34 protein-coding genes and 3 tRNA genes (1 of these 37 running past the window's edge) are annotated in these 57671 nt (G+C 45.8%); 5 read left to right on the plus strand and 32 right to left on the minus strand.

The features are described 5' to 3' along the window. Positions 1 to 344 precede the first annotated feature (344 nt). A complete protein-coding gene (locus M2137_RS05695) occupies positions 345 to 2399 on the plus strand; it encodes a glycerophosphodiester phosphodiesterase family protein (RefSeq protein WP_280765502.1) in 2055 nt (684 codons plus the stop codon). Between the two features lie 142 nt (positions 2400 to 2541). On the opposite strand, the gene M2137_RS05700 is transcribed toward M2137_RS05695, so the two are convergent. From M2137_RS05700 to M2137_RS05815, 24 genes are all read right to left on the minus strand, one after another. Then, positions 2542 to 5361: an insulinase family protein gene (locus tag M2137_RS05700; protein WP_280765503.1), complete on the minus strand. Its 2820-nt coding sequence runs from the start codon at positions 5359 to 5361 to the stop codon at positions 2542 to 2544. 19 nt (positions 5362 to 5380) lie between these two features. Continuing rightward, positions 5381 to 6949 (minus strand): DUF6850 family outer membrane beta-barrel protein, encoded by a 1569-nt coding sequence (locus tag M2137_RS05705; protein WP_280765504.1) that lies wholly within the window; start codon positions 6947 to 6949, stop codon positions 5381 to 5383. 14 nt (positions 6950 to 6963) lie between these two features. Further along, a complete protein-coding gene (locus M2137_RS05710; RefSeq protein ID WP_280765505.1) occupies positions 6964 to 8220 on the minus strand; it encodes a DUF4876 domain-containing protein in 1257 nt (418 codons plus the stop codon). An 11-nt stretch (positions 8221 to 8231) separates the two neighbouring features. Further along, positions 8232 to 10967, minus strand: coding sequence for a TonB-dependent receptor (locus tag M2137_RS05715; protein ID WP_280765506.1), 2736 nt, complete (start codon positions 10965 to 10967; stop codon positions 8232 to 8234). 210 nt (positions 10968 to 11177) lie between these two features. Continuing rightward, complete coding sequence (locus M2137_RS05720; protein ID WP_280765507.1) at positions 11178 to 12098, minus strand: Ig-like domain-containing protein; 921 nt, start codon at positions 12096 to 12098, stop codon at positions 11178 to 11180. A gap of 240 nt (positions 12099 to 12338) precedes the next feature. After that, positions 12339 to 13490 (minus strand): iron-containing alcohol dehydrogenase, encoded by a 1152-nt coding sequence (locus M2137_RS05725; protein ID WP_280765508.1) that lies wholly within the window; start codon positions 13488 to 13490, stop codon positions 12339 to 12341. A gap of 2 nt (positions 13491 to 13492) precedes the next feature. Continuing rightward, positions 13493 to 14263 (minus strand): 3'-5' exonuclease, encoded by a 771-nt coding sequence (locus M2137_RS05730; RefSeq protein WP_280765509.1) that lies wholly within the window; start codon positions 14261 to 14263, stop codon positions 13493 to 13495. Positions 14264 to 14273: 10 nt separating this feature from the next. Continuing rightward, positions 14274 to 15398 (minus strand): DNA polymerase III subunit beta, encoded by a 1125-nt coding sequence (gene dnaN / locus M2137_RS05735; RefSeq protein WP_280765510.1) that lies wholly within the window; start codon positions 15396 to 15398, stop codon positions 14274 to 14276. Positions 15399 to 15615: 217 nt separating this feature from the next. Continuing rightward, a complete protein-coding gene (locus M2137_RS05740; RefSeq protein WP_277465946.1) occupies positions 15616 to 15768 on the minus strand; it encodes a DUF4295 domain-containing protein in 153 nt (50 codons plus the stop codon). 14 nt (positions 15769 to 15782) lie between these two features. Continuing rightward, positions 15783 to 15971 (minus strand): 50S ribosomal protein L33, encoded by a 189-nt coding sequence (gene rpmG, locus M2137_RS05745; protein ID WP_280750533.1) that lies wholly within the window; start codon positions 15969 to 15971, stop codon positions 15783 to 15785. A gap of 18 nt (positions 15972 to 15989) precedes the next feature. Further along, positions 15990 to 16229 (minus strand): 50S ribosomal protein L28, encoded by a 240-nt coding sequence (rpmB, locus tag M2137_RS05750; protein WP_280765511.1) that lies wholly within the window; start codon positions 16227 to 16229, stop codon positions 15990 to 15992. Between the two features lie 162 nt (positions 16230 to 16391). Beyond that, positions 16392 to 16475 (minus strand) — tRNA-Leu (locus tag M2137_RS05755). Between the two features lie 11 nt (positions 16476 to 16486). Further along, positions 16487 to 16568, minus strand: a tRNA-Leu gene (locus M2137_RS05760). 48 nt (positions 16569 to 16616) lie between these two features. After that, positions 16617 to 16689: transfer RNA gene (locus tag M2137_RS05765), tRNA-Gly, on the minus strand. Between the two features lie 71 nt (positions 16690 to 16760). After that, positions 16761 to 17579, minus strand: coding sequence for a purine nucleoside phosphorylase I, inosine and guanosine-specific (locus M2137_RS05770; protein ID WP_280765512.1), 819 nt, complete (start codon positions 17577 to 17579; stop codon positions 16761 to 16763). Positions 17580 to 17702: 123 nt separating this feature from the next. Beyond that, a complete protein-coding gene (locus M2137_RS05775) occupies positions 17703 to 18968 on the minus strand; it encodes an amidohydrolase (protein ID WP_280765513.1) in 1266 nt (421 codons plus the stop codon). After that, entirely contained in the window at positions 18965 to 20275 is a 1311-nt protein-coding gene (locus M2137_RS05780) for a DEAD/DEAH box helicase (RefSeq protein WP_280765514.1), read from the minus strand. Before M2137_RS05780 ends, M2137_RS05775 begins: the two co-directional genes overlap by 4 nt. Positions 20276 to 20707: 432 nt before the next feature. Next, positions 20708 to 22327, minus strand: coding sequence for an arabinan endo-1,5-alpha-L-arabinosidase (locus M2137_RS05785; protein ID WP_280765515.1), 1620 nt, complete (start codon positions 22325 to 22327; stop codon positions 20708 to 20710). Between the two features lie 131 nt (positions 22328 to 22458). After that, positions 22459 to 24252, minus strand: a complete 1794-nt coding sequence (locus M2137_RS05790) for a RagB/SusD family nutrient uptake outer membrane protein (RefSeq protein WP_280765516.1) — start codon at positions 24250 to 24252, stop codon at positions 22459 to 22461. Positions 24253 to 24273: 21 nt separating this feature from the next. Then, positions 24274 to 27393, minus strand: a complete 3120-nt coding sequence (locus M2137_RS05795) for a TonB-dependent receptor (RefSeq protein WP_280765681.1) — start codon at positions 27391 to 27393, stop codon at positions 24274 to 24276. 81 nt (positions 27394 to 27474) lie between these two features. Further along, positions 27475 to 29250, minus strand: coding sequence for a RagB/SusD family nutrient uptake outer membrane protein (locus M2137_RS05800; protein ID WP_280765517.1), 1776 nt, complete (start codon positions 29248 to 29250; stop codon positions 27475 to 27477). A gap of 13 nt (positions 29251 to 29263) precedes the next feature. Next, a complete protein-coding gene (locus M2137_RS05805) occupies positions 29264 to 32371 on the minus strand; it encodes a TonB-dependent receptor (RefSeq protein WP_280765518.1) in 3108 nt (1035 codons plus the stop codon). A gap of 22 nt (positions 32372 to 32393) precedes the next feature. Further along, positions 32394 to 33839: a LamG-like jellyroll fold domain-containing protein gene (locus M2137_RS05810; RefSeq protein WP_280765519.1), complete on the minus strand. Its 1446-nt coding sequence runs from the start codon at positions 33837 to 33839 to the stop codon at positions 32394 to 32396. Between the two features lie 485 nt (positions 33840 to 34324). Beyond that, on the minus strand, positions 34325 to 38584 hold the full coding sequence (locus tag M2137_RS05815) for a two-component regulator propeller domain-containing protein (RefSeq protein ID WP_280765520.1): 4260 nt from the start codon (positions 38582 to 38584) through the stop codon (positions 34325 to 34327). 170 nt (positions 38585 to 38754) lie between these two features. Between M2137_RS05815 and M2137_RS05820 the strand changes: the two genes are divergently transcribed. The 4 genes from M2137_RS05820 (at position 38755) to M2137_RS05835 (ending at position 47639) form a co-directional block, all read left to right on the plus strand. Next, entirely contained in the window at positions 38755 to 40854 is a 2100-nt protein-coding gene (locus M2137_RS05820; protein WP_280765521.1) for an alpha-L-arabinofuranosidase C-terminal domain-containing protein, read from the plus strand. A gap of 54 nt (positions 40855 to 40908) precedes the next feature. Next, a complete protein-coding gene (locus M2137_RS05825) occupies positions 40909 to 42387 on the plus strand; it encodes an arabinan endo-1,5-alpha-L-arabinosidase (protein WP_280765522.1) in 1479 nt (492 codons plus the stop codon). Positions 42388 to 42418: 31 nt separating this feature from the next. Then, on the plus strand, positions 42419 to 43996 hold the full coding sequence (locus M2137_RS05830) for an alpha-L-arabinofuranosidase C-terminal domain-containing protein (protein ID WP_280765523.1): 1578 nt from the start codon (positions 42419 to 42421) through the stop codon (positions 43994 to 43996). Between the two features lie 955 nt (positions 43997 to 44951). Further along, positions 44952 to 47639, plus strand: a complete 2688-nt coding sequence (locus tag M2137_RS05835; RefSeq protein ID WP_280765524.1) for a TonB-dependent receptor plug domain-containing protein — start codon at positions 44952 to 44954, stop codon at positions 47637 to 47639. 39 nt (positions 47640 to 47678) lie between these two features. Here the strand turns inward: M2137_RS05835 and mutL are convergent, their stop codons facing one another. From mutL to clpX, 8 genes are all read right to left on the minus strand, one after another. After that, entirely contained in the window at positions 47679 to 49526 is a 1848-nt protein-coding gene (mutL, locus tag M2137_RS05840; protein WP_280765525.1) for a DNA mismatch repair endonuclease MutL, read from the minus strand. Continuing rightward, on the minus strand, positions 49523 to 49828 hold the full coding sequence (locus tag M2137_RS05845; protein WP_280765526.1) for a hypothetical protein: 306 nt from the start codon (positions 49826 to 49828) through the stop codon (positions 49523 to 49525). The genes mutL and M2137_RS05845 overlap by 4 nt, the downstream gene beginning before the upstream one ends. Positions 49829 to 49855: 27 nt before the next feature. Continuing rightward, the gene (locus M2137_RS05850) at positions 49856 to 51460 is read right to left on the minus strand and encodes an OstA-like protein (protein ID WP_280765527.1); all 1605 of its coding nucleotides are present in this window, start codon (positions 51458 to 51460) and stop codon (positions 49856 to 49858) included. Next, positions 51457 to 52827, minus strand: coding sequence for a peptidylprolyl isomerase (locus M2137_RS05855; RefSeq protein WP_280765528.1), 1371 nt, complete (start codon positions 52825 to 52827; stop codon positions 51457 to 51459). Before M2137_RS05855 ends, M2137_RS05850 begins: the two co-directional genes overlap by 4 nt. Positions 52828 to 52858: 31 nt before the next feature. Next, entirely contained in the window at positions 52859 to 53704 is an 846-nt protein-coding gene (locus M2137_RS05860) for a peptidyl-prolyl cis-trans isomerase (protein WP_280765529.1), read from the minus strand. Between the two features lie 8 nt (positions 53705 to 53712). Continuing rightward, positions 53713 to 55302 (minus strand): peptidylprolyl isomerase, encoded by a 1590-nt coding sequence (locus M2137_RS05865; protein ID WP_280765530.1) that lies wholly within the window; start codon positions 55300 to 55302, stop codon positions 53713 to 53715. A gap of 124 nt (positions 55303 to 55426) precedes the next feature. Then, positions 55427 to 57616 (minus strand): DNA helicase RecQ, encoded by a 2190-nt coding sequence (gene recQ / locus M2137_RS05870; protein ID WP_280765531.1) that lies wholly within the window; start codon positions 57614 to 57616, stop codon positions 55427 to 55429. Further along, positions 57617 to 57671, minus strand: the final stretch of a protein-coding gene (clpX, locus tag M2137_RS05875) for an ATP-dependent Clp protease ATP-binding subunit ClpX (RefSeq protein ID WP_280765532.1). It continues 1175 nt past the right edge of the window; 55 of the gene's 1230 nt are visible here — the last part of the coding sequence; its start codon lies beyond the right edge, outside the window — the gene reads right to left on this strand; its stop codon occupies positions 57617 to 57619.

Here is a 57671-nt window from a genome sequence, read left to right on the forward strand (position 1 = left end):
CCCCGCGCCCCCCCCCCCCCCCCCCCCCCCACCCCCCACCACCCCCCCCCCCCCCCCCCCCCCCCACCCCCCCCCCCCCCCCCCTCGACGATAGAAAACTCCCGGAACACACTGCTCATAGACGCACGAATTGGAGATTTGGTTTAATTATATCCTTTTTGTACCTTTACCCCCTATGAAAAAGTAGCTTAATAGCATGTCGCAAGTATTTCAAGTGGGTGAAAGTGCAAATGTAGCGTCAGAATAGTAAAACAAAGTATATCTTGATGTGCCTATTTAAGTATAGTTCCAAGCCTCTTTTGAGAAAGGCCTGCTTTTTCTAATACTTAACTGATTTAAATAATATGCAAAAAGTCGCACCTGTTGTGGACATACTATTTATCATATTATTGATATGTATGTCCTTCTCTTGCAGTAACAAAGATGTAGAAGCGCCGTTAACGTTGTTTGCCACACCAACCACTCTGTCGGAATTACCGGCTCAGGGTGGAGAAGTCACATTTGCCGTTACAACCAATGCACCAAAGTGGGAGTATACGCTTTCGAGCGATTGGTTAACAGAAAAAGCCCAAACGGATACAAGTCTAATATTGAAAGTTTCAGCAAATCCAACGGATAACCAGCGTATTACCACCATAACATTCGGCCTATCCTCCTTGCCAAACGCTAAACAGTCGATCCTTCTTTCTCAGGCAAAGGCGCAAATGCCCAAAGCAGACCTGATTGATTTAGTTTTCAAAACAGACGGTACGGCGGATAATATTGCTTCTGAAAGTATAAAGGTGACAACCCTAAAAGGAGACGGGCTATGCACCGCATATAACACCACATACAATCGTCACATCGCACGATTCAAACACACTGGCACAACCATATCATCGGGATATTACAAAATCGACTATTCTTCCAATCAGAAACTGAAGGAGGCTATTGCTGACGGGCATACCATGGAGACCTTCTGCCTATTGGAGACAGACACTCCACTACCCGATCAGGAAATAAAAATGTTTAGCACGCATGAAGGAGGAGGCACCGGTTTTTTGGTGGGCAATCATGCAAGAAACAACTCTTTCGTCTTCCTGCCTCACATAGGCAGTGGATATGTTTGGACAAACAGTGGGGTATCACCTGAGAAAGGCCGATATTATCATATTGTAGGCGTTTGGAACAAAGAAGAAGGAAAGGCTTTTATATATGTAGATGGTGTGCTTAAAGCAACAGAAAACACCCAAGGAAATTTTAATTTTCCTGCTGCGACCTGTCAATGGTTTGGCATAGGTGCCGACGCCTCCCCCGGTGGAGGAGAAACGCCCTGGCAAGGAGAGGTAGCCATTGCTCGTCTTTACGACAGACCGTTAATAGCCAAAGAGATAGAATTACTATGGAATGAATTAAAAGATTTGCAACCCGAACTGAATGGAATCCATATTACGGAAATATCTCTTACTCCCAAACAAGTCTTACAGGAAGGAGAGTACATCATCAGAGGTAAAGGGTTTAAATCGGGTGATAAGATAAAATTGGAATCTACTTCCTGCGCTGAAAACATATATATCTGCGATGGACATATTACCGAAAACCATGTAACAATCACAATACCGAAAGGCTTTACATCAGGAGAATATCGATTCTTCGTTGTGCGGGATGAAAAAGAAATGGACTTAGGTTTTACGACACTCAAAGTGGTCAACAAATTACCGAAAAAGCCCAAGGTTATTGCCCATCGCGGATATTGGACCACCGGATCACCACAAAACTCTGTTGCCGCACTAAAAAAAGCACAAGAAATCGGTGTTTACGGCGCAGAGTTTGATCTATGGATAACGAAAGATGGAAAGATTGTTATAAATCATGATGACTCAATCAATAACCTCAAAATAGAAGAGGCAACATTTAATCAATTAAAAGATATTGCTTTACGCAAAGGAGAAATGCTTTCCACATTAGAAGATTTCCTGGAACAGGGCAAGAAAGACCCGTCAACCCGATTGATACTGGAAATCAAAACGCATAAAAATGCAGCCAACAATCACCGTATAGTAACGGAAACACAGAAGTTAGTTCAGGCATCCGGCATCGCCGACCAAGTAGAATATATTGCATTCAATATAGAGATTTGCAAAAAAATGTTGGAATTACAACCTGATGCTACGGTGGCTTATCTGGGTGGAGCCTGTCCGCCGCAACAATTAAATGAGTTGGGGCTTCATATGGATTATTACATAGAAACCATTCGGGCTAATAAAAGCTGGGTCGCACAAATGCAAGATTTAGGAAAAACAGTAAATGTTTGGACAGTCAACACGCCAGGCGAACTAGCAGAAATGATTGAACTGGGTGTTGACTTCATCACAACTGATTATCCCGAATTAGCAACACTGCTGATTAAAAATCACTAATTGCGATGATACAGAAAGGGCGTTTCAGATTTTACAACCGCAACATCAATATTTCTCGGTTACACCCAATATAATATGTTTATCTTGTAGCATAACATTCTTTTTCGACACTTCAAAGCGTACGATTTCTAAAGGGAATCTGTTACTCCGGTAAAAGGAGAAACTCCAGATAATTATCAGTATCGACATACTGAAGCCCTGCTTGACGAATCTGGTCGGAAGAGAGCGATTCAATAGCCTGCAAACGTTCCTGCGGACTATCGACTTTTTCATTATAACGGTACGCATTCATTATGTCGATCAACCAGCGGGCATTCTGCCTCAAAGCAGTGTTGTGAGCAACCCTTAACTTCTCTTTCGCCCGCGCCACCTCTTCTTCCGAAGGGCCTTCGGCTAAAAGCTTCTTAAGTTCGAACACAGCTCTTTCCGTTAGCTGTTTATAGGCTTCTGTGTTCGTACCGAACGTTATAGAAAGACTCGCCTCCTGTTCGTGTGCCTGAGCCATTTTCCCGCTAACCGACGCTCCGTATATGCCGCTCATTTCGAGGCGCAAAGTCTCAAAAATACGCGTATTTAATATCTCGACGAACTGACGATAGGCAAATTCCGTCTCTTTATCCCAAACAGCGTCCTTGATGAAACGTAGCGAGACACGGGCTTTGCTTTCATCGTTTCCTTTATGATATGTATAGGTTTTGCGAAGACGAGGGGAAGAAAAATACTGTTCCACAATACATGGTTTAGTTTCCTGATCGCCAGGGATTCCTGCCAGGTAAGTCTCCACCAGAGGGCGCAAAGCGACGGTATCGATATTTCCCACAAAGCAGTATGTAAAGCCAGCCGCATTGCCGAAGCGGGAATTATAAACTTCTACCGCCTTATCGAAATCCACCTGGTTTAAGTTATCCGGAACCGGCCATCGGTTTCGCCGCGGATTGCCATTATTAATCACCTCGTTGATCTGGTAACCGAAATAATTTTCCGGTGTTACCAGCAAACTTTCATAGTCAGCTTTCTCCTGACGCATCAGTTTATCAAACTCTGCACGGTCGAAATAGGGTGCTGTGTGATAAAGATAGACTAATTGGAAAAAATCCTGCGCGTCATTCGGTGAGAAACGTCCCGACATCGACTCGTTATACATCACCAACGACTGGGTAATCGAGATCACTTTGCCCGCCATAAGACGCATCAACTGTGTATTGTTTATCCCGTTCACTCCACTCTTATCTTGAATGCGCGTGGCATAGAGGGCAGACATATCGTACGATTCCGGGTACATGCTGAATCCACCGTCGGAGGTAGAGCGAAACAATATCTCGTCGTTCTTGAAATCGGTCATCTTAAATACAACCTTGGCTCCGTTCGAAAGTTCCCATTCGTACAGATCGACATCCTCGAAATAGCGTTGCGATAGGATTTTGCCGGGTGCAGGCGTATAAGACATTAACTCCGTGACCACCTCACCATCATCGTATGGTTCTATCTCCAGACTCTTTACCTCATCGAGTATAGCAATCAATTCTTCCGTTGAAGGATATACGACTCCATCTTTTTCTGATCCCGTCACAACCACGGTTCTATTTTTCCGGGTCATATACTCTTTTGCCTTTGCCGAAATCTGTTCGGCAGTGATACCGGGCAACACCGTCTGCAACAGTCCATATTCGAAAGCGGCACCGGGCATCGGTATTCCCGAAAGAAAATTGAGTTGGTAGTCATCTGCCAGCAGGTCGGATGCTGTTCTGTCTCGTTCATTATAATAACGCTCAAATCGTCTCAGCATTTTGGCCTTAGCACGGTCAAGTTCGGTTTCTGTAAATCCATGTCGCAAAACCCGTTCATCCTCCACGGCAAGCTGCTGCAAAGTGCGGATCACATCACCGGGAGTTGTCCGTGCATAGACAGAATAGGTATCCACCCCGCGGAAATAATTGGAATAGCCCGCCTGAGGATCCGAAAAAGGAGGATTCTCCATAGAGGAGACCAATTCACTCAATCGACCATTCATCATGGAGGCATAGAGTGCGTCAAACACATTTTGTTCGACATAATCGCGTTGGGTTACGGCTTGCCTGGGGATATGCTTGTATGATATTTCGACTGAGCATCCCCGCGTTTCCGGGTCGGTTGCCACAACGGCCTTTGCTTGTGCATGGTCGGGGACTACCGTAAGGGGACGCGAAAGCGTACCGGCCGGTGTGGTAGGTATATCGCCGAAAAGCTCTGTTATCTTTTTCTCTGTTTCTATCGGGTCGATATGCCCCACTGCCACAACAGCCATCAGTTCCGGGCGATGCCAACGATGATAAAAACTACGTAACTCTTCATAAGGAAATGTTTCGAGCACCTCAGACTTCCCGATAGGCATCCGTTCGGGATAGAGCGAACCCTCCATCAGGATGGGTAGGTATTGCGCACGCAGGCGTTTTCCAGCATTGTCGCCCAATCTTAATTCTTCAAGAATAACCCCTCTTTCCTTGTCTATCTCTTCATCGGTCAGCGAAAGGTTCACAGCCCATTCCTTCAGTACCGAAAGACCTAAATTCAGGTGTTCGGAAGCAATGGGTAGATAATAGATCGTTTCTTCGAAAGAGGTATACGCATTAAGTTCATGCCCGAAACGAACACCTACCTCCTCCAACCGACGGATCATATCGCCTTCTGGAAAGAGTTTTGTCTTTTTGAATGAAAGATGTTCTAAGAAATGAGCAAGCCCCTGTTGCTGTTCTTCCTCCAGGATAGATCCGGCGTTAATCATTAAGCGCAGTTCTACTTTGTCAGCCGGCACATGGTTATTACGGATGTAATAGGTCAGCCCGTTGGGCAGCGTTCCCTTTTTTACATTAGGATCGAACGGCAATAAGCTTTCCGGCGAATAAGGAATTTGTTGTGCCTGTATCGCATCTGCAAACGGCAGTAGCAGCAGTAAAAGAAGAATAAACCTTTTTATTGTTAACATCGTGATGCCTTATTAGTTTTTAGAATGTGTAACCCAACGAAACCCGGAAATCTGTACGACTCCGTTCATCGCTGGTCTTCAGATACCCTCCACCCACCTTGAGCCAAATACTGCGGTCGTTCTTCAACTCGTAGCCTGCCGTTAGGTTTAGGAATCCGGAGACAAAATGAGAAGTCATAATCTGATAATCGGGATTTATTAGTTTCTCACCAATTATCTGATCATTTTCCTCCCTAACTGTATAGTTCACATCACGATCCCAGACCCCGTTATACGACCCGTCAAGTCCGATCTTAAAATAGCAGGTTTCTCCGGGTATAATTCTTTCCACCGACAGGGTGGTCAAAGCAGATTGGTAACGGATATAAGAATCGAGCACTTTATAATCGTCGGAGAAATCCGTCCAGGAACTTCCTACTGCAAACCGCCAACGGTGATATCCTTCCCGTGTTGGCGAAAGGTAAAGCGCATATTCAATTCCCGCCCGGCTGGTTGCCACGACCGAACGACGCGGAGCTTCAGACTGCATTACCCAGGCGTTTACCTCCGGTGAAGAATTGAATACCTGAATAACCTCCCTACCCGAGCGTTCCTGCCATGCGTAACTTGCTTTCACGGTATGCCATGCACGATTTCCCTTGAGCGTCAGATGGAAATATCCTTGCCAGTCTGTTTCATACAACCGCCCCCGTAGTCGCGGCTTATTATTCTCAATATCGGATGCATCCTCAAGATAGTTATTATACTTGCCTCCAGCCACCAAACTGACTCTGTCAGATAGAAAGATATAGTCGACAGCAGCGCCATAACTGTCTCCCGCATATTTACGTTCACGGTCATTGCCGCTAAAAATATCATAGGTATATTGCCCCATACCTTTCAACAGATAGATCTTTTGGGATTCTCCCGAATCATAGAGCATTAGGTTTACATTTTCCCGGAAACGACTGTAGAGAAAACTCGCACTTAGTGAATGTTTCTCCGCCAGCCGCAGGGTAACAGAAGGAGCGATATCTATGCGATTCGTATTCGACTGGGGACGCGGATCGATCTTCTTTGCTCCACGGTTCACATCCAATCCCAGCGTCAGCCCGAAAGAGAGCCGATCGTTGACAAACGGAGAGGCCAGTTTCGCCCACATGGCATACGATTGTTTGGTCCAGTTACCTCCTGTACTATCGGCAATAATGTAGGGAGTACCTCGGTAGGGGTTGAATATTGAATTGAATTGCACCTCTCTTTCTTTGGCCTGCTGAAACCGGAAACCGCCACTGACATAAAACGAACCAAGGTAGGCCGAGCCCTCAGCGGAAAAGAGGTAATTGTTCACACGTTTGGGTTGTTGTGGACGATGAAAACTACCATTCCCAATCTCCGTTCCGAGTGAAACATCAGCATACAATAACCGCTCTCCCAACATAACAGCAGAAGCATTATCCAGCCCCGCTAAAGGGTTGGTCTTCTTGAACTGTTCGAGTACAAATGGGTTGCCTCCAGCCGTCAATGTATCGACAGGATGAGCACCGACCGCGGATACCCTTATAGAGATGGCCGCTAGAAATACGAGTATATATTTATTGATATTCATTGACTTTCGTTTTACTATTCAGACAAAGGAGTATCGTTTATTACGAAGTCTTCTGTTGAATTGTTTGTATCCTGATAAATAGCTATACCACCCACACGCTCCTTAACCTTGCGAATCACGCTTTTCGAGAGATAAGTTCCCGCCACGGTTGCAAATCCGGCATCAAGCGACGGCGGAAAACGTTTTGTGTTGGTTACCGTTGAATTTTGTATTAGGTCTACCGCATCTATTACGTAAGAAATGGGGACTTTCTTGCACAACCAGTACTCTTCATTCTCGAACGGATCCTGAAAAGACTCCGGAACCGCCAATACGTCAAAGTTTTCAAACTCGTCCGCTGCAGCAGCAATCAGCACCATTCCCTGTCCAAAAACCCCCATTCTCCATAGGAAGGCATAATCGGGCCAGAAAGCGAGTCTCATATTCGGAGCCGGGAAATCGATATTCGGATTCCGTGGATCATTGCTGTATGCCTCGTAATCAGCAGCAGAGAGGTCTACCGGCGAATTAAGGTTGTATTGCGCATCTTTATTATGTGGAGCCGCCATGACAGCAATGGTCAGTGTTTGTCCCGGGCCAATCCCTACCGGTTCTTCTCCAGCAACGATCTTCCAAGCACTTTTGAGGTATATGTGTTGGTAATTGCCCAGTTCTTCTCCGGGCCACAGCGGCCCTGCCTGGCCTATACCACCGAAATTTTCAACCATACCTATATAGAGATCGTTGATTTCTATCGGAGCCAGGGAATTGTTGTATATGGAAAAGAATCCGTCGTTACGGTAGGTACCGTTACTCAGCGTTCGCGAACCGGCATAATACAACTCCTTGAATATAATCGAGCTACTGGTGCTCGGTATCAGCTTAATCGGATCGAGCGTACTGGCCGCCCCCAACTTCAGGTTTACGCCCGACACAAATCCAGCGAGCGGTGCTTTTTTCGCATCCGCTTCCCCTGTTATCCAGGCGACCTCCTCTGCGGTCAGTTCACCCATGATATTAATGGTATACTCACCCGGCATCAGCTTTTCAAGCATCAGTTTACCCCATTCGTCACTGGTAAATTTATAGGTAAACTGTTCTGTGTTGTTAGTTAAGGTGACATCAAACAGATTCGTAAATGCCCGGCTTTCCCCCAATCCTTCGTAGGTAAGATGTATTTCAAATGGTTCCACAAAATACGAATCGGGGGCATTGTCCTCACGGCAGGAGGTAGCGAATATCCAAAATAGGATCGCGACATAAAATATACTATTTCTTGTCTTATTTTTCATTGTTGCAAACTTTAAAATTTGACCCAAACTTCTGCACCAAAGAACTGCTTCGGATTACGAAGCGTATAGTTCCCGGGATTTCGTTTACTCTCTTCGAGTGGCTGGTTCATAAACACATTATTCAAGAAGAAAGTAAACCCAAGCGTATTGCGTATTTCTTTGGTCAAGCGCAAGTTAAAAAGCCATAATGGATTATAGGATTCGGTAATGTAACGGCTTTCCAGTATCTGCTTCTGTATATCCGGATTGATCACATCGCCGGGATTAAGGGCAATATACTTTAATCCGTTTTGTACCGACATATACCCTATCGGCGTTGTATTATCCAATCCAAGGTATGTATGTTTGTCGCTCCATATAGTCTGTATTGACAGGGAGACTACAAAGCTGATTTTCGGTATATTGTGGATAATACGAAGATTGGTCGACAATCGTTCGTAGCTGCTTCCATCGCCGGCTCCGTAAACACCAATATCTTTGTAATTACCGTCAGCGTCAGGATTTTTCTGAAAGAAAGAGGGCGTGGTGGAATACATCTCACTCTTCATCCAAGCACCATTGAAGACAAACGAGGTACGGATAGCATTTATTCGACCGAAATCAAAGTCGAATTCAAGACCTTTCGTTTGATTCACCCGGTTATTCATTGGCGTATTATAGCTCATTACCATATTCTTCGTGGCAGCCGGATCCACCGTCAATGCCGGATAGGTACCCGGGCGTTCCGTCCCCCTGTATTTCACCAGTTCAAAAAGATGGTACGAGCTAAAGTCGGTCGAGAACGAGTAGCCATTTTTCAGTTTTTCCAAAAAAACCGTCACCGAGAAGCTCATTCCTCCATGTTCAAATTCAAATCCTATTTCGCTTTTGGTATTCTTCGCAATTTTCAAGCTTGAGTTAGAGGTATCGAACACTTTCGTGGTGACAATGCTCAACTTCTGTTCGTCCGCAAGACCTGCCGCACCGATATTATTGAAATTGATAAAGTCAAAGTAGGCCGGAGCAGGATAGAGGTAAACCAACGGCGGCGCTTTTGCAGTAATCCCCCATCCGCCCCGTATGGTCAGGGTCTTGGGAATAATTTCGTAAGAGGCATTAAAGCGTGGCGAGAACACATTCCCACCGTCGTTACGTCCCGGCTGTATCATATCATAACGAAGACCCAACTGTAATTTAAGATCCCGTCCGGCAATCGTTTTGGAGACATTGTCTTCCACATATACCGACAACTGGTTGAGCGCCGGAATATCTTTATAAGGACGCATCCGCAACCCTGCAGTGGGAGGCATCAGCGGATCGAAAACCTTACCACGCCCGAAATTCACATCCGTTCTCCACTCTGCACCTGCCACAATCCGATTGTCGAAACCTCCGAATTCAGTAAACATATTTGCTACTGCCTTGGCAAAGATATTCAGAGGTTTACCGTAGGTGGTCATCTGCGTCAGAAATTCATACGGAAGAATATTGGTAAGTGCTTCCCGTCCGGGTTGATCTGTATTTGTCACAAGCTGTCCATCTGCTCTTACTACCTGTTCTGAACGGTTGGAGGCTACCGTGCCATCCAGCATAGCTGATGTGACCATATAACCGAAATTCCCTTTTATCTCCTGGGTATACCCTTTTTGCTCGGCATAATCAGCTGAAACATTGAAACGGACAGACTTCAGAAAATCTTGATTCAACGACCACAAGATATTCGTATTGAAATTGAAGCCCGTATTCTCCGACGAGCGTTTGCGTTGGTATTTGATATCCGACGGGTCAAGCTTTTGCGCATCCAAGTCGGAATAGAATCGCAGCCCGGAGGTCGTGCGTATGTTGTCTAAAAACGTACGCGAATAGAGCATATTAGCCGTTACGCGCTGAAAACCCTGATAAGGGCGTCTCTCATCGGCAAGCGATTTTGCGTAGTCGAAATCCACACTCAGGCTTCCATCTTTTTTACCTACAGCAAATCCTTTGCTTACCGAGGCCTGTGTCAAGGTGGGATTAATCTTAAGGCGCGCTTGATAATGCGACTTGCCGGCTTTCGGATTAACAATGATCACGCCGGAAGTAAGGTCACCATATTCTACGGAAGGTATGCCCCGTATAACTTCCACCGATTCTATATTATCCGCCGAAATGCGTCGCATATCTGTTCCAGAACCAGCCGTAGAGGTATATCCGGTGGTCAATACACCGTCAGTGGCTGTATTCCCTACCTGCAGGTTGGCGTTGTTAGATACCGGGACACCATTTATCACAATCGATGTGCCCATACTATTTAGCCCATCGCTTTGCACCTGTCTCAGGCTCGGCTTGGAGGCTGATGTCAAGGATGGATTAGAGGCTAATTGACCCGGCAACAGCTCCAATACGTCACTTAGGCTGGTCGCCTGCAAGTGATCGATGGCTGAACGTGATATGGTCGATGCTGTCGAAGCTCCCGTTTTATTCGATTTGGCAACTACGGTGATTTCCTCAATCCCGAAATTGGCTTCCTCCATATAAAATCGGGGAATATTGCCTGTTTGTTTACTTATTGTTGTTCGCGTTTCAAGTTTGACCATTCCAACATACTGGAATGCTATCGCGGTTTCTCCCTCGGGGACGTTCTTAAAGATAAACTCCCCATCTATATTTGTGACAGCCCACAACCCGTATTGAGGCAGGTTCACTGTTGCTCCAATGATCGGCTCCCGGCTGTTCTTATCCAGTACAACCCCTTCAAAATCTGTGCGGGATACACTCTGCGCAAACATTTCGAAAGGGCAGAGAAAGCTTATACCGCATAACAAAACCAGTATAGCGGTCGATTTAATAAAAGTAATGTTTCCGATGTGCATACCGGTAATATTGAGAAATAAATTTGACTCACGCAAAAGATCGTACTCATGCGTTCAGAAGAGAAAAGAAGCCAAGCTACATGGGAACAGTGTCCATGTAGCTTGGCTGTATAAGATAAACGTTGATTAAGGAGCAGCCTTCACACAACGAATAGGCATGGCAACTTTGGCAGTTTCCCTTGATTTATTGGGGAAAAGATTATGAACATAACCCCATGGAGCACCTGATGTATGGTAAGCCGCCGACCAAAAGGCCTCCGCACCGGGAAGATATTTTTTAGAAGCCTCGCGGAAATAACCAGACTTCGCTAATTTCATTTTAGCATTAGCAGCCTTCGCAGCATCATATTCTTCCTTAGTGATCATATCAAAATCAACCAAATCAATGTTATAATTCTCCAAAAGCTTCATCATAGCGACAAATTGCGTCTGATTTGGAACGCCCCAACCTTTCGGACAGGGAGTATTTGCCGGTACTGACCAATCTACATAGCCTGCAGATTCGGCAGTCCAATTGGCATCAAACTCAGCATTCGCAGCTTCCGTCGCTCCTGTTGCAACAACCACATTTCTTCCTAACTGATAGAAGTTACCGTTAGCTGCTGTATTATCTGCAGCACCCTTGTCGTAAGCAGCAGTCGCACCAACGTTACGGTCAAGAACCAACAGTCCGAATTCACTCGAGAAATCAAGAATTTCATAATAGGAGATCAGCCCTTTTACCGTAATGGTAACATCATCAGACTGACCGTCGGCCATAGCTGTGATTTTCACTTCTTCCGATTCTTCCAAATCGGTAACTTTCAGTTCTAAAACGCCTGTTTCGACATCTACAGCCAGAATCTCCGGTTTATTGGAAGACCAGGTAACGGTTTTGTTATCCGCATCATCAGGAGTAACCACAGCCGTTAAAGTAGGCAGCGCATTACCAACAATAAACTCCGTGGATGTAGCCGTTACGGTTACAGATCCCACCCTCACTTCGTCATCACCACATCCACTAAGTAGCAGCGCAGCAACGGATAAAAACAAAAAAACCTTTTTCATAAAAATTGTACTTTAAATTGTGTTGGACAAATATTTACTTTGCGAATATAGGCATTTGTTTTACACAACTTTATTTTCAAACAATCTTTATCAATATATTTCATGTTAATCAGCAAAAATGTAAGCAAAAAGAGACTTTTTCTTTACATTATGACAATCAGTTCTTACCAAAGTAGAGCCATAGAAGAGTTACTTTACGCTGCAAGACGAAAAGCAATAGAAAAACAGGGAAAATGGTTTTCACAACCGCAACATCAGTATATCCCGGGCTACCTTATCATCGATATTGGCATGTTCGCCCAAATGCCAATCCATCTGTTTCACTTGAGAGACAAGGCTATCCAAATCGGATTCGCGGATGCCATAATCGGAAAGACGTGTCTGAATACCCATCTCCCGGAAGAAGGATTCGCAGGCTTCGATACTCTTTAGTACGCGTTCCCGGGGCTCTCCTTCGGTAATATCAAAGACCACCTCTCCCAGGCGCATGATCTTTTCCGCCTTTTCTTTCTGCATATAGGTCATCACGCCCGGCAGAATCACCGCCAGGGTTTGGGCATGATCCAGACCAAACTGTGCCGTCATGGCATAACCAATGCGGTGCGACGACCAGTCCTGTGGCACACCCTGCCCGATCCATCCGTTCAAAGCGTTGGTTGCCGCCCACATCAGATTGGCTCGTATATCATAGTTATTGGAATCTTTCAGCACTTTCCGCCCCTCTTCCACGATCACCGTCATCAACACTTCCGAAAATGCATCCTGCACTTTGGCATTCACCGGATAGGTAAGGTATTGCTCTATCACATGAATAAACGAGTCTACCACCCCATTAGCCACCTGCCGGAGCGGCAAAGAATAGGTTACTTCGGGATCTAAAACAGCAAACTGCGGGTAGACTTTCGGACTGGCAAAATTCAGTTTCTCACCACTCGAAACACGAGTGATCACTGCCCGGTGGTTCATCTCAGAGCCTGTCGCTGCCAGAGTAATCACCGCTCCGATAGGCAAGGCCTGCTCTATCGCCTTTCCTTCAGAGAGAATCGCCCAAGGATCACCCTCAAAACAAACGGAAGCGGCTATAAACTTCGCGGCATCCACCACAGAACCGCCACCAACGGCCAGGATAAAGGTCAGTTTTTCTTTACGCACCAGTTCCACCGCCTGCATACAGGTTTCGTAATGTGGGTTGGCTTCGACACCACCAAACTCAACCACCCGATGGCCTTGCAATGCGTTTACCACCTGGTCGTACACCCCGTTCTTACGGATGCTTCCGCCACCATATAACAACAATACACGTTCAGACACAGGAATAAGTGTCGATAAGCGGGCAATCATTCCTTTTCCGAAGACCACCCTTACCGGATTACAAAAATCAAAATTATCCATGGTTATTTGGAATTAAAACCGCGCAGCTTTATTTCAGTAAATACTTTTTTGGTATCTAAGGGGAAATCGCCTCCCAGGATCCAGCCATAATAACCCGAATCCGCCTCCAGGACTTCAGCCACCGGGCGCCCTTTGTATTTCCCGAAGTTGATCACCTCTACTCCATTATCATCATAGACTACGCGTCCTGCGAAGTCGACATTGTTGTTATGGCTTGAGAACTTAGCCAGAAAAGCCATATCATTCTCCAATTCCGGATAACGATCGAGCTGAGCCTTCAATACTTCATAGGTTGCCTTTGTGTCGGCTTCAGCCGTATGTGCATTTTCCAGCTCTTTATGGCAATAGAATTTATAGGCAGCCGACAGGGTGCGCTGTTCCATTTTGTGGAAAATCGTCTGCACATCAATAAACTTTCGCTTGCGGAAGTCTATATCCACCTCTGCCCGCAGGAATTCTTCCGCCAGCAAAGGAATATCAAAACGATTGGAGTTGAACCCAGCCAGGTCGCATCCTTCTATTTCGGACGCCAGGTTCCGGGCAATTTCTTTAAAGGTCGGGCAGTCTTTTACATCCTCATCCGTTATACCGTGGAAAACGGTCGACTCCGGCGGGATAGGCATACCGGGATTTATCCGATAAGTCTTGCCCTCCTCCTTGCCGTTAGGGAAGACTTTCACGTAGGAAATCTCGACAATACGATCTTTCACAATATTGATACCCGTGGTCTCCAAATCGAAGAAGACCAACGGGTTTCTAAGGTTTAATTGCATTTATCGGTTGTTAATCATTCAACATCATCGGCATAAGCAGCATCAGAAGATCTTCGTTTTCTTCATTTTCCGATGGCACGATGAGTCCGGCACGGGAAGGATCCGCCAGTTCCAGTATCACCTCTTCCGAGTTTATATTGCTAAGGATCTCGATCAGATAGGTCGATTTAAATCCGATACTCATTTCCGCTTCGTCAAACTGGCAAACAATCGTCTCTTCTGCAGAAGTAGAATAGTCGATATCCTGTGCGGAAACAACCATCTGATTGGCCGAAAGCTGCAACTTCACCAAACTGCTTGCCGGATTGGAGAATACGGAAACACGCTTCAAGGCATTCAGGAAAGAGAGGCGGTCGATATTCACCTTATAAGGGTTCTCCTGAGGAATCACACTATTATAGTTCGGATAACGCCCTTCGATCAGACGACATACCATCTCAAACGACTGGCAGATAATATAAGCGTTGTTCTCATCGAAGGTAATCTTCACCTCTTCTGTCTCTTTTCCAAGCACACCCTTCAATAGATTGGCCGGTTTTTTAGGAAGAATAAACGAGGCTCTCTCCGGCGATTGAATAGCCAGGTTACGCAGGCGCACCAATTTATGCCCGTCAGAAGCCACAAACGTCAGATCGTCCGTATGTATATCAAAATAGATCCCATTCATCACCGGACGAAGTTCGTCGTCGGCGGTCGCAAACAGCGAGCGACTGATACCACTCAATAACTTCTGGCTGTCGATGGTCAGCGAGATGGCGTTCTCCTTCAGCGGTTTTTGTTGCGGATAGGTATCGCCCTTCTGTCCGATAAAGCTGTATTTACCATTCTGGAAGTGAATCAACACCTCCATACTACTCTCATTAATATCGAAAGTAAGCGGTTGTTCCGGCAGCTCCTTCAACGGTTCCAACAGGTTTTTAGCTGTAATGGCAAACAGGCCTTCGCCCTGTACGTTCATCACTTCCACCGAAGTAACCATACGGGTTTCCGCGTCAGAAGCGGTTATTGTCAGCTTATCACCATTCAAATCAAAAAGAAAACTATCCAGAATCGGCAAAGAATTCTTGGATGCGATCACCTTACTAATAGACTGTAAACGGGACAATAGCGCTGTGCTGGATACATCAAATCTCATGGTTCTATATTTTTTCTGTTATACATATTCTTTTTAAACATCAAAAGAGCAACGGGTTGACCCACAAACCTCTTCCGGCTAAGTGGAGCAAAAGTAATAAATAATTCTATTCGTACGACCGCCACCTCTTATAAAAACAGGAAAGATCAGGAAACAAAAAAACTTCTTCCCCACATCCCGTGGAAAAGAAGTTTTAGATATCCTTTCTAACCGCGACTTATTTCGCGTAATAATCTTTCACAGCTTCATTAGGAACCATCTCTTCCTGGAAGATATAGGCGCCTGTCTTCGGAGACTTAACCATTTTGATTACCTTGGAATAGGTACGGCCGTCACCTTTCTTAAAAGTTGCAACTGCTTTCTTTGCCATTGTTTAATCTCCTATTATTTAATTTCTTTGTGCAATGTCATTCTCTTCAGGATCGGATTGTATTTCTTCAACTCCATACGAGCCGTTGTGTTTTTCCGATTCTTTGTTGTGATATATCTTGACGTACCCGGCATACCGCTTTCTTTGTGTTCGGTACATTCCAGAATCACCTGTACTCTATTGCCTTTTGCTTTTTTTGCCATTTTCTATTTCCTCCGACATTATGCGTTTAAAAAACCTTTTTCAGCGGCTTGTTTGATCGCGGCATCCAATCCAACTTTGTTGATCGTACGCAATCCTGCGGCTGAAATATTGAGGCTAACCCAACAATCCTGTTCTACCCAGTAGAACTTTTTTGTAAACAGGTTAACATTGAATTTACGTTTCGTCCGATGATTGGAGTGAGAAACGTTATTGCCAACCATTGCTTTCTTTCCGGTAATTTGACAAATCTTAGACATCTCTTTATTTATTTTATTCTTTTTCTAAACAAATAGGGCGCAAAGATATACATTTTTACTGAAGCATACAACTTTCACCCGAAAATATAATTAAGAAATCTCCCTTCTCCGGAACATAGCATCTTGAACAGAAGCGGAAGAAAAAATAGTTATCTGAGGCTGTACGCAGGATGAGACTTGAACTCACACGCCGTAACCGGCACTACCCCCTCAAAGTAGCGTGTCTACCAATTCCACCACCTGCGCGTAATAAGGGGTGCCCAGAACAGGACTCGAACCTGCACGTCTCGCGACACTCGCACCTGAAACGAGCGCGTCTACCAATTCCGCCACCTGGGCATTTCCAATACAAAAAAAGGAGAACCTCTTACCTCCCTTGTACGCCAGAGCGAAAGACGGGATTCGAACCCGCGACCCTAACCTTGGCAAGGTTATGCTCTACCAACTGAGCTACTTTCGCAATAACGGCTGCAAAGATAGAGTGATTTTTCTTTTTCACAAAACTTTCTTCGCTGTTTTTTCGCTGTTTTTTCAGATTTTTTCGACCAAGGCTGTAAATAAGCGGGTCATCACGTTAGCAGCACGGTTTGCCTGCACAATCACATCGGCTCCATCGTTCATAAAATCATCAGCGAAATGATATCCTTCATTCGTAATGACCGACATACCAAAGACCCGTATCCCTGCATGGCGCGCCACAATCACCTCTGAAATCGTACTCATCCCGACCGCGTCTCCGCCCGCTTTTCCAAAGAAAGCATACTCCGCCGGTGTCTCATACGAAGGCCCTGTCAGCCCCACATAGACGCCTTTCTTCAAAGTCACTCCCTGCGTGTCGGCGATCTCTTCCATCAGACGGATCAGTTCACGGTCGTACGGACGCGTCATATCCGGGAAGCGGGGGCCGAAGTCCTCGTTATTGGGACCGATCAACGGGTTGGGTTGCATATTGATATGATCGCGTATGATCATCAGGTCGCCAATCTTAAACGACGTATTAATTCCTCCGGCGGCATTCGACACCAACAGGTTTTTAATACCCAGCAACTTCATCACACGTATGGGGAAGGTCACCTGTTGCATCGTGTAGCCTTCATAATAATGAAAGCGCCCCTGCATGGCGATTACATCGCGGCTTCCCAGTTTACCGCAGATCACATTGCCCTTATGCCCCGACACGGTCGATGTCATAAAGTGAGGGATCTCTTTATAAGGTATAACCACCGGATCCGTAATCTGATCCGCCAGCGCCCCCAGGCCACTCCCCAACACAATAGCCGTCTCCGGCACCCCCTTCATCCGCACCCTGATATAATCAGCCGCCTCTTTGTAGTGTTCAGTTTTTATCATATTTCTATTCTTTATTTTTTAATGTATCTATTCTAATATAGCACCACTACGTGGCGCAACAGTTTGTATATCCATTGACCCCGCGTTACGCATGGAGCTATTCTTCTATAACTTCTCCCCCATTCATCTTTCCATCAACCGATAAGCCACCTCCGAGGCCTTCTCCAGGATAGCTTCTTCGCCTGCGACTTTTTTATTCTCCATCAAAATCCGTCCGTTACAAATAACCGTATCCACACAACTACCATTGGCGGCATAGACCAGATTCGACACAAAATGGAAATTAGGCGCAAAAACAGGCATCTTCAGATCGATCAGGCACAAATCAGCCAGGCAGCCCTCGGCTATCCGTCCGGCATTCAGTCCGGCGATTGAAGCCCCCACAGCAGTGGCCGCCTCCAGCATCTCCCCGGCTGTCAACGCCTCCGGATCCTTACGCCAGCCTTTTCCTAAAAGCGAAGCCAATTTCATTGCCTCCACCATATCTAAGTTGTTCGACGAGGAACAGCCATCGGTTCCTATCCCGACCGCAACACCCTTCTCTTTCATCTCTTTAAACCGAAAATGGATACCGGATCCCAATTTCATATTCGACGCCGGGTTATGCGCCACCTTCACGCCATAATCCGCCAATAATTGGATCTCCCCCTCATCCACATACACCCCATGCGCGATCAACAAACGCGGAGAAAGTACACCCAATCGATGCAAATAGCGCACGGGCGTCAACCCAAAATCACGCACCGCATTAGCCACCTCCTCCTCCGTCTCCGCCAGATGCAGATGGATCAACAAACCGTTCTCTTCCGAAAAGCGGTTTACCCATTGAAGCATCTCCCCCGATACGGTATAAATAGCATGAGGTCCCAGCGAATAGGTGATCCGATCGGAAAAGGCTCCGACCCGGCCATATTGCTCACGCAGTTTCTGCTTGCCTTTGCGCATCAGTTCCGGGTTGAAGTGATCGAAGCAAACGCCCGACAACACCCCGCGAACGCCCATCTCCTCCACCGCCTGTGCCGTAGCCTCCAGGCGCTGATACATATCAAAAAAGGTAGTCGTCCCCGATTTGATCATCTCCAGACAGGCCAGTTTAGCGCCCCAGTACACATCCTCGTCGGTCATCTTCGCCTCGTTGGGCCAAATCTTCTCCTCCAGCCAGGGCATCAGTTTCATATCGTCACCAAAACCACGAAACAACGTCATCGCTGCGTGCGTATGCGTATTCACCAATCCCGGTATCACCGCTTTGCCGCTCCCGTCGATCACCCGCGAAGCATCCACAGAGAGGTTTTCACCTACCTCCTTTATAAGGTTTCCTTTAATATATATATCGGTCACCTTATCGCACAACAGGACATTTTTTATTAATATATCGGACAGTATCATGAGAAACGAGCTTTTACATTTTTAATTTTTTCGCCTTCGATCCGATTTAACAACGATTTGTATTTTTCGCGTTTCACCGCGGCATACGAACAGCTTTCTTTCACTTCGACCACGCCCAGTTCCTCTTTTTCCAATCCTCCCTTCTGAAACAAAAAGCCGACAATATCTTTTTTGCTCAATTTATCGCGCTTCCCCCGGTTAATCGTGAGGGTTACCCAAGGCGACGGAACGGGCTTTTTGGCCACAGCCGGCAGAAAGAACTCCTCCGGCTCACGATCGATATATTCGGGCACAAACTCCTCCGGGTTCAGAATCAGGAAAGCATTTCCCGAAGCGTGCATACGCGCCGTGCGTCCGTTGCGGTGAATATAAGCCTCTTCATTCAAAGGCAGATGGTAATGAATCACATGATGCACATCGGGAATATCCAACCCGCGCGAAGCCAGGTCGGTCGATATAAAGACAGCCGCGCTGCCATTGCGGAAATAAGACAAGGCCCGTTCGCGTTCGGGCTGCTCCATACCGCCATGAAAAAAGACATTATCCACCCCCTCGCTTGTCAGCCAATTACTGACCCGCTCGACCGCCTCCCGCAGATTGCAGAACACCAAAGCGGACTCTCCTTGTAACTCTCCGAGCAGACGATACAATGTTTCCAGTTTATCTTTCTGAGGAGAGTACACCTGCCGCACGGTCAGATTGCGCGACTCGCGCACCTCGCTCAGAAACGAGAGGCGAACCGGCGATTTCATGCCGACGAACGAGGGGATCTCCACCGCTTCGGTGGCCGAGGTCAATACTCGCCGCCGCAAAGCCGGGAGATGTGCCAGAATCTCTTTCATTTCGGAAAGGAAGCCCAGTTCCAGCGATTTATCGAATTCATCGAGAATAAGCGTATGCACCGTATCGAGATTCACCGTGGCTCGTTCGATATGATCTACCAGGCGTCCGGGCGTAGCAATCAACACCGTCGGTGCATGCTCCAGGCTTTTCTTTTCCGTACGGAAGGGATGGCCGCCATAACAGCAGTTCACCTTATACCCCGTGCCCAACGAGCGTAATACCGTCTCGATCTGTAGTGCCAGCTCACGCGATGGAGCCACAATCAAAGCCTGTATCTTCTTCTCCTCCGAACCTAATACAGTCAGCAACGGCAGGAGAAAGCCCAGGGTCTTTCCCGAGCCGGTCGGACTCAATAGAAGCATATCTTTTGTCGTGCCCGCGTCCAACACCGCCTGTTGCATCTCATTCAGCGAAGCTACACCGGCATTCTTCAACGCGCGCGAGATCATTTCATTTTCAGCCATATACCGCTATCTCTTTTTTTAGCAAGCAAATATACACATTCCTATGCGAAACAGATCATATCCCGCCGGGAGCAACAGAAAAAAGAAGAATGTTAAAATATCGATTGTAAGCAAAACGGCTATTTTACTTACAAATCCATACGTTAAAAAATGTTTCTCCCGGGAGTTTGTCTCCAAAGTCCCACCTTTTTGCGCGCAAAGTCCCGCCAAAATTACAAATCGTAATTTGGGGGTTTCGCCAGAAATGGACGTTTTAACGTTTGTTTACAAACCCATACTAGCAGGTGCAACCGGGGAGGTTGCATATCTTTGTAGGTTGATCTTCGATTGCCGTCTGCTTTAGCTGACGGTAACATAAAGCAAGAAAAATGGCTTTAGCCAAATGAATAATCTATTCAGCTAAAGCCATTTTTCCACCGATGGATCGGAGGATCACTGACGTTTCTTTCCCCAATAGGTTTTGGGGGCGGTATAACCGGCGTAGACGATCGTATGGGTGCGTGGAGAGGCTTCCCAGTCTACCTCACGCTGCAGGTAGAGTTTGACACCGTCGACGGTGAGTACCTGGTTTGTTTTATCGAACGACCAACCGGCTCCCTTCCATGTCCCGGAGGTAACCGTATGATCTTTCGAGAAGGTCATGGTCGTTGCCGTTTTTTGTTTGCCATAGCTATACGAGAGATCGATATGTTCCCAGGTGCCGACAATCTCCTCTTCGGTGATCTCGACAGCAGGCACGGCACCATAGCGCTCAGGCATAACCAATGGCCAGCCATCGTCCGTCCAGCGAATGCTACGTACATGTCCCATCATAACGGCATTGCTCACGTTGATACCGGCAATGCCTTCGGGAAGACGTCCCTGGGAGGCATAATACCAGTTGCCCGCACCATCGTTGAAAATGGCACAGTGCGAGATGCCCACCCAACCGTGTCCGTCGGTAAACTTATACGGATGGGTCACCACGGGAAGTATATTCTCGCTCAGGGTGATATCCTTCCCATCGATGCCGTAATAGGGACCGGTAACCTCTTTGGCACGAGCCACGCGGGTGTTGTAGGGCGTGCCCAGCGCATCGTAGGCGACAAACAGGTAATAGTAGTCCGTTTCAGCGTTATAGATTATTTCCGGCGCCTCCGATCCCTGCCAGCGATAACGTCCCCGGCTGTAGATAAGCTGCCCGTAGGGCGATTGTTCTGTGATATTCCAGGGATCCGTAAGCTCTTCAAGCGGCTTGCCTGTTTCAGGATCGACCTGCAGGGCGGCCATACCGCTATGCCAGGAACCATAGATCAACCAATGCGCACCGCTTTTGGTAATCACATACGTGGGATCGATCGCGTTCCATTTGAAATAGCCTTCCCAGTTGTTAGTAGAGGGGCGTGTCCACTCATTCATCCCTTTATCGGAGGCGGAACAGACTACAAAGCCTTTGTCTTCCCAACGATTGGAGGCCGGATCGTTCGTTTCCATCAGGCCGATGAAGGCACGTTCCGTCCAGGAATTATCGAAATTGTTTCCTGTATTGGGCGCTCCTGTCTTGATAAAATGGTCAATAATGACGGAGTAATACATACGGTAGCGACCGGGAGCCACCTTGCGGGCAACGGGTGCCCAAAAGCCATAGTTCGGGTTTTCGATAGGCGCAAGCCCCTGCTGTGCGCGTATCTCATTGAGCTTTTCCTTGACCCAGGAGGGAGCCGCCTCCGGCATGGTTGCACCCAGGTATTCCCAGTTCACCAGGTCTTTGGAACGACGTCCGTGAAAATGGCCGTTTCCGGCGTGTACATTGCCATAAGAGGCATCGGTCTGGTACATATAATAGTAACCATCATCGGCCTTCATCACCGTCGGATCGTGTACGTTTGCCAGATTCCACCGGTCGCGCTGGCTCCAGGCAGCCATAGCGGTATAGTCGTCGCTGTAGGTGGGCGCCTTGTAGCTGTTGAGCGGGTTGTTGGGATCCGGTTCAGGAATCTCATTATCATCACCGCAGGCTGTTCCAAGCAGGAGGCAGCCAACAAACAGGGAAAGCCATATATGCGATTTCATACGCGTTGTCATTTATTGGTATTAAACACCGTTTCTTTTTACTCAGAATTGCTGATGTAGAGAAAGGGAAGACTGATATAAATCAGTCTTCCCACAACTTAAACATCTGTCACAACTGTTATCTGCAAAATTTAATTGCTACTTCCAGATGTTCCAATTTCCCATCCCGGATTTTGTCCAAGGTTTGGCAGTCGTTTCGTTTCGTTATCCGGTATAGGCAAGTAATAGTTTTTAGGACTGTTAAACGTACGAAGCGGATGAGACTCGGCAGGTCCATAGGTATATTCAGGATCGTCGGCATCACCCGTTATTCTGACACCATACAGATTATATATTTGTTTGTAACGCGGCAGGTTTTTCTCACTGGCAGGCGTAACCCCTTCGAACAACATCCAGCGACGTTCGTCGAAGAATCGGTGATCTTCGAAAGAGAGTTCGATGCGGCGTTCGTTTCGTATACGCTCACGCAGCTGCTCTTTACTCATTCCTTTATAGTCCGGCATCCCTACACGCGCTCTGATCTGATTCACAAACTGGTATGCCTGATCGGGTCCGTAAGCCTCATTATAGGCTTCGGCAGCATTCAGTAAGATCTCCCCATAACGGAAAATAGGCCATGCATGCGCAGGTACGGTCGGTATTTTAAAAGAAATATTGTTCAAGAATTTCTTACAATAATATCCGGTCAATGTTCCTCCATGCAACGAAGCATAATCGGGGCCTAAAGAATAGCGAATATCTACCGGACGGCTTTCTTCCTGTTCCACATCACCCCAAATAGAGTTGTGGTGCAACACGGTTTGTTCCAGACGCGGGTCACGATTTACATACGGGTTGTTCTCGTCGTAATCGGGATCCTGATCGATAGGCAATCCTTTTGTCGTCTCATAGCAATCGACAAAGTTCTGCGTCGGGTTTGTACGACCTACGGCATTCAATTGTCCCCCAAAGCCACAAGGTGCCATGTGGGATTCAATGGTGTTTGTCCGCCAGACAGAGCGGCAAAGAATGAATTCGTCATTGTACACCGGGTTGGTCACAAAACATTCATAATAGTCGTTGTTTACCTTTCCTGTACTATACAGTTTATACGGCTTGCTTTGAGAAGCATTCTTGGTGATAAAAGCGTTTGCAGCTTCTGCAGCCTCTTTCCATAAGTTAACATCCTCTGATCGGTTGTTCAATTTGGAAGCACGGTAAAGCAATGCTCTTGACTTCAGAGCATAGACAGCAGCACCATTGACACGTCCCCAGTTCTCTGTTTCATTGCTATAACGGAAAGGAAGCTGATCTTTCACCTTGTCACATTCCTCCGCTATCCACTTCAGTGCCTCAGCAGCATTCGTGCGCGACATCTGCATGGCTGCCGGGTTTGCCAGGTCAAAGACGATTGGAACGCCTTCTTCATCCTCTGCAATAATAGGGATATCTCCAAACCAGCACAATAAATCGAAATGATAGATAGCACGCAAGAAACGGGCTTCCGCACAATAACGGTCATACAGACGGTTGTCGTCACCGGCAATTTCCCTGTTCCCAACCACAGAGGCTTTCGCATTCTTTAAAAACTGATTGCATTTACGAATGGCAGAGGTGTTCCTGGACCAGGGGGTCAACAGGGTATGATCCACAGCCGTGTAGGCATCTTCCAACACTTTATTGAAGTAAATCACATTCCACCAGGCCATACAATTGTCGGTCATCCCATCGCGGAAAGAGCTTCTGTATTGCGTATCGCCAAACCCTTCGAATCCATCCGGCAGACTTGTATAGATATTGGCCAGAAAGCCTCTCGTCAAATCCGGATTGTTGAACGTTTGCGTCTCAGACAATGAGGCATCATATTCTTTGTCAAGATAGTCATCACAAGAGATAACCGTGCCTGCAAAAAACACTATAACGATATATGTTAGTATCTTTTTCATAATCTTATTCATTTGTCATAATTAAAAACCAATATTAATTCCCACCGAGAATGATTTTGTTTTAGGATACCACCAAACAAAACTCATCGGTTTTTCCGGGTCAAAGCCTTTGGGGAGATGACTCCAGGTATGGAGGTTATAGCCACTGAAATAGATGCGGCAGTTGGTCATATTTGCCTTGGCAATAAGCGCTTTCGGTAGTGAGTAACCGACTTCGATATTACGCAAAGAAAGGTAATCGCCATTGAAATGCCAGATCGTATTCTTTTGGTATTCACCGGAGCTGTCAATACTGTTAAAAGCATTGGTAGAAGGACGGGGATACTTAGCATTTATATTGCGCGGGTCATTCGGATCATCCGTGTAGTAACCCCATGCATTCACCACTTCATGTGTTCCCATCTTTCCCCAGGAAGAGTAGGCCATATTCTCACGCCCCATAACCGAACGATTCAGATACGCTGTCAATATCACACGGGCATCGAAGCCAAACCAGTTAAATCCTACATTCAAAGAAGGAGTAAGTTCCGGAATGATCGTGTACCCATGTGGAGTCATATCATTCGTATCAATTTTGCGGTCTCCGTCCAGGTCTCTAAACACAGCCGTTCCTAAGGGCTGCCCCTCGCCTGATGCCGAGTGGTAAGGATACTTATGCGGATTATCTAAGGCATCCTGATAGCTACTGGCAATCAAATCAGGGTCACTCGCCCATTGATCGAACAAAAAGAGGTTGTATCCTCCGACATTCCCATTGTAACTTCCGTCAGCCACGAAATAGTCGAAAATACGCTTTCCGGTCTTTTGCTGCCAGGGCATATTAGGTGCCAATTCATCCATTTCTACAATCTTGTTGGTATTCCAGGTAAGCATACCCTCTACGTGGTATTTGAATTTCCCTATATTATTATGATGTCCCAAGGAGAGTTCAAACCCTTTGCTTTCTGCCTTACCGTAAGAGTCCTGCGGAGCGCTTACACCAAACATGGTAGGAACGGTAGAGCGGCTCACGAGGATATTAGAACGCCATTCTTTAAACGCATCGAAAGAACCGTAGATCTTTTTATCAAAGAAATCAAAGTCAACACCCACATTCACCATATCGGATATTTCCCATTTATTATTCAGATTCCCTGCTTTTGATTCATAGGTTCCCTGCGTATACGACTGGCTCGTTCCAAAGTTATATCCTGATCCCTGAGCGAATGTTCCCTGGTAAGGGTATCTTCCGGCTCCGGTAGTCGATTGTCCGGCACGGCCATAAGAAGCACGTAGTTTCAAGAGCGTGATATATCTGTTTTTCAACCAAGACTCTTCAGAGGCCACCCATCCGATAGATCCACCGGGAAACAAAGCGAAGCGTTCGCCCGGCGCATAATTATCACTTCCCATGTAAGAAACATTTCCGGAAAGGATATATCGATGATCATAAACGTAGGTCGCGGTTCCGTTGAAAGAGAGATTCCGGTTGGATGACGATTGTCCCCGAACAACATTCTGGTAGGTACGAACAAAAGTCCGTGCGCTTACGGCATGTTTACCAAATGTGTTATTATAGCTCAATCCTCCGTTCATATTAATATTGTAATAATAATCACGCGGAGTTGACGTAGGATTAGTCAAAGCGGAATAGGTGCGTCGACGGGTATACTTATATTCAGAAATATCCGAAACATCATCCATCAGATTATAATAGAAAGCGTTCACATTAGATGTTTGAACCGACTGGAATGTCTCGTATGTGTCAAAGCTAAATGTAACATTGGCTTTCAAACCCGGAACAAGAGCTCCCAGATCACCCGTTGCCGTCAGGGTAGAATACAAGTTACGACGGCGGTTCTTATCCATACCCGATGCAGCCAGCATCACTCCGGCATTATTGGCATCCGTATCGACAAACAATTCTCCATTCGGACAATAGATCGGCTTCATAGGGTTTGCTTCAACAGCACCAAAGGTTACCAACCCGAATACCCCTTCACGAGGTTGCGAAATATTATCGATACGTCCCCCTAAGTCTAACGAAACATTCAGGTATTTATTCACATCAATATCGATATTCGAACGAAGGTTATAACGATTCAATATATGCTGAGTCGTGAAATCTTCATTATAATTCGTCCATTTGTCATTCCACATACCCTCTTGGCGGAGATAGGTGAACGAAACAAAATAACGTGCTTTGTCATTTCCCCCACTGATATTGAAGTTTGTTTTCATCTGTGGCGCGGCATCCCGGTAGAGCTCCTTGAACCAATTGGTGTTAAAGTATTTATACTTATTCATTCCTTCCAATTCTTCTCCGGCACTTACTCTCCGGTAGTATTCGATTTCTTCATCTGAAAAGATCGGATCCATACCATCCAGATAAGCAATCTGGTTACGGGTCAAAGCCATATTGTACGAATTCTGATTCTCAACCATACCGGTTAACGTCTGATAACCAAATTCCTGCGACAGGTTTATCTTGGTTTTCCCGGCTTGTCCGCGTTTGGTTGTAACAATAATCGCTCCGTTTGCTCCTCGCATACCATAAATAGCAGTCGCGGCAGCGTCTTTGAGAACCGATATTGTTTCAATCGGATAGGCATCCAGGAAGGAGAGGTCACGCTCCACATCATCGACAATAACCAACACCGAACGAGCTCCTCTGTTCATGGTTCGAATACCACGAATAAAGGTGGCTGTTTCACTCCATCCGGGCTCACTGGCCGATTCATACGCTTGTACCCCTGTAACAGTCGATGTAAAGGCATTTTGCAACACAGTGATCGGATGCTTTTCCAACTCTTCACCTGTTACGGTAGACATCGATTCAGTGGTAAGCTTCTTCTGCTTCCGCCCAAAAGGCACGGCTATTGTATGGGCATATTCATCAAGATCCTCGCGCAGAGTGATTTTATACCCAACAGTAAACTCCGGTTTCACCGTCTCTGTAAAATAGCCAACGGCTGTTACTATAATCTCATCACTCGCTTTTACACGGGGTAATTTGAAGTTTCCGTTCTCATCAGTCAGCTCTATATGGCTGGATTCCGCAATATTAACGATAGCTCCGGGGACTGGATTACCTTCCGGATCAACAATTCGTCCCTCTAACGTTCTTACTTCCTGGGCATTTACCATAAAAGCAAACAACATCAAGATAGTGACAAGCAGGCATTTCTCTAACCCCGCCCATCTATTTTTTTGTTTTGTAGTACACATGTTCATAGACTTAAATTACCAACCAGGATTGTTTTCAATATTTGTTTTCCATTCTTCTGCTTCCGGAATCGGATAGAGATACATTTTAGAGTCAAACACCCGCTCCTGAGCTACTTTACGTGTCATCTTGATCACACCGCCTTCATTGGTCACATCTACACCGTAAACGGGGCGTGCCAAGGCTTTTTCTGCCACATTCCAACGACGCACATCCCAGATTCTATGCTCTTCATAAGCCAATTCCACCGCGCGTTCCTTACGGATAAAATTCCGTCTGTCCTCTAATGTTTGCAGGTCTTTGCGTTCAACCAATTTGGCTGTTAATCCCGCCCGGTCACGAATGGGTTGCAATATATTCAGTACTTCCGCACGACTTCCACCCGCTTCGTTCAGCGCTTCCGCATAATTCAGCAGGATTTCGGCATAACGCATAATGATCCAGTTGCGGAAATTCGAACCGGAATGATTCGCACTAAGAATGTTTTCGGGGATATATTTGCGCATATAGTAACCGGTAGGAGTCGCATTGGTATTACCTAACGGATTGTCACGCTGCCCTCTGATCACATTAATAACGCCATTCCCCCAGCTTACACCCTGGTACAGCACTGTCGCCTGCAGGCGAGCATCCCTGTTTGCCAGGAAATTGGCTTCGTTATAACCACTCTCCGGGTTGATTTTCGGCATCAATCCTTCATTATAAACCGGCGCACCCGTTTCATCATAAGAGGCAAAAGGCGACTCTCCGTTAGCCATATCATACATATCGACTAAATTCTGCGTAGGACAATTACCGCCCATGCCTCCTTCACCTACCGGTGTGTCATCACTAATGGCCGACCATCCGACTGCAACCTGGTTGCGCCAGAATATGGTTTCGCGATTTTTTCCACTATGCGCATTTCTGAGAATAGCCGCCGTATAATTGCTCACCGGGTCGCTTTCCGGTTGGAACAGAGCGTATAATCCACCATAGGTATCGATAAAACCTTTGGATGCCTCAACGGCTTCTGCCCACGTGATGCCCGATTCTGCTCTGAATCGATCACTTGCCATATACAACATGATGCGTGAATAAAGCGCTCTGGCGATCGGTTTTGTGATTCGTCCGGCATTTCTTTTCAGTTCCGACTCATCGGCTATATAATTCATCAAGCCGCTTTCACAGTCTTTCAGTTCACTTAAAATAAAGTCAACCACATATTCTTTAATAGAAGGACGTGTGGTATATCCTGTCAACAAATCACCATCGGGATCCAACACTTCCGTAACGATAGGCAGAGGACCATACCGCAGGAACATTTCCCAATAGAACCAGGCGCGCAGAAAACGAGCTTCCGATTTGTAGTTCAGCTTATCCGTCTCATATTTCTCATCACTCTCATCGGCCGGTTTGGGCACTTCGTCGATCTTGGTCAACGTAAAGTTGCACTTACGAATACCTCTGTAGTAATGTTCCCACGTCCCAGTCAACTCATTAGAGGCAGCCCCATTGTAATAATTACCAATATTAAAGCTGACGCGCGTACCACCATAAGAGAAGCTGGTGACGGAAAGATCCGTTGCCGCATCAAGCCATGAGCCATTAATACGTCCGGCTCCATGCCGAAGGAAGTTATAGGTATCGAAATGAAATTGCCGCGTTGTTGTCCAATCGCTGAAAACAATCTCTTCCGTCAATTCATTACTCGGTTGTTTGTCCAGAAAGTCACCAAACATATCCTCACAGGAGGTCAGTGTCATCCCCAACAGAAGTAAGGTGAATAATGGATATAAAATATTTTTTTTCATGATTCGTCTCGTATTAGAATTTAATATTAGCTCCAAAGTTTATGGTTTTCATAATCGGATATTTATGAGAGCCATTGCTTTCAGGATCGACCAAACCATCGAGTTTATCCCATGTGATCAGGTTGTTTCCATTAATATAGATACGACAGTCACTCATTCCTACTACCCGAATCCAATGCTCAGGCAACGTATAACTCAGCTCGATATTCTTCAATCGGAAGAAGGCACCGTTTTTCAGGAAAAAAGAGTTGAGTCGTTGATTATGATCGCCATTCGATCCATAATGCAACAAAGGATACTTGGCCGACTTCAAATTCTCTGCTTCACTTAATGCCGGATCCCATCGGTCTAAATGATGTTCTTTTACTTTCCCGCCATCGAAGAAGGCAAATTGGGCAAATGAATCATAATAGCGCGACACCTTGTCTACCCCCTGGAACATCATACTCAATCCGATACCTTTGTAATCAAGTCCTAAAGAAAGGGAGTAGGTATTTTCCGGTATATTGCTATATCCAATGAAGGTAATGTCTCTATCATCAATAAAGCCATCCTTATTCATATCCCGGTATTTCAGGTCTCCTACCCTGACGTTTCCGAATGTGGATTTTGGGAAATCAGGATTTGCCAGGTCTTCAGAAGTCACATAGCCTTCGCTGACCAATCCGAAGTATTGCGAAATAGGCTGACCTTCCGATTTCCGGTAGGCTGTTTTGGAAGCAGGTTCATCCATTTCCAGGATCTCATTGCGAGCATGGGTGAAGTTGAAACCGACATTATAGCTCAAATCCTTGCTAATACGATTGTTATGCTTTAAGGATATTTCATAACCTGCGTTCTTCGTTTTACCTAAGTTTCCGGCAGCCATATTCACACCAACCCATTGTGGACGGGTCAGGTAAGGCGTCAGGATATCATTTCGCTTTTCGTAGAACAGATCAAAATTACCATCCAATAGTCCACCCCAGAGACCGAATTCAAGCCCTAAGTTATACTTGTGCGCTCTTTCCCAGGTCACATAATAATTGGGATACTGGCTTTCGTATATACCCGTTGTACCGGTTTCTCCGAAATAATAGGCATTACCAAGCTGGCTCCATACCTCTTGGTAGAGGAACCGTTGTTTTGCTCCGTTCACCTTATAGACGTCATTCCCTACCTGTCCATAAGAGGCACGGATTTTCAGGTTATCAAGCCATTCATTCGTTTTCTCCATGAATTTCTCATTGTTGATTCTCCAACCAATAGAGAAAGAGGGGAAGAAACCGAAACGACGGCCACGCATAAAGTTCTCCGAACCGTTATATCCGAAGTTTACCTCCGCCAGATAGCGATCATCATATCCGTATGTAACACGTCCAACCAAGCCCTGGTAGCGTTCAGCCAGGTTGGCCTGATAACGATAGTCGTTCTGATTGTAAAGCAACATACCGGTCACATCGTGAACATCAAACTTGCGGGCATAATTCAATTGGGCTTCCATATACAACTTATACACGGTTGTTTGAGAATGCCCTGCATAGCCTAACTCCGTATCGGTATTAAACTTATTGTAAGCATCAATCGATTGGTAATTATCGCGGTCATTTAGTTCATAGGTAGCAAAATTAGCTGTAAATCTCCGGTTATAATAAGCATCATAGTCAAAGGCAAGCATCGCTTTGGCTTTCAAGCCTGGCGTAAGCCAATCCATCTTATAATCGAAAATAAAGTTGGTTTCGTTAATGGTATTGGTAGCCCGGTAAAAACCACCCTTCGCCAGGCGTCCGACAATATTATTCTGGTATTGTGAACTTCCGCCATACAATGTTTTTTGGTCTTCGCCTTCACCTACGGTATAGGAAACCGGGAACAACCAACCCGGCGTACGGGTCAATTCATAGAACACATCACCATCGCTGGCATTCGGCCCCCGTTTTTCTTCAAAACGTGTGCCGAAGTTGATCGAAAGTGTCAGATCGTTTGTCAACAATAAGTCCATATTGGCACGGAAAGCGTAACGGCGGTAACTGGCATTCGACTTATTGCCATAAGGATCGGTACTGAAGTTCTTATACAACCCATCCTGTCCGTAGTATTCGGCAGAGGCGAAATATCGCATACGCTTGGTTCCTCCCTGAATGTTCACATTATAGCGTTGTGCCGGAGCCGATCCGCGTAATACATAATCATACCAGTCTACATCGGGATAAAGCAATGACTCCAACCCTGAGAGTTGTCCGGCAGAGGCTTTTCTGTACATCTCCAGATCATTGGCCGAATACTGGGAAGGCATTCCGTCGTTGCCCAACGCTTCTTCAAGCAATACCAACGAGTTGTAGGAATCTAAGTATTTGGGATTGCGCGTGGGTGATTGCATCTGCCAGTTGGCCGTCAGGCTGACGATCGGTTTCTGCTCTTTCCCGCGTTTGGTCGTGATCAGCATCACCCCATTAGCACCCCTCACCCCATAAACGGCTGTTGCCGAGGCGTCTTTCAATACAGATATGGTTTCAATATCATCCGGAGCAATCTGGGAATACTGCCGCTCTACCCCGTCGACAAGGATCAAAGGTTGGTTATCACCGGCAAATGAGGCGCGTCCACGAATAAATATCTGCACATCGTCATCGCCCGGCGCACCGGAAGCCTGCGAGGTGATCACACCGGGTATCTTACCGGCAATGGCCTGTGAGATATTGGCCGCCGGCGATTTCAGTAATTCTTTGGAACTTACCTGCGAGATAGCACCTACCACACTTTCTTTCTTCTGTGAACCATAACCGACAACAACTACCTCTTCCAGCAATTGCGAGTCTTCTTGCAATTCGATATGAAGAAAGTCTTTGCCTCTGGTTTCTATTTCCTGCGCTTTATAGCCCACATAGCTGATCTCCAGTATGGCATTCTCTTTCACTGAGATCGAAAACTCTCCATTATAATCTGTCACCGTACCGTTCTGGGTTCCCTTCTCCCGTATACTGGCTCCGATAACTTCTATACCTGCATTATCCGCAATGCGTCCTTTTATCTGCTTGGTCTGTGCAAAAGTGAATTGTGCAGATAAAATAAAGCATCCGATCAGAAATAACCGGAGAAATATCTTCTCCAGCCTTCTTAGATTAAATCTGTGATTTTCCATTTATATAAGCTTTATGGTAGATTTATTTATTTTTTATAATACTGGATATCTGATTTGGAGTCAACTCAAAATCATAAATAGCAAGATCGTCAAACATAAATCCGGGATCCGGGTCACCCCAACCCCAAGCCTGGTTTCCTCCCAAACAGATATAGGTATAGGCAGATCCGTGTTCAAACAGTCCGGCGAAGCTCTGTCCGTCCGCGTTGCCGTTGATCTCCCATTCGTTGATCAATACTCCGTCGAAATACACCTTTGCCGTTTTTTCAGTCATCGTGGCTATATAATGGTGCCATTTCTTGTCGGCCAGCCAATCGGTTGCATTATGTAAAACCTTATTTGCGCCGGCTACATTCTGGGCATCCGTGAAGTCACACCATCCATTGTTGTTGATCATCAATACGCCCCGGTATTGCAAAGCAAACATCGGTGCTCCGTTTCCACCTTCCGGCGCTTTGTTATAGGCTGTCAATAGCGGCGACCACATATAAACAGGGGAATCACCCGCCTCTTTTGCATTCACCCACATACTGATCGACATTTCTTTGGTTTCAGTCGAGTGAGATAATACACCCGATGGCAACAAGAGATAATTCTGGCGCATGCCTCCTGTTACATTTTTAAATACCTGTCCGAATCCGGGATCATCCACCGTGACGAGGCTACCACCTCCGATAATCGTAGCCGTACCCAGATCATCAAACGTATTCATGTAGACAGGCGGTCTGCTTACCGGCGGTTTCACAACCGGCACGTTTATCTCTTTCGCGGTCACTTTATTGCGGTAAACCTTTAAGTCTTTCAATTTGATTGCTTCAGGAGGGGTACTACTGTCATACCCCAGGTAAAGATGAGTAGACGACATCATAAAGTCTTTTACATTGACGAAATCGAAGTCGGTCGATACATAGTCGGTCGCCTCCTTGCCATCAACATAGATTGTATACCCATCGACATGGACAATCACCGCTAGGTAATGCCATTCGTCCGGCGTCAACAACGCCGAAATACCCGGATCAGAAGAGAAGTTTCCGGCAGCGGATTGAAAAGCAATACTTCCGTTGCCTTTAATGGACAAAGCGGACTGATTGTCTTCGCCTGTCAAGGAGATCAAAGTGCCCTTTTCATTCTCCCGACCTACATTCAACCAAAAGGTAAAAGAACCTCCCAATTGAAGATTCGCATTGAGAAGAGGACTGGCCAAACGCATATATCCTCCTTCCAAACTTAATACATTGGTAAGATAATCATCGTAAACAACTTCCGGCACGTTGCCTTCGGGATAGGCAAACAGCTCTGCATCAACATCCTCCAACGTGTCAAATGCATGATTGCTTAATAGTTGCAGTTTGGGATAGACTTGATTCCCGGAAGGGGGATCCCATTCTCCCCACTTATGGCATGAGGAGAGAAAGAAAACTGTCATTACCGTTGTCAATACAAACAACGGCCACCTTCTTGTCTTCATAATAATACTTTGTTTTAGGTTATTGAAAAAAATAAATGTAATTTATACACTGCAAACATACGAGGTCGCTTTTCAAAGGAGGAGGATTATTGTATTTACAAAGAGGATAATCGAGCAATTTCCCATTTTAGCTTATTCGAATCACAAATCAACATCTACTCACTAAACGCTTCGGAAAGGCCTCCTCCCCTACCACATTTCCCCAATTGCTTCTGATCCTTCGGGAAGCGAATGTTATTTGCTCTGCGCCTACGGCTAAGCGATCTCCGATTGTTAAAATGAAAGATTTTAAGCAAAACGACGTTTTTAATTACAATCCGGTATGTTAAAAAGTGTTTCTCCCGGGAGTTTGTCAAAAAAGTCCCGCCTTTTTGCGCGCAAAGTCCCGCAAAAATTACAAATCGTAAGTTGGAGTTTTCGAAGAAAAGGGGTGAATTTAACTTTTATAAACAATTCAAAAAAGGGGTCATATGGCCGGTTGCTCGTCACTCATCGTCTATTTCCCGTGTATTTTCCATCAGCTCTGTCGGGGTTACATTAAAGCGTTTGACAAAGCAACGGGTAAAATATTTGGGGTCATTGAATCCTACCTCGTAGGCTATTTCCGATATGTTCATTTTCTTGGTAATTCTGTTTACTTCGATCAACTCACGGGCGACATTCAACCGGTAATTACGGATAAATTGCCCCAGCGACTGTCCCGTCAACGTTTGCAGTTTCTTATTCAACAGGCTTTTGCTGACTCCCATGGATTTAACGAACTCGGCTGATTCGTATGATGGATTCTTGTAGTTTTCCTGTACGACGGAAAGGGCTTTATTGATAAATTTCTCATCCCGCGATTCTTCGACCATCTGCAGTTCGCGCACATCCATATTCTGGGCAAACCGACTATGGTAGCGGCTTCTGTTCTCAAGGATATTATTTATCCGGGTCAACAACAGTTCGTCGTTAAATGGTTTTGACAAGAAGGAATCAACCCCCATCTTGTAGCTTTCAATGCGTGATTCCTGTGATGTTTTAGCCGTAAGCATCAAGAATGGAATATGAGAGGTGGTAAAGTTTTTCTTCACCCTCCGCGAAAGTTCCACCCCATCCATAACAGGCATCATCAGGTCGCTGACGATGAAATCGACATTGTTTGCCTTCAACAGTTCGAGTGCTTCTTCGCCATTCCCTGCTTCGATCACATTATACTGCTCTATCAGGATAGAACGGATAAAGCTTCGCATATCCTGATTATCTTCTACGACCAACAAGGTCAGCTTCCCGGGAATAAAAGAGGTGATAGGTTGATCCTCCTTTTCTTCCGGGAACTGTGGTTTCCCGGCGACGATTTCCTGTTGTCCGGGAGCCGCCTCGTCGATCGGTATCACTACCCGGAAAGAGCTTCCCGCGCCTTTGTTATTGGCAGCGGAAATAGTTCCGCCCATTTGTGTAATAATACTCTTTGACAAATAGAGTCCGATGCCTGTGCCGCTTTGTCCATAAACCGGAAATTTCACCTTGTTTTTAGACTGATAGAAGCGATCGAATATATTGGAAATATCCGCCTCCGGAATACCAATGCCATTATCTCTGACAGCTATATACAGGCGCTTTCCTGAGCGATCGTTCAAAGTTGCCGCATAAAGCGATATGGTGCCCCCATCCGGTGTGAACTTGATCGCATTTGACAACAAATTGGTGATGACCTTTTGCATCGCATCCTGATCAAACGCCCATTCGTCTGTATCAATACGCATATATTGCCTGAGTGTGATCTTCCTGCCTTCCGCCAAAACAGCAAACGGGGAAATAAGGGTAGATATGAAGTGTCTGAAATTTCCTTTCGTTTTCACAATCTGCAACTTGCCGGATTCCACCTTGCGGAAATCCATTATTTGATTGACAAGTGAAAGCAGGTATTTCGCATTGCGCTCGACAAAGCTGAGTTGTTCGATCACTAAGGGGTTGTGACTCAGCTTAAGGGCACGCTCGATGGGGCCTGTAATCAGGGTGACGGGGGTGCGGAATTCATGCGTAATGCTTGTGAAGAAAGAGATCTTATCGGCCGTTAGCTCCTGCACCTTTTCGGACATTTCAATCAGTTGCGTTTTCTGCCGCGTAATTTCGTCATTCTGATGTTTTAGCATCTCGTTTTGGTGGGATAATTCGCCTGCCTGAACTTCCAATAACTGCTTCTGTTCCCTGAGTTCATGCGTTCTTTCGTCTACAATTTTGTGTAAGTGCTGTTTTTGTTTTTGCAGTATAGCGATACGTCTTATATAGATATACACAATCAGGCAGATCACACTTATCATCAAAAGGGATATAAACCAGGGAGTTTTATAGAAAAAGGGGGTAACGATCACCTGGACTTTGGTTACGGGGGGGTCTACTTCTTCGTCATCAATCGAGTATTTCACCTCAAAAACATAATCTCCGGCAGGCAAATTCGTATAATTGGCAAAACGGCGGTCGGCAGGCACCTCGATCCAATGCGGATCAAATCCGACTAAGCGGTAACTATAACGGGCTGTTACCGGCGAATCGAAGTTTAATGCCGCAAATTCTAACCAGAAAGACTTATCACTTTCATGCAGGTGTATGGCTTTTACGGTAGAGATATCCCTGTCGATATATTTCTTTCCGGGTTTTATACGCTGGTTCATAACGCTCAACTCGGTCAGGGTCACTTTCGTATTATGCGTTCTTGAAGTCTGAATTTTGGGATCGATCGCTGCCAAACCTTTTATGCCACCAAAATAAAGCATACCGCTTTGAGAGGCTAAAGCACCATTCCAGTAAAACTTATTATCCATCAAGCCATCGTTGCTTGTGTAATTTGTAAAACTATTCGCCGCAAGATCAAAACAGGATATCCCATAATTGGTATTTATCCATAGGCGCTTACGATCATCTTCCAAAATCCCCCGGACATTATTACTTATCAGTCCATGGTGATTATTGTAATTAATAAAATGGCCTATGGCTCCGTCTTCATTAGGAATATGCTTAAACAGACCATTGCCATTGCTTCCCAACCACAAGGTATTATCAGAGGCCAGAAACAGGTAACAAATATATTCTCTCAACCGGGAGGTCGGGTCGTCCAGTTTGTATTTCAGATGGGAATGCCGGAATTTATCATTCTTTCGTGAATGTAGGTCAAAAACAAAAACGCCATACATTGTTCCCATCCACAACAGACCGTTTGGGTCGATAATCACGCCTGATACACAGTGTATCTGATCCGATAATTGTTCGTCATAAAAGGGATTATGCAACCGATCTGTCTTGAAATCATAATAGTAAAGCCCCTCGTCTGCGCCAATCCACATAAGGTCGTTGATAGGATCATAACATAACGAAGCAACGAAGCCAAGATGAAACCCCGGATTATGCCAGGGAGCGAAATACTTAACCGCGGGCATTCCCGGACGTTCCGGGTCGAAAACGGTGATCCCCCCTCCCCAGGTGCCAACCCAAAGCTGGTTTCGGTTGTCTTTAACGATTTCGCTTACGGAATTATGGCTCAAGCCACTGTTCGCTGTTGTATAATGAATAAAACGTTCGCTTCCCTTTTCTTTCCGGTTTATACCGCCTTCGACCGTACCGACCCACAAGGTTTCCTTTTCGTCTTCATATATCGCATTTACCGGATTAGGCGATAAACTGTGCGGATCATACTTCTCATAGACATAGTTTTTTATCGACAAACTCTTGGGCGTTATTTTATTCAATCCACCCGACTCCGTACCAATCCATACGATATCACCGTCAGCCATCATGCAATTAATGAAGTTCGAGTTCAATCCTTTCTCCGGACTTTCGGTATCCAGCATGATTTGTTCAAAGTCATCGGTAATCGGATTATAGACATTGAATCCCCGATAGGTGCTTACCAATAACTGGTTTTCGCTATTCAGCGCCAGGTCTGTGATGAAAGTCTGTGTTAATCCCCTTTGAGTTTCATTCGAGTAGTATGACTTAAGGCTTTCCCGATTTCTGTCATAGCGTATCAGTTCCAGGTTTGTTCCGATCCAGATCTCATTTTCTTTCCGGCAAAGCGAGCTGATCCTGATGCCTTCATTAAACTCAAGCTGGGGACTTATGGTGGTCGCCTGCAGCTCCTCCTGGCGGGTAAACACCTTACTGACCTTATGACCCACGGCGAGCCACACATTGCCATCGCCATCCATATCGTTTATAACCACAGGATAATCTAAAAAGCCGGTTTCAAGCGAATAATGTTTTTGCAGACCACCGTTTGCATCAAATGTTATCTTGTAGATAATTCCGTCACATGCCATCCAGATATTGCCTTTACTATCTTTCGTGACATACGAAACGGATTGTTGAAAAATAGCAGCAGCGGGTTCTTGTGGTTCAGTAAGTGTAACCATTTTGTCGGTAGACAAATCGAGAATGTCGATCCCTTCCGTCGAGGCAATCCACAAGCGTCCGAAAGCATCTTCACAACAACCTGTAATAAAATTGCTCCTTACTTTCCCATCAGGCGTATGGATTGTATAATGTATAAACTCGTAACCATCATACCGCGAAATACCACCTCCCCGTGTCGCCAGCCAAAGAAAACCGCGGCTATCTTTATATATGTAATCGATGAAATCATGGAGAAGTCCGTCTTCCATGGTTATATAGGCGAAATTATTACGCGAAGTAAAAGACTCCTGCGCACGGGTCGTCGGACAAGAAAAAAGGATACAAAATAGTATGACTATGTAGGAATGTGGTCTCATGGCGATTACTTTTTGTCAAGCAAAAATATAGGTTCTATTTCAGAGTACAAATTATCCTCAAAAACAATTAGTTCCCTTTATCTGTTTGTCCTCCTTTTTTATTCGATAATCCCCCCTCCTACAAGCTATTATATTCTTCTTTGCTCATCGATTCTTAAAACACAATTATCATGAATACACCATTTTGTTATCCTTTTAGGAAAAAGATCAGGTACGCTTTCGTATCAATAGCCCTTTTGGCTGTTCATGTTAGCATGTTTGGCCAGGCAACACCGGGCAAGGATATAGAGGCAACGGTTCATCTTGAACAGACAAACGCTCCCATCCACCCTTTTATGTACGGTATGTTTACCGAGCTTCTTCATAATATGTTCGAGAATGGTATCTGGGCCGAAATATTAAGCGACCGTAAATTCTTTTATGCAGTCGACAATTCGGAAACGTTGGAGCCCCGGAACACCCGGCGGCATCAGCTACGATGGCGGCCTGTCGGAGCAGCCTCCGGCGTTACGATGGATAAAGACAATGTGTATGTCGGCAAACAATCGCCCAAAATCACACTAAACGGCGTCCCGAATGGCATTCAGCAAAAGGGATTGTGGCTACGCCAGGGGAAAGGCTACGAAGGACGGATTGTGTTAAGCGGAGACCCGCAGGTTAAAGTCACCGTCAGCCTTGTATGGGGAACGAAAGCCAATGAGCGAGAAAGTATTGTAATCGACAGGCTTAGTAAGGACTACAAAAAGTTTCCATTCCATTTTTATCCCAAAGGAGACACGAATGAAGGATACATCGAAATAACAGGCGAAGGAACAGGTAGCTTTTATATTGGCGCCGTGTCGTTAATGCCTGATGACAACCTGCATGGATTCAGAAAAGACATTGTTGAAATACTCAAATCGGTAGGTGCAACCATCTACCGCTGGCCGGGAGGCAATTTCTTAGCTAATTACGATTGGCGTCACGGCATTGGCGACATCGACCGCCGTCCGCCCAGGTATGATTATGCCTGGTTCACCGTAGAATCGAATGATGTAGGAACGGATGAGTTTCTGACATTATGCGATTTGATCGACACCGAGCCCTATCTTGTGGTCAATAGCGGACTGGGAGATGCCTATTCTGCCGCGCAATGGGTAGAGTATGTGAATGGTGACAAAGACACACCAATGGGAATGTGGCGTTCTGCCAACGGACATCCCGAACCTTATCAGGTGAAATACTGGGGAATCGGAAATGAAATGTATGGGGAATGGCAGATCGGTTATATGTCGAGCTGGCATTATACATTGAAACACAATTTCTTTGCGGAAGAAATGCGCGCAAAAGATCCCAACATCAAACTGATTGCCTCCGGAGCAACCATCTATGAAACCGGCACAACCGCCCGCCATCACCGCAAACCTCTTCAGATGAAACTGCCTATCGAATACCTGAGTCAGGATGACTGGACCGGAATGTTGCTTACTAATAGTCTTGAAAACATAGACTATATGGCTGAACATATTTATACCTATTTCAATGGTTATTTCGATCAGGAGAAACAAGACTGGGTTGCCGTTCGCGACACACTGGTTGATCTCGTACGCCGTACGCCTAACCGCATCAAAGGTATGATCGAGTCCATGGAAGAATACCAGAAACGCATACCGGCAGTCAGAGAGAAACCGACACCTTTCTGGGTCGACGAATGGGTAGCCGGCGAAGGACGTGGCCTCAAAACAACCATTGGAGTTGCTGCTGCCTTGCATGAATTTATGCGCCATGCCGATCTTATTATGATGGGCGCCTATACCGGGTTTAACGGTTTATACAGATACAATGACGTAGATGCCGTAATCAGTACGAATGGATTACTGTTTAAACTGTTTCTGGAACACCACGGAACGCGGATGGTAAACCTGACAGGCAACTCTCCTCAACGCGAATTAACCGGCACCATTGGCGTGGATATACCGAAAGAGATATCCGGAAGCCCTACTTATCCCTTGGATGTGTTAGCCACCGTCAATGAAGACAAAACGAAACTTACCGTCTCCATTGTCAACCCGACATACACCGAACAGAAGATAAAGCTTCATTACAAAGGCGGTTCTATCGGCAAAGAGGCAACGCTCTATTCACTGGCACCAACCATCGTGACCGACGACAACTCACCGGAGCAGCCAAACAAGGTACAGGTTGAGGTGAGTCGCAGCAAAGTCAAGCAGGAAGTAGAGGTGCCTCCTCATTCTATCCTATTATATGAGTATGACTTAACAAACAAATAAAAGGAAATCTCTTTTATGACACAGATATTATCTGTAAGGAAACACCACTATATTATGAAATACAATTTATTGATTTGGTTTTTATCGCTGTCGTTCCTCTTTTCCTGCCAGGGGAAAGAGGTGATTCCAACACCGAAAACCAATCCTTGGCCGGACAATTACGAATCTATTTCCGCCATGGAGCACTATCAGTCGTGGGGCACATACAACCTGCACGACCCGGCATGTAAAAAGTTGGGTGATTACTATTATATGTATTCCACCGATGCCATTTATGCAGAGAATAAACAGGAAGCCATTGCGAAAGGAGTCCCTATCGGCTATATACAAATGCGCCGCTCCAAAGACCTGGTTCATTGGGATTTTCTGGGCTGGGCTTTCCCGGAAATACCGGCCGAAGCATCGGAATGGGTGAAGGGTAATTCGGGAGGAAAAGGAGCAACAAACATCTGGGCGCCTTATATCATTCCATACAACGATGTGTATCGGTTGTATTATTGTGTTTCCGCTTTCGGCCTGCCCAATTCCTACATTGGTCTTGCCGAGTCGAACTCTCCCGAAGGACCATGGACGCTGAAAGGCTGCGTCGTAAAGACCAATTGGGATAGCGAAAAGAATGCCATCGATCCCAGTGTGATTGTCGATGCAGAAACGGGCAAATGGTGGATGCATTACGGCTCGTACTTCGGGGGATTATTCTGTGTAGAGCTCGATCCCGAAACAGGCCTGACAAAGGTCGAAGGCGATCAGGGGCACCTGACAGTCCGAAGAGCGAACTTCTTGAAAGACAACCTGGAGGCACCGGAGATCATCTATCACCCCGATTTGAAAGAGTATTTCCTCTTTGTCTCTTACGACCCGTTGATGACCACCTATAACATACGGGTAGGAAGAAGCCAAACGCCCGACGGCCCCTTTTATGATTTCAATGGAAAGGATATGCGTGATACAATCAATAACTTCCCTATACTGACCGCCCCGTATCGTTTTAACAACCATCCCGGATGGGCCGGCACAGGACATTGTGGGGTCGTCGAGGAGAATGGACGCTATTTCATGTTCCACCAGGGACGCCTTTCACCCCAGAACCAGCAGATGGTGCTTCATGCCCGGGAGGTTTTCTTCAATTCCGACGGCTGGCCGGTTGTTTCTCCAGAGAGATATGCCGCCACCCCTTCCCGATCATTACGGGAAAAAGACTTGATCGGTGAATGGGAGGTGATACATATCATAGAGCCTTTGCATGAACGCCAGCTCGAAGCCGGACAAATCCTGTGGGGGGAAGATGAATTAGCTAACGAAGAGTGGAACACCTCTTTCATCCTCACCATCGAAGAGGCCAATCAGCTGAAAGAGGGAGGCGAATGGCAGTTCACAGAAGCGAAACAAACCCTCCGGATCGAACAGGGCGAAAACCTGTTCAGCGAACTATTCGTCTTTGCCGGACAAGACTGGGAGAATGAATCTGAAACCATTCTCTTCACCGGGCTTGACCAAAATGGACGTTCTTTCTGGGGCAAAAGGGTGAAATAATAAAAGATTCCAACAATAAACAGTAAATAAAATGATCAGATTTAAAAAAATCAATCTCTTATTCTTTATTTTTCTCATGGCTGGCAGCTCATTCGTGTTTGCCGGCAATGAGAAACAACAACCGACAGAAACAGTAAGCAACCGCGTATCACGTCTGGAAAATCGTGAAAAGATCAAATACAATCCGATGATTTTCGGACAGTTCATCGAACACTTCGACAATCAGGTTTATGGTGGTATTTACGATCCCGGATCCAAGTTTTCTGACGAGGATGGCTTCCGGATCGATGTGATGGAGGCCTTGAAAGAATTGAAAATGCCTATTATCCGATGGCCGGGTGGATGTTTTGTCTCCACCTATCACTGGCTGGACGGAGTCGGCCCCGAACGGACGCCTGTTTACGACAAAACCTGGCAGGTAGAGGATCCCAATACATTCGGAACAGACGAGTTCATCAAATGGTGCCGGAAGGTTGGCACAGAGCCCTATATCTGCACAAACGCAGGGACAGGCACCCCCGAAGAGATGAGCGACTGGGTGGAATATTGCAACCTGACAGTAGGCAAATTCGGACGGATGCGGGCTAACAACGGACACCCCGAGCCCTACGATGTGAAATACTGGAGCGTAGGCAACGAAAACTGGGGAGGCCACGAATTGGGTGCCAGAACCGTTGAAGAATGGGGACCAATGGTTCGGGAGTCGGCCAAGCTAATGCGTAGCGTGACGAAGGATCTGAAACTCTTTGCCGCGGCCACTTCGAATAAAGACTGGACCATGCCGCTATTGAAAGCTGCCGGTCAACACTTAGACTATATCTCGGTGCATGGCTATTGGGATCCGGCATTTCATGTCAATAACATATCCCCCTACCTGGAATGTATGATGCGGACAGAGAGACCGGAAGAAGATATTCAGAGAACCATCAACATATTGGAAGAGGCCGGGTTTGCCGACCGGATAAAAATTGCCTACGACGAATGGAACCTGCGCAACTGGCATCATCCCTGGCATGGCGATTTCCGACGCGGATTTGAGTTGGAGGCCCGTCGCAAGAACGACATTCAATCCACCTACACCATGGCGGATGCCCTCTTCTCGGCCTGCTTCCTGAACTCCTGCCTACGCAATGCCGACTATGTCGAAATAGCCTGTTTCTCTCCGGTAGTCAATACGCGCGGCGCTATTTTCGTGCATCCCGAAGGTATCCTGAAGAGAACCACATTTCACACACTCTATATGTATGCCAACTGGTTGGAAGCATATATAGTTCCTGTGGAAAGCTCCGTGGAAAAGCTCACCTCCGGCACCAATTCGACGAATGTATTGGATGTGATCCTCACCTCCGATGAAGCGGGCAAACGATATGTGTATGCCATTGTCAACAAAGACCCCAAACGCGACATCGACCTAACGCTCGATTTTGAAGGCCTTGGAAAGAAAGCCCCAAAAACATTAAACGGACAGGTGTTAAGCGGAAAGAGCCCGGACGATTACAATGACATTGGTGCGGAAAACAGGGTCGTTCCCGAAAAAAAGAGCTTTAAGGTGAAAAACGGAGCTGTCACCCTACCTCCTCATTCATTAACCTTTATTACTGTTGAATAAGTAATGTAATAATTGAAGGAGAAGGGAGAAAGGAGATAGGAGAAAGGAGTGAGGGATATTCAAATCATGTAATGTGTGGAGGTGGATAGTGCAACCGTTCCGGTTGCATATCTTTGTAGGCCGTTGCTTTAGCATCGGTATTAACGCATTGAATTCCATTATATGCGTGCCGCAGGTACGCGATCTGTGATGATGGCATACCTGCGGCACGCCCGGGTTGGATTTGGGACATATATACCGATGCTAAAGCAACGGCCTACAAAGATGATGTCCCTCTCGGGACACCTGCGGAGGTCTTCCAATCTTGTAATATGTGAAGATTCCCAAGGAGTACCGAAATAAGTATCCAAAAGCTCCCCTTCTTAGAAAAGAAGGGGGTGGACCGCTGCTCGCAGCGGTGGGGTAGTTTGAATTCTTTATAAATGTTTTTCCTATTTCTTTGATAGTTACAAATGCAAAAAGCAGAACAAATGTGTGATTTTAAATACATCAAATTACCCCACCATCGCAAGCGATGGTCCCCCCTTCTTTTCTAAGAAGGGGAGCCTTAGATAGTGATTTCCTCCATTCCTACTCACAATAATCATCCTAAAATACCTTAAAATACTTTCCCATTTGATCTCACCGTTCGTTTTCGGGGTCTCCTTTCCCAAATGTTAAAATACGGACTGTAAGCAAAACGCCCCTTTTGCTTACAAATCCATACGTTAAAAAGTGTTTCTCCCGGGAGTTTGTCTCCAAAGTCCCGCTTTTTTGCGCGCAAAGTCCCGACGAAATTACAAATCGTAAATTGAGGGTTTTGGCGAAAACGAATGTTTTAACATTTATTTACATCCCCATTCTTCCCCTTCCGGGCTCTTTTTTTATATTTTCCGCTCCCTACGACCGGATGGTTCACTAATATCTTTATATTTGCCAGAAAAGAGGTGTGCTAAATATCAAATCGAACACGTTCATGAGAAAAACCATTTTGTTTCTTACCATTTGTTTCCATTGTATTAATTTGTTGAATGCCCAAAGCCAGACACCTGTTTCCCCGGAACGGGTGATGGAGCAGATGGAAATACAGACGGATATTTTCCCAATAGAAAAGCTCTATTTACATATCGACCGAAATGCTTATTTCCAAGGGGAAGATATCTGGTTTAAAGCCTATCTGAGGGATGCTTTTCTGCGCCCCTCAGAAACGGGAAGTCGTTATGTGTATGTAGAGCTGATCAACCCGCTCGACTCGGTTGTCGGTCGCGTCATGACCCGTCCGCAGGAAGGGTTATTCCATGGCAACCTACCTGTCTCGGAGGAACTGGCAGAAGGGTTTTATACGCTCAAAGCCTACACCCGATATATGGAGAACTGGGACGAATCTTGTTTTTTTCGTAAGACCATAGAGATAAAGAGTGTATTGGGTGCCCAAATCCGACCGCATTATAATTTTCATTATCAGAACGATGAGAAAAAGGTGGATCTCACCCTGTATTATACAGCCGGAACAACTGATCAGAAAATCAAGCCGGACCGGTTATTGGTCAGAAATAAGCGGGGAGATATGCAGAACATACGGTTGGATCGGGATACGATAGCTCATATCTCATTCGATTTACCCTTGAAAAACGATCAACGGGCAGTCTATCTGGAAAGCGATCGTTTCCGGCATTTCATTTTTATTCCTTACGAAACAGACGATTACGATGTTGCTCTCTTTCCCGAAGGGGGCTATCTATTGAATGGTTGCCTGACACGAGTAGCTTTTAAGGCCATTGATTCACAAGGACAAGGGGAAGAGATAACCGGAACGGTATACAACCAACAGGGAAACTATGTGTGCGGACTGCAGACTTCGCATGCCGGCATGGGACTCTTTGCCTTCTTCCCCCGAGAGGGCGAGACCTATTATGCCGAGTGCATAAACAGCCAGGGAGTGAAAAAACGCTTCGACCTGCCTCAAGCGGTTTCGGGCACTTACGGGCTGCAGGCGGATGCCCTACATGGCAGTTTGTATATCGGTCTGCAGCACACAAAGAGTCTGCCCTTACAAGAGGATCTGTATCTATTGATCCACCAGAATGGTCGTCCGCTTTATTTCGAACCTTGGAAAAAAGACAAACAAGAACTCCGGTTTTCCTGGGAATCTTTGTCGCCGGGCATATTGCAAGTTGTTTTGTTCGATCAACAGATGCGCCCTCTTGCCGAAAGACTGGTGTTTTCGCCTCTGAAAAATAAGCCGCAATTCGTTCTGCAAACGGATAAGAGCGACTATCGGACACGAGAGAAGGTGTCGCTTTCCATGTGGCTGACTGAAGCCGGCGAAGCGCCGTTACAAGGTGATTTCTCGGTAGCTATTACCGACGATGCCGATGTCGTGATCGATACTATGCAGACCATCGTGTCGACCCTGCTGCTTTCTTCAGAGCTGAAAGGGACGATCGAATCGCCTGCCTCTTATCTGCAGGAAAACAATCCGAAGGCAAACCTTGCTTTGGATCTGTTGATGATGACGCAAGGATGGCGAAGATATGATTTGAGCGAAGTATTGCAAGGAAATTATACCTATCCGGAGGTATTGCCGGAAACAGGCATCCAACTGACCGGCCAAGTGAGTAGGATATCTTCCAAGAAAGCGATCCAAAACGGAGAGGTAACCCTGATGATGACAACGCCTAAAGGAGAGACTCATTTCGGTCAGGTTCGCAGCAATGAAAACGGAAATTTTGCGTTTCCTGACATGGAGTATCCCGATAGCACACGCTTTTTTGTTCAATCGCTCAATCAAAAAGGGTTAGATTATGTAGAGCTACACATCGACAACATCCGCTATCCGCTTATTAGCGCATTAGACCGGATAAACATCCGCATGAAAAGAGAACCCGTCCGCCCGGTGGTAGAACAGAATTTCAAAAAGGCCGAGGAGCGTGCTATGTATGACGATAATATGAAAGTGATTCACCTGAAAGAGGTGACCGTTGTGGCTGCTAAGCCAGTAAAGAAAGAAGAATCGCGAAAGTCTGCTTATGCCTCCATGGGGACGACCGTTATCAACTTTATGGATAAGATAAAAAACAAACATTATTCGAACTTTGCCGATGTATTCTTTGAAATACCCGGCGTTCAGGTTGTCACAGATGGAAGTGGGAATACAAGACTCGTAATCAGAGGAGCCGGCTCAATGAGCGGCAATTCGTATGCTCTCATAATGATCAATGATATGCCGGTGGATTATCCGGATGTTCTTCAGACGATCAGTATGCATGATGTGGCTTCGGTGGAAGTATATAAAGGAGCAGATGCGGCAATATTCGGGGTACGTGGTGGCTCCGGAGCCGTCAATATCCTTACGAAAACCGGGGAAGATTACATGAATAATCCGGTGGTGAATTATAATAAACAGGTTGTGTATCCGCTGGGGTATCAGAGGCCGGTTGAGTTTTATTCACCCAAATACGAGACGCCGGAGCAGAAAAGCAGTTATCTGCCCGACCTGCGAACGACAATCTACTGGAAGCCGGATCTGACTACCGATGAAAACGGAGAAACAACTGTTTCCTTTTATACAGCCGACATACCTTCTACCTATTCAATCCTTATCGAAGGAATCACCGATGACGGCAAGCCCGTGAGGCATATAGAAAAGATACAGGTAAGATAGTGATGTGTTGAGCTCGAATAAAAGGTAATAACCGGGTATTCAACGAAACCTTTTCTCCAGCTCTTCATCGGTAAATAGCGTAAGGATCGTTTTACCGTCGGGCGACAGATAGGGGTCTGATGCGGAGAAGAGGGAGGCGATCAGGTGTTCCCGTTCTTCCTGCGAAAGGGCTTTCCCGGCCGGGATCGCTGTGGAACGCGCCAGGGAAAGAGCCAGTGAATGGACAATTTCCTCATGCACCTCACAGCCGGTCTCCATCGAACGCGCGACCATCTCTTTCAAGAGTGCAGCCGGATCCTGATTCTTCACCTCCGGAGGTAATCCATTGATAGCATAACTCCCCTGCCCCAGGTTGCTCAGATCGAAACCAATGTAATGTAGATCGTCCAAAAGAGCCGCGACTACGGCGTTCTCCGCGGGAGTAAACTCAACGATTTCCGGAAACAGTAATTGTTGGGAAGCACCCTGCTGCTGGCGGACATGCGCTACATACTGATCGTAAAGCACACGCACATGCGCCCGGTGCTGGTCGATAACCACCAGGCCGGACATCAAAGTGGTGACGATGTAGCGGTTCTTATAGGTGCAGGAGGGATTATTCTCGACTTCAAACAGCTGGTCGATAGCCGAAATATACTCCGCTGCAGGGGCTGTCTGTGGCATTTCCGGTTCGATCTGCACCGGTTCTTCCGGAGTCTGGTCGCTCTCGAATCCTTTATACAAAACCGACCAGTCGAACTCAGGTCGTTTATGACTGCCACCGCTTTGATGGAAAGGGTTGTAGCCTTTATTCACCTGAACCGTAGGAGCGGTAATCGCCTCCGGGTGATCGGTACGCGGAACATACACAGGAATGTCGATTGCATCCTCGCGGTCGAAATCGATTGTCGGGATGGCGCTCGATTTAGCCAAGGCTTCCCGCACCGCCGACATCAGGATCTGCCAGATCGGCTGTTCGTTTTCAAATTTGATTTCGGTCTTTGTCGGATGGATATTCACATCGATCGTTCCCGGATCGAGGGTGAAATAGATAAAATAGCTCGGCATCTCCCCGGAAGGGATCAGCTGTTCGTAAGCCTGCATAATGGCTTTGTGGAAATAGGGATGGCGCATATAGCGCCCGTTGACAAAAAAGTATTGCAAAGCACCGCGCTTGCGTGCCGTATCAGGACGTCCCACAAAGCCGGAGATCGTGACCAATGAGCTTTGCGCCTCGACAGCAAGTAATTTCTCATTCAGGCCTTTCCCGAAAATATGAATAATACGCTGGCGTGTACCGGAGACAGGCAGGTTCAGAATCTCCGCATCCTGGTGATATAATGAAAAGGAGACTTCGGGATAAACCAAGGCAATCCGCTCGAATTCATGTACGATATTGCGGAATTCCGTCTCATTCGATTTGAGGAATTTGCGCCGAGCCGGCACATTAAAGAAAAGATTCTTCACCGAGAAACTACTGCCTTCTGCGCAAGCGTCGCAGGTCGATTCCTCGAGCGTCGAGCCGTTCATCACCAAGCGGCAGCCCAATTCACTGCCGCGCAGGCGTGTACGCAGCTCTACATGAGCCACAGCAGCAATAGAAGCCAACGCCTCTCCCCGGAAACCCATGGTGCGAAGGGAGAAAAGATCGTTAGCGGAGGCTATTTTGGACGTAGCATGCCGCTCGAAAGCCATGCGGGCATCGGTCTCCGACATGCCTTTTCCGTTATCGATTACCTGGATAAGGGTACGGCCGGCATCTTTAATATTGACACGGATTTGTGTGGCACCAGCGTCGACAGCGTTCTCTACCAACTCTTTCACCACAGAGGCGGGGCGCTGGATCACTTCCCCGGCAGCGATCTGATTGGCTATGCTGTCGGGCAAAAGATGGATAATATCACTCATTTAAAGAAAAGAATCCAAAAAATAACACCTAACACGACAAGCCACAAAAGGAATTTGAACGTTTTATATTTACGGGCACGCGTGTCTTCCCCCCTATTATAGCTGCGCTTCAGGTGGGATGTTCCCTCGACAAAGGTGCCTTTTATCTGCGGCTTATAGTCTTCTAAAGGCTCTTCCATCCCCAGCTCGCGCTTATTCTTACGAATACGCTCTTCCAACGCCTCCTTACGGGGATCCCAATAGATAGGCGTATGATTATATTGGCGCGGCTTACGCACATTATAGAATGAAAATAATGCCATACTGTTTCTATTTAATGATACCGACTGCTAATGTACGAATTTATTACTTCTTTTCGGTGTTGTCCCAGCCTCTCTCTTCACTTCCCGATAGATATCATCCGGATCTTTCGGTCGGATAGTGTCAAACCAGTAAAAGTCTTTCAGGAACTTCTCTTCCGGATTCAGATCAGGGATCGGGGTAATTGAGCCTTGGGGAGCTGCCCATATTTTCAATTCTTCCAGTTGATTATTCTTTACCCAGATAGAAAGGTAACCGCTTTTTGTCTCATTCAGTCCGATCATGCCTTCGCCTTCCTCTATGGGATAAAAGATAGATTCCGCATTGCCTACCACATCGATCAGGCGCACCTGCTTACCTTCAAAGAAAGCTTTCATATCGTTTCCTTTCAACTGGTTGTAATAGGTTGTATCGACCTCCTGGATCGCAAAGGCAAACTGTTTGATATGTGCGTAGTCGATCGTACTGTCATTGAAGTAGATCTGGATGCTGTCACCAAAGATTTGATATCCCTCATTCCAAAGAATAGGATCGTCGAACATATACAACACCGAATCCCGGGTATTGAACAACATGGAGTCACATACTCCCTGCATATCAGAACGGTAGAATCGCACGCCATAATAGGCATTGATCTCCCGGAAGTCATCATCAATCGTGACCATCTTGAGCGTGTCGGCATGCAGATAGAGGGTATCGCCCTGCCCATATTCGATGAAACAAGCCTCATCGGTAGCAAAAGCATATTCGGTCAGCTCGTTGTAAAAGCCATATTGCCCTGTTAACATAATCTGCTGTGCCGTGTCACGCAGGATCATATTGCCAAACACCTCCCCGAAGCCGGTCTCCCGGTCGTAATGGATAGAGTCGCCTATCAGGATCTTCTCTCCCATAGTCACTTCCGAACGGTCTAATAAAAGCGAGGTTTGCTTTTCTGTATCATACCAACCACGGGAGGTATGCACGGTGCCGCTATCCGTAACAATCACGGAAGGGCCAAGAATGGTGGCTATTTTCGTATCCGTACTATAATGTAATGTATCGGAATAAAGCGTCAATTTAGGATTTTCCAGGCGCACACTGTCGTTGAAAACGGCCATCTTCGTCACGGTCGAGTATTGTCCGTAGATAGATGAAAGGTCGTTTTCCTCATCCATAATCAGCCCTTCATCGAAATAATATCCGATATCCGCCGTACGGTCGTAGTTTAAACTGTCTGTAAATAAAGTAACCTGATTGTTCTCCATGCGCACCTGCTCGCGGAGATAGGCCATCTGTGTGTTTCCGTCATAGAGCAGGTAGTTGGCATAAATGAAGAGGGTGTCGCCTTGCTCCATGCGCACATTGCTGAAGGCTTCAAAAGTATTTCTTTCCTGATACAAGTAGGCGCTGTCACAATACATATAAGCGCTGTCGTGCCTCAGGACAACATCTCCATACAGGATCTTTGCGTCGGCCACATATTGCTGATTCCCAACCAGGGAATCGGCACGTTCGATATGCACATAGGTAATTTTTGGGGTGTTCCCCGTTGAATCAGGAGCAGAAACGATATGTTCCGCTGTTTGCGCCAGAGCGAAAACAGGGAATAAACCATACAAGACAAGTATAAAGATTATTCCGTTTTTCTTCATCTTCTAACCCAACCCGGATACTGAAAATCGCAATTTTGCCATCCGTCGCTTATCCGAATATATGTTGAACGTTGTTTCTCTCGAATCCACTTATCCAGCAGTTCCTCCCTTTTGCTTTCTTCCACAATCGACTTCAAGACCTGGTAGTCGTCAGAAATGTTAGCTTTATGCTGGAGGGTGCGTGCTTTTAACTTCACAATGGCAATCACCTCTTTCTGTTCTTTCTGCGTGCGCATAGTGAAAGGTTTCGAGATTTCTCCCACCTCCATTTCATTCACAACACGAGCCATCTCCGGCGGAAGCTCAAACATCTCGAAACGAGGAGTTCCCATATGAGCGCTTTCATACTCCTGATTGACCATCAAGCCCTTATTGTTCTTAGAGTCTTTATCGAAAGAAAGATACATAGCAGCCTCTTCAAAAGGGAATTTTTCCGCCTTTATATCGTTATACAACGAGTCCATTTTGACCATTGCCTCACCCAACTCCTTCTCAGACACTTTGGGTCTCAATAAGATATGCCGCACATTAATTCTGTCGCCACGCTTTTCGATCAATTGAATAATATGGAAACCATATTCCGTCTGCACGATTTGAGAAACACGGGTTGGATCCGTAAGATTGAACGCCACATTGGCAAATTCAGGCACGAGGCTTGTTTTACCCATAAAGCCCATCTCACCTCCCTGCATCGAAGAAGCCGGATCTTCGGAATACAAACGTGCCAAAGTAGAAAAAGATCTTCTGCCGGAATGGATATCATCGGTATATTCACGCAAACGCGCTTTGATAGCATCAATCTCTTCTAATGGAATTGTCGGTTCCAGGGTGATGATCTGTACTTCGACTGTCGTAGGAATCGTCGGTAAGCTATCCTTCGACAATTGATTGTAGTATTTCCGCACTTCCGATGGCGTCAGCTTAATCTCACCCGCCAGCTTGCTTCGTACCTGCTTGATGATCTCCTGTTCACGGATAATTTCTTTCCGTTCTTCTTTGATTTGTGAGAGTTTCTTACCAAAATATTCCTCCAGCTTCTCTACATCCCCAATTTTATTCATCGCGTCGTTGATCCAATAATCAACCTGCTGGATAACCGAAGCTTCATTTGCATAGATACTATCGATCTTAGCCTGGTTCAGAAACAATTTTTGTATCGCTATTTGTTCCGGAATATAACAATAGGGATCATTTTCAAACCGCATGCCTTCGCTTTGCATATACAAGCGCTGGTTCTCAATATCAGAAAGAAGAATAGCATCATCTCCAACCACCCATACCACCTCATCAATCACATTCGGCTGGCTCTGTGCAAACGCTGCACTAACCGAGCAAACCAATAAAAACAGAAATAAAAACTTCTTCATCACGTTATTTTTCAAATTAATCTTTTCCGACTTATGGCTCTGCTACGACTTTTGCTTTCCCCTGACGAATGGCATTCGTATACAGTTCCTCTTCAAACGCACGCAGGAAATCAACTTTTCGCTGATTGATAAGTATTTCTACTATCTGCGCATTCACATAATCATAAGGAGCAACACTCCCGGCCGGTAGATATTCTGTAATAGTAAGCAGATAACAATAGCTGCTATCCGCCTCTTCAACATGTTTGTTTATCTTTAAAAAAGCATTTGCATCCGGCACGCGGGTAGGCATATTATCGACAATTTGATCGAATTCTACCCAGCGGTCGTAAAAGTAGTCATAAACTGTGGCATTTTGCACACTAAATTTCTCAATTTTCTCTAAAGCCTCTTCATTTGTCTGTTTATACCATGTTTTTATGTCTGCCAAACCGGGGGCATCGACAGGTATTTTTAGGAAAAGTCCTTTGACCAAAGCCTTATCTAATGTGAATTTTTGTTGGTTTTCTTCATAAAAGCGTAGTTTGTCACTTTCCTGGATATTGCCAGAAAGCCTCTCTTTGATTAATCGCTCCTGGTATCGATAACGCACCAACGAATTGCGGTAGTCTTCTACCAGTTTATCTATTTCTGCTTTTTCATCTAAATTACGGGAAGCCAAATCAAAGACCAACGCATCCTTCACCCATTTTTTTATGATGCTCTCGGCCATAATAAGGCTATCGGCGGAAGAGACAGTCCGTGGAATCATCGCCTTCACTTCCGATCTTCTCAATACTTTCTCATCTACACTCGCGACAATATCGCCATCAATACTTTGTTCCCCTTTGCAGGCAAGTAAAACAAAAGGAAGGAATAAAAAGATCAGTTTTCGCATAGGCAATCTTATTTCTTCAATCGTTTTATCAACTTCTTGTTTATTTTAACAGGATACTTTTTATTTAATTCCGCAATCCAGGCTGCTTCAGCCGCTGCTTGTTCTTCGGCCGGCTTATTCCAAACCTTCTGACTGGATATTTCAAACAATAATATGCCGTCACGATATTCCTGAAGCAGGTGCTTCATCTCCGGATGTTTATTTTCCAGATTTTGTCTTTCTGCATTGGTTGTCAGCTCCCGGATAAAAAGATCATAAATCTCCTGCATAAAGTCGGGCGCATAGGTTTTCGTTGAGAAAGGCTGAGATATCATATAACGGACAAATTCAGCCGGGGGGAACGATTCTCCTTCCAGCGAGAAAAGGATTTTATCTATCTCTTTTGCCTTTTCATAAAACAACTTATCGTTCGGGAAATAGTCGGCACATAAGGCAACCAACTCGGCATAAACCTCCGGATTGAAAGAATAATTGTATTCACGGCGCAGCTTCATATCAAAAGCTCTATACAATTCAAAATTGCGTTCGCCCTCACCCATAAACTTTCGGATAGAACGTTTCTGCGACTCTAAAGATTCACGAGGTTGGATTTCCAATAGCTTAATAATATGATATCCGAAAACAGACTCTACAATAGGAGATAATTGTCCGGGAGTGGTTAAAGCAAAAGCCGCTTTTTCGAAAGGCTTAACCGTTTCACCTAAGCCGATCGGGCGTAGTTCGCCACCATTTTCAGCCGAGCCGATATCCACCGAATGCTTTTTTGCCAATTCGGCAAAATCAGCTCCTGCTTGAATTTGCTTGTAAATTTCCTGAGTTTGCTTCAAGGCTTCCTCTTTCGCACCAACCGAATCTGTCGGATAAGTAATCAGAATATGCGCCACCTTCACTTTCCCGGGATTCGGACGACGGGCGTGAACCTGTACGACATAATATCCCTGGCTCGTATGGATCGGCTCAGAGATAGCGCCTACTGGCAATCCGTAAATCGCATCTTCCAAAGCCAACGAAGCACGCATGGGAAACAGAACCGATACATATTCAAACTGTACCAACTCTTTATTCTCTGTTGCCAATTGCTTTCCCAGCTCATCTATTTTCTCTCCGTCGAGCAAACGTTTCCGCGCTTTCAGAGCCTCCTGGTAAGGAAGTATCGTATCATTGAGCAGGGTATTCCCTGCCGGGAGTTTAAAAAGAATATAACTTAATTCGGGTAACTCATTCCCCCGGTCATACAATGCCTTTACCGCCTCATCTTCCGCCTTCCTGTCCGACAAATAATCAGAAACCAGCTGTGCCTGATACATTCTAAACTCTTCGTCAAATGCACGGGTCTTATCAAGTTCTAACGCTTCAGCTTCAGCAATTTTCAGCTTAAAGTTCTTGAACAGCTCAACATATTCATTGATTGATTTGGTATTGGAGAAGTCAGCCTCTCCATTTTTTTGTGCAATAAAAATGAATTCCGAAAGGGGTATAGGCTTACCCGCTACAGTCATAACAACCGAGTCCGGAAGATTCTTAGCCCCAACAGACAGTGAGACACACAACAAACAAGTAAAAACAACAATATACCTTCTTAGCATTATCTTTTTCATAGTGCAAATGAACTTAATACAACATTATATAAACGGAGAGCGTGCAGGAATAGTATATATCCTTCATAATTTAGTCTTTTTTACCAATTATGTATTCCAAATGACACACCTGCCTACAAGTTGGTCAATTTGCCATTTCAGACAAGAACTTTACGCGAACAAGACGTATTTCTTCTTCGGTATAATCCCCACCCAATTCCTCTATTGCTTCTTCAAGATCGTCTGTTTCCGAGTCTTTAAAATATTCATAAATATCTTCAATGTGATCTTCGTCCATCACATCATTTACAAAATAGTCAATATTGATCCGCGTACCCGAATAAACAATGGCTTCTAATTCATCCAGCAATTCCGAAAATTCAAGCCCATTGGTCAGAGCGATCTCATCCAAAGCCACCTTCCGGTCGATGCGTTGAATGATCGACACCTTCAGTTTCGACTTATTCGCCACCGTACGCACACGCAGGTCTTCCGGACGCTCAATCTCGTTCTCCTCCACATGCCTTTTGATCAGTTCAACAAACTCTTTTCCATAGCGTTTAGCCTTCCCCGCTCCTACACCCGGAATATTCTGCAGTTCGTCCAACGTGACCGGATAGGTCGTTGCCATCGCCTCTAAGGAGGGATCCTGGAAAATCACAAAAGGAGGCACCTCCAGTTTTTTAGACATCTTCTTGCGCAGATCCTTCATGATTGCATACAACACCGGATCGACAGCACAGGAACCTCCGCCTCGCACCGGCACTTCATCCTCTTCGTCTTCAAACTTATTATCTTTGGTGATTTTAAACGACACCGGATTATCCAGAAATTTCTTCCCTTCTTCTGTCAGCCTCAACAACCCATAGTTCTCAATATCTTTATTCAGATATCCCCCTATCAAAGCCTGCCGGATAACCGCATTCCATGTTTTCTCATCCTCATCACTTCCCGATGCAAAGATTTCCAACTCGTCATGCTTATATGACTGAATCTCGGAAGTCTTATTTCCAATCAACACATTTATAATATATTCTGTCTTAAATTTTTCTTTCAATACGCCTACCGCTTCCAATACGGTAGACAATAGTTCTTTTGCTTCCACTTGCTTCTTGGGATTCAAACAGTTATCACAATTACCACAATTATCTTCTTCAAAAGGTTCTCCAAAATAATGCAATAAAACCCTTCTTCGGCAAACAGATGTTTCTGCATACGCAGCTGTCTCAAGCAACAACTGTTTGCCAATTTCTTGTTCGGCTACCGGCTTTCCCTGCATAAATTTCTCCAACTTCTGGAGATCTTTATAGGTATAAAAAGAAATACATTGTCCTTCACCGCCATCACGTCCGCCACGTCCGGTTTCCTGGTAATAACCCTCCAGGCTTTTCGGCATATCGTAATGGATCACATAGCGTACATCCGGTTTATCAATGCCCATTCCAAACGCAATTGTCGCCACTATCACATCTACTTCTTCCATCAAAAAAGCATCCTGATTAGCCGATCGCTGCTGGGAATCCATACCTGCATGATAAGCCAGTGCCTCTATTCCGTTTGTTTTTAATATTTCCGCAAACTCTTCTACCTTTTTGCGGCTCAGACAATAGACAATGCCGGATTTTCCTTCCTGTCCTTTGATAAACTTAATGATTTCACGGTCTACGTTGTTTCCTTTCGGACGCACTTCATAATATAGGTTTGTCCGGTTGAAAGAGGATTTGAATACCGTAGCATCAATCATGCCCAGGTTTTTTTGTATATCGTGTTGCACCTTAGGCGTTGCCGTCGCTGTCAAGGCAATCAGCGGTTTCTTTCCGATTTCATTGATGATCGGACGTATTCGCCTGTACTCCGGACGGAAATCATGTCCCCATTCCGAAATACAATGTGCTTCATCTACTGCATAAAAAGAGATCTTCACCTGACGAAGGAAATCCACATTCTCCTCTTTGGTTAAAGACTCCGGTGCTACATACAACAATTTGGTTCTTCCCGACAAAATATCTTCTTTTACCTTGTCGATAGCCGCTTTGTTCAAGGATGAATTCATGAAATGCGCCACCCCGTCTTCTTCACTAAAGGTGCGCATAGCGTCTACCTGATTTTTCATCAGGGCGATCAGGGGGGAGATGACAACAGCCGTCCCTTCCATCAACAGGGAGGGTAGCTGATAGCACAAAGACTTTCCTCCGCCGGTTGGCATTAGTACAAAGGTATCGTTCCCAGCCAGCACATTTTCAATAATGGCTTTCTGGTTTCCTTTGAATGAATCAAAGCCAAAATTAACTTTCAGTTGTTCCGCTAAGTGGTCCTTCATACCAAGATACTTCATTTACGCTATCTGCAGACGACGCACATCCGATTTTTCAAATTTCTCTTCCGCATAT

It is taken from the genome of Parabacteroides sp. PFB2-10, from assembly GCF_029893085.1.
GTDB lineage: Bacteria > Bacteroidota > Bacteroidia > Bacteroidales > Tannerellaceae > QVMG01.

Coding starts and splice junctions, on each gene's coding strand:
- M2137_RS05695 (WP_280765502.1), top strand. CDS start 345: ATGCAAAAAGTCGCACCTGTTGTGGACATACTATTTATCATATTATTG.
- M2137_RS05700 (WP_280765503.1), bottom strand. CDS start 5,361: ATGTTAACAATAAAAAGGTTTATTCTTCTTTTACTGCTGCTACTGCCG.
- M2137_RS05705 (WP_280765504.1), bottom strand. CDS start 6,949: ATGAATATCAATAAATATATACTCGTATTTCTAGCGGCCATCTCTATA.
- M2137_RS05710 (WP_280765505.1), bottom strand. CDS start 8,220: ATGAAAAATAAGACAAGAAATAGTATATTTTATGTCGCGATCCTATTT.
- M2137_RS05715 (WP_280765506.1), bottom strand. CDS start 10,967: ATGTTTGCGCAGAGTGTATCCCGCACAGATTTTGAAGGGGTTGTACTG.
- M2137_RS05720 (WP_280765507.1), bottom strand. CDS start 12,098: ATGAAAAAGGTTTTTTTGTTTTTATCCGTTGCTGCGCTGCTACTTAGT.
- M2137_RS05725 (WP_280765508.1), bottom strand. CDS start 13,490: ATGGATAATTTTGATTTTTGTAATCCGGTAAGGGTGGTCTTCGGAAAA.
- M2137_RS05730 (WP_280765509.1), bottom strand. CDS start 14,263: ATGCAATTAAACCTTAGAAACCCGTTGGTCTTCTTCGATTTGGAGACC.
- dnaN (WP_280765510.1), bottom strand. CDS start 15,398: ATGAGATTTGATGTATCCAGCACAGCGCTATTGTCCCGTTTACAGTCT.
- M2137_RS05740 (WP_277465946.1), bottom strand. CDS start 15,768: ATGGCAAAGAAAGCAGTTGCAACTTTTAAGAAAGGTGACGGCCGTACC.
- rpmG (WP_280750533.1), bottom strand. CDS start 15,971: ATGGCAAAAAAAGCAAAAGGCAATAGAGTACAGGTGATTCTGGAATGT.
- rpmB (WP_280765511.1), bottom strand. CDS start 16,229: ATGTCTAAGATTTGTCAAATTACCGGAAAGAAAGCAATGGTTGGCAAT.
- M2137_RS05770 (WP_280765512.1), bottom strand. CDS start 17,579: ATGATAAAAACTGAACACTACAAAGAGGCGGCTGATTATATCAGGGTG.
- M2137_RS05775 (WP_280765513.1), bottom strand. CDS start 18,968: ATGATACTGTCCGATATATTAATAAAAAATGTCCTGTTGTGCGATAAG.
- M2137_RS05780 (WP_280765514.1), bottom strand. CDS start 20,275: ATGGCTGAAAATGAAATGATCTCGCGCGCGTTGAAGAATGCCGGTGTA.
- M2137_RS05785 (WP_280765515.1), bottom strand. CDS start 22,327: ATGAAATCGCATATATGGCTTTCCCTGTTTGTTGGCTGCCTCCTGCTT.
- M2137_RS05790 (WP_280765516.1), bottom strand. CDS start 24,252: ATGAAAAAGATACTAACATATATCGTTATAGTGTTTTTTGCAGGCACG.
- M2137_RS05795 (WP_280765681.1), bottom strand. CDS start 27,393: ATGTTGTTTGCTTTTATGGTAAATGCCCAGGAAGTAAGAACGTTAGAG.
- M2137_RS05800 (WP_280765517.1), bottom strand. CDS start 29,250: ATGAAAAAAAATATTTTATATCCATTATTCACCTTACTTCTGTTGGGG.
- M2137_RS05805 (WP_280765518.1), bottom strand. CDS start 32,371: ATGGAAAATCACAGATTTAATCTAAGAAGGCTGGAGAAGATATTTCTC.
- M2137_RS05810 (WP_280765519.1), bottom strand. CDS start 33,839: ATGAAGACAAGAAGGTGGCCGTTGTTTGTATTGACAACGGTAATGACA.
- M2137_RS05815 (WP_280765520.1), bottom strand. CDS start 38,584: ATGAGACCACATTCCTACATAGTCATACTATTTTGTATCCTTTTTTCT.
- M2137_RS05820 (WP_280765521.1), top strand. CDS start 38,755: ATGAATACACCATTTTGTTATCCTTTTAGGAAAAAGATCAGGTACGCT.
- M2137_RS05825 (WP_280765522.1), top strand. CDS start 40,909: ATGAAATACAATTTATTGATTTGGTTTTTATCGCTGTCGTTCCTCTTT.
- M2137_RS05830 (WP_280765523.1), top strand. CDS start 42,419: ATGATCAGATTTAAAAAAATCAATCTCTTATTCTTTATTTTTCTCATG.
- M2137_RS05835 (WP_280765524.1), top strand. CDS start 44,952: ATGAGAAAAACCATTTTGTTTCTTACCATTTGTTTCCATTGTATTAAT.
- mutL (WP_280765525.1), bottom strand. CDS start 49,526: ATGAGTGATATTATCCATCTTTTGCCCGACAGCATAGCCAATCAGATC.
- M2137_RS05845 (WP_280765526.1), bottom strand. CDS start 49,828: ATGGCATTATTTTCATTCTATAATGTGCGTAAGCCGCGCCAATATAAT.
- M2137_RS05850 (WP_280765527.1), bottom strand. CDS start 51,460: ATGAAGAAAAACGGAATAATCTTTATACTTGTCTTGTATGGTTTATTC.
- M2137_RS05855 (WP_280765528.1), bottom strand. CDS start 52,827: ATGAAGAAGTTTTTATTTCTGTTTTTATTGGTTTGCTCGGTTAGTGCA.
- M2137_RS05860 (WP_280765529.1), bottom strand. CDS start 53,704: ATGCGAAAACTGATCTTTTTATTCCTTCCTTTTGTTTTACTTGCCTGC.
- M2137_RS05865 (WP_280765530.1), bottom strand. CDS start 55,302: ATGAAAAAGATAATGCTAAGAAGGTATATTGTTGTTTTTACTTGTTTG.
- recQ (WP_280765531.1), bottom strand. CDS start 57,616: ATGAAGTATCTTGGTATGAAGGACCACTTAGCGGAACAACTGAAAGTT.